Here is a 46831-nt window from a genome sequence, read left to right on the forward strand (position 1 = left end):
GGACGCATCGGCTAGCGTGGGACTGCGGGGCGCGAACCCCCGCATTCCCCGGCGCCCCCGGGAAGAACCTAGGCCACCGGGGGGGGCCTGCCCCGCCCCCGCCCCTCGCCGGGCGGCCGCAGCCTGCCTCGCTCGCCGAGGTCCGGAGCCTCGGGCGCCGGTGACCCGGCCGGGTTCCAGCCCAGCCGAGGTAGCGGCGAGGTAGCCGCTACCCATGGTGGGGAAACGCCCCCGGACGCATCGGCTAGCGTGGGACTGCGGGGCGCGAACCCCCGCATTCCCCGGCGCCCCCGGGAAGAACCTAGGCCACCGGGGGGGGCCTGCCCCGCCCCCGCCCCTCGCCGGGCGGCCGCAGCCTGCCTCGCTCGCCGAGGTCCGGAGCCTCGGGCGCCGGTGACCCGGCCGGGTTCCAGCCCAGCCGAGGTAGCGGCGAGGTAGCCGCTACCCATGGTGGGGAAACGCCCCCGGACGCATCGGCTAGCGTGGGACTGCGGGGCGCGAACCCCCGCATGGACACAAGGACAGCCCGCCACCGGGCAAGGAAACGACGGCAAGGATTGCTCCTGCCGCCTGCCATCCTTGGTGCCTGATGGGCGCCCGTCAGCCGGGTCGCATCATCCGCGCCATCTGTTCCATCCGCTCGGCCTCGGCACGCCTGCGCTCCACCGCCTCGCTGAGCAAGTCTGGCAGCGCGGACATGACGCGGTCAGGGATGCGCCGGTCACCGTGAATCCACATCCTCACCAGTCGCGGCGTAACATCGAGATCCGCAGCCAGCGGGGACTGCCAGTCGCGGCCGTAGAGCGCCCGGCCGACCTCGGTAAGGCGACTGGCGTTTCCGTCGTCGCTGTTCTCGCCCTCGTCCATCTCGTCCATGTTCCACCATCCCCGCTCGGGCACCATAGGCGTCTACCGCTCCGGTCAGCCCCGGCGCACCCCCTGCTGTTCCCGCCTCTCCATGAAGGTGCGATTGAAATTACTTAGCGCATGGGCCGTGACCCTAAGCGTGTCGCTCGACTGGTCCGCCTCTGTCATCTTCGCTCTCCCTTCGGCGCCGGGCTCAGTCCTCGGCCGCTGCCTTGGCGCCTCGAGCTCGGCGACGGGCTCCTCTGCCCGCGCAACTGCCTCGAGGGCGTCGAGAGCGGCCTTGGCCACGTCCATCTGGCGGTGGAAGGCCCGGGCGGCCTCGTCCACGCGGATCCAACGCTCGGACGGCACCCTGGCACCCTGGCGCATCTCGTCGGACGCGAGTTGGCCCGCCTCGTCGCGGGCGTTGCGGTGCAGCCAGTAGAAGCGCTCGTACTCGCCGCGGGTGGTCTCGATGGCGGTGCTGGACATCTCTGCTCTCCCGGGGCGGTAGGTTTGGGTGCCGCCTTTTGTTCCTAATGATAGGAACACTGAATCACCGATCGCAAGGGAATTGAACTTGGCGGAGCCATCTTTGTCGGGTAGTAGGGTTCTGCACCCGACATGAGCCGACAAATGCCTCTTCTCCATCCCATACGCCCCTCGAGTGCTACCGAGGACTGACCGGGGACGGGCGCCGTCCCTGCCGCACGCAGAGGGGGATGGTGATGGGCACGAGCGACGAAATCGGCGAGGGGCTCGAGCGCGAGGACGTGGAGACCGAGGCGGCCAATGAGGCTGTGAGGCGGCGCCCGTGGCTTGCGTGGACGGCGGGCGAGGTTCGGGCGCGAGACCCTCTCTCGCTGTGGCGCACGCTGCCGCCTTCTGCGATGTGGGACGCCTTCCGGCCGGTCCTGGACGAGATGCGTCTCAACGTGGCCAACCTGCTCGCCCGAACTGAAGTCGCGCAGCCGGGCGGGGTATACGAAGCCGAGGTGACGGCCGCGCGGCTGGGCGACGCCATCGCTTGGCGCCAGTGCGCACGCCTGGCGAGGCAGGGCGCACACTGGAGTGGCGGCGACAAAGGGCCGATGGCGCACCAGCGGGCGGTCGACCTGCGTGCGACGTGCTTCTGGATGGCCATCGCGCAGGGGGATGCGTGGAGCCACGTCCCCCTGCTCTCGATGCTTGCCGACGTCGACTATGCCGACCGCCCCGAACACTACGCCGAGCTGCTCTCGCAGATCGCTGGCGATCTGCCGGACACGTCCGACCCCGCCGCCGGTGCAATCGCGCTCGGCCTGCCGCGCCTGCCACGCACTGAGGCAAAGACGGACTGCAGGACGGCGGACGAGGCACCTGCGCGCGTCACCGGCGCCGAGGCATTGCGGGCGGCGTTGGATGATACGGCGCCGAAGGGGACGAGGGCGAAGGTGCTTGTCGCCGGGGATATCTCGAACCTGCCCTCGCACATGCGGCGAGTGGGCGAGGCTCTCAGGGAGCCTCTGGCCATCCGCGAGTGGCCGGACCCGGAGTGCCTGCGCGAGCGACTGACCGCCGAGTTCCCCTGGTGTGCGGATGTCATCGCTCGGATCTGCATGGACATCCATCTCGCCCGCCGCATCGGCGGGAAGGCGTTCAGGCTCGCGCCCACCGTCTTCGTGGGGGCGCCCGGCGCAGGCAAGAGTAGGCTGGCGCTGCGGATGGCCGAACTCGTTGCTGCGGAGCGCGGGCCGCGCTTCGCCACGGCCACCGGCGCCGGGATGTCGGACAACAGGATGCTGGCTGGGACGGCCCGCGGCTGGGCCACTGCTGAACCGGGGTGGGTCAGCCGCACCATGAGCGAGACCATGTGCTCGAACCCGGTGCTACTTGTCGATGAGCTCGACAAGATTGGCGGCGGCGACGCCAACGGCAGGGCACAGCACACGTTGATCTCGCTTACCGAGGCGACAACGGCGCGCCGCTTCAGTGACGAGGGCCTGGGCGCTGTCATCGACGCCAGCCGGTGCACGTGGATCTTCACCGCAAACGACAGGAAGGGCATCGACCCGGTTCTGCGCGCCCGGCTGCGTTTCCTTTCGGTGCCCCTTCCGCGCCCGCAGGACTTCCCTGTGCTGATCCACGGCATCTGCCGCGACCTTGCGGCAGAGTTCGGCGGCGCCGGTCCGGACGCCTTGCCCGAGCTGATGCCGGAAGTCGCCGCCGCCCTGGAGCGCGGGTTCCGGGACGGGCGCCTGTCCGCCCGAGGGCTGGCGAAGCTGGTCCGGCGCGCCATCGAAGGCGCCGCCGAGGCCGAGGCCGCCCAGCCCCGGCACTGATGCCTCATCCGCGGGCGGGCGCCCGGGCGACGATGCGGAGCATCTCCCGTCGGACGAGGTGCGGGAGAACCCGCTCGGCGGCCGCGCGGCCGGTGCGGACGAAGTCCATCCGCCTGGGGTAGCGGGCCTGCTGCTCCAGTGCGACGAGCAGGACGAGGCGTCCGCGACCAGCCCTGCCCCGAACGCGCCGATAGACGCCGTACTGTCCCTGGCCGCCGCCCCAGCGGCCCCCTGGGCGCCCGACGAAGACTGACTTCTGCTTCAGCAGCCTGGGGATGGTGCCCCGGTTGAGGCCGCCGTAGCCGTTGGTCTTCTGCCGAACGGGGACGGCCCAGCTCTTCCGGCCAATGTCTGCGGGGCGCGCCACACCGCCGCGCTCCTGGCGGGCGCCGATGTTGTTCAGCCGCGCCTGGAATGCGGGGTCTCGGTGTCCAAGGAAAACCGTGGCGGTGGCCGTAGGCGCGGGAGACGCCTTCTTGACCTGCACCGCGCGTATGACCGCAGGCGTCGGTCGGTCGAAGACGCGAGCCATGTGCTCCTGGATCTTCTCCTTGGCCGAGAACGCCGCATCGTTCGCCGCGGACGCTGCGGCGGCCGGGAGCGCAGCCCTGAACGCCCGCAGGCGGGCGCCGGTGGCCGGGGTCATCCTGAGGGTCGCGCCGATCATGCCCTGACCCTACGCGCCCCCCTTTGACTGCTCCGAGCGGCACGGTAGCTGTTCAGGTGCGGGGGAACAGGTTCTGGTCCGAACCATGACCCGCCACGCTTGGCCATGTCCTGTGCTGGGGCGCAGCCCTCTTTCTACGGAATTAGGATATCAGGTTCGTTTTCAACCTAAGGCATTGGGAAACATACGCTTTGTTCTCGACAAGGAAAACGCCAGGAACCTTGTCTTCTTGCATCCGGATCTAGGACACTGAGGCTACCCCACCGGCGAACCCCCGCCGGGACTAGAGAGCAGCCCGATGTCCAGCACCACGAAGCAGCGCCACATGCGCCCGCGTGCGCGCACCGCCCCCGATGGGCCCGGCGCGTGGCCCGGCGCGACGTACCCCGACTGCTCTGTGTCCCCGTCGCTGACGGACGCCGCCACACTGGCCGACTACGTGGTCCCCGTCGACCCACGCCTTCTCCTTGGCGCCCCGCCGTCTTGGACGCCGTCCCAGCTGGCCGTGTCGTTGGCGCTGGCGGGGATGTGGATGCTTGGCGCCAAGGATTGCTCGGCGCGCTGGTTCGCCATCCGGTGCAACGTTTCGGGCAAGGAGATGCGGGCAGCTCTCGCAACCGCCGCCCGCGGCCCGGGTCGCCCCGCAGCCCGCCTTGAGAGCAACCGAGTCATCCTCGAGCGCGCGGAGCAGCAGCTCCGCACCCCGGCAGCGTACTGGCGCCTCGACGTCGGCCTGCTGGCAAGGACCCGCACCGCGCAGGATGCCCGTGCCTGGCTTCTGTTTGGGCAGGCCGCCGCGTCCAAGCGCAAGGATTTCACGCTCCACATGACCGCCGCCGAGGCCCGGCAGGCGCTCGCGCTCCGCCACGGCGTGGATCCGATGCCGGTGCTGCGCAAGGCAGTCGCGGACTTGGCCGAGCACTTTTCTGGCCACCGGCTGCAGGCCGCCGAGACCCCCGACGGCGTGGTGCTCGCGGCGCCAAGGACGGCGTTCAGGACCAGGTGGATGCCACCGCACGTCCTCAGCCGCTTCGGCATCTTCGACGGCCAGCTCGGCTTCGCCGGTCTGGATCTCGGTGTGGGTCGGACAGAGAGCATGCGGGCGTGGCTGGGCGCCCGCGAGGAACACGGCCTGCGTGGCCACTTCGGTGCGGCCAAGAACCTATGGCTCGCTGTCGTCTCTGCGGCAGCTGAGAGCATCGAGAGCCCGGTGCCTGGGTTCTCCACCGAGCAGCTGCGGGCCGCGCTCATCAAAGTCGGACCGGCGAAGGCTTTTGACTCTTTCGTGGCGCACCTGGTCAAGCAGTCGGGCGCCACACCGAGCTCACCGGCGCCGCTGCCGTGGATGATCGGCGCCAAGGATTCGAAGGTCCTCGCGGCGGCCCGCCTCGCGCGGGCCAAGGGGGAGCCAAGGATTGACGTCGGCCCCATCACGTTGGTGCCGTACGTCGCGCCGTACGGACCGCCGGTGATCGTGGACGGCACATACCTCGAGCGCGCCATCCGAGATTGCCTCGAGGGCCACGATGCCGCCGCAGTGCCTGAGGCCACCACGCTCATCCGCCGGTGGATATCGATCATGTGGCAGCCGACTGAGAACACGGTCATTACGCAGGATCAGAGGACCGCGCGCCGAGACATGTTTGACACCTTCGCGCTTCGCGGGGTCGTTCTAGGCGCGTGGGATAGCCACCAGGCGGAACTGCGCCCGCTTTACGACGCCTGGACCGAGGCCGAGGGGGGAGCCGACGCCGTGTGGGGAATAGTGCGGAGTGTGGAAAGCATCTGGTTCGACGCGGTCCTCGAAGCATCCGCTCGGATGCCTGGGCGCGAGATCCGGACCATCAGATACGCCGCCTCTACTACTCGGCAGCCAGTGACGGCGAAGGTCCGCGCCGAGCGGCTTGCCAGAGTAGACGTGAACCGGGCCCGGCTGGCTGCGCGAGCCGCGGCCAAGGCTGCGGGGATTGAGGAGCCGCCTCTCTACGTGAACGGCAAGAAGGCTCTTTGGTGAACCGCCCGAGAAGAAAGACAATCAGTCAAGGATAAAGCGCCCCGGCGCCTTGCGATCGGAAGTTGGATTTACCCACGTCGCCTATGGGTATGTCGAAAGGTCGAAAGAACCGCACGACACACCCCCTGAACCCCCAGGGGAGCGACGTTCATGCCAGACTTCAAGAGCGCCTATGCAGCATCGTGGGCACAGGCAGCCGCCCGCGAGATACGGATTGCCGCCGAGATCGCCAGCGCGACCGGCATAGCCCTCGAACCCTATGGCCTCGGTGCCGGGACGGCAGGCCGGATAGAGGGCTACTCCAGGGACTACGGAGATAGGGCCGGGTCGGCAGACTACCGGAGCCGCTGTGGGCGTCTCCACATCGAGGTCACCGGTCCCCTCAAGCCCGTCTCCCCCCTCGCCGACCTGTGGGTGCGGCCGGACAAAATCATCGCCGCGGCGGATGAGTTCGAGGAGACCGGCGCCGCCACCATCCTCGCCCACAACACGCCGACGCCTGGCAGCTCTGTCGGCATCACCCGCCTCGTACGCCTCGACGCCGGGCTACTCGCCCGTTGGCGTGCCGGGGCACTCCGGACCGTCGTGGCGCGGCCCCGCGGGTTCGTGGAGATCTACATCGCCATCTCCGCCGCAGACCCAGCCATCCTGTCCCTGCGGGACGGCTGCGCGGCCCTGCGGCGGGAGTTGGCACCCCGCCCTCTCTCTCCATGGCTGGCGCCGCGCCGGTTCGCGCCACCGGCGGCCGCCGTGTCCCGCCCCGCGCCCCGGCTGGTCCCGGCCGCCGCGCCGCGTGCACCGGCTCCGGTCATCGTCGCGGCGCCCGGCCGGATTCCCGGCGCCCTACCCCGCCCCGCCAGGTTCAACCCGTTCAGGCAGCGGGAGCGCGTCGCCGCCTGATGGCGCGCCGAGGTCAAGTGAGCCCTGCTTCGGTAGGGCGTGCTTGTAGTGGACCCTGTAGACCTTCTTGCGCCCGTCCCCGAGGGCTTCAAGGCGCCAGCTCCCGAGGCCACCGGCGGCCACCAAATCGTCGAACGCATGGGCGAGGTCCTCGCGGAACCTCGCCCGCTGCTTCGAGGGCAAGGCGTCGAAATCCCGTCCGACCAGCTCACCCAATGTGTCCAGCCCTACCCAGTGGTGGTTCGGCTGTGAGTCGATGTGCGGCCACCACGCACGCGCGAAGTCGCTTCGCAAGCGGAAGTACACGTCCGCGTTGAGGCTCACGAGATGCTTGGCTTCAAAGGCGCGACGAACCCACTCGCCGTACGCCACGCGAACCCTGGCGTCCAGGCTAGGGCCATCCCACTCGATTGACCCGATGATGCCGTCCGACCAACCTGCCGCAGGCAGGCGCCCAGCTTTCATCGCAGTCTCGTATGCGTCGTAGGAACCAGTGAACACCCTCAGGCTCGTCTCACGCAACTCCTCGCAGATGCGGAGCGCCGTGAGCAGGTTGTTCACGTGCGTGCTGATGCCGGATGCACGCAGGATCTCCCGCCATGTCGTCTCGGTTCGATACACGGCACCCGCAGGCTTGCCATCGGGCCCGACTATTTCGAATCTCCGGGCGCGCAGACGGAACAGCGCGACCAGCATGTCCCTGTGTTTGGTGCCCAGTTCCCGCCCGCGAACCTCGATGACTGCGTAGGGGCGAACGGCGACGATGCGTGTCGTCCGCTCTTCAGAAAGCCCGTTGCTCCGGGCTGAAAAGGCAGCCGCTCGGGCAAGCTTCGAGGGCATGACAGCCGGTGCCTTGCGCCCCCTCATGTTGCGCTTCGTGCGCTCAAGCCTGTCGAGCCGGGCGTGTTCTGCGGCGGTAAGCTCAGCCATGATTCTACCCCCGCGGTTACGGCCTCACGTCGACCTACCACGGCTGTGGATGACTGTCTGTGGAAAAGGGAAAGCTGGGGGTACAGTCGCGGAAAGCTGGGGGCAGAATAGGTGAATGCTGGGGGTAGATACGCCCCCTCAAGTGACTGTTTTACAACGAGCTTCGGCCCATAGACTCTTATGATTAGACAAAAGAAAGACCTCTCCTGGGGACATTGGGCTGGGGATAACTGGCTCGGGAAGCAGCTCTGGAGTGAAGCGGGCTCCAACCGAATCGGCAAGTAATTGGTTGTGATCGGTTTTTTCGTGAATGCCGGGGGTAGAATGCGTGGAAGGATGGGATGACGAGACAGTGCGCCACCCATCAATCTACCCCCGCGATTCCGCCGGGTTCCGCTGTCTTGCAAGGGTTTGGGTGACGCTTGGGTGAGACCCAGGAGGCACCCCATGTCCAGCAACATCCCCCCGACCCATGTGGCCGTCGCGACCAGCGAATCGGTCGCGTTCGAGCGCCTCGAACACGCCATCGACGCGGTCCGGTGCCTCACCCGCCCGCTGACCGACAGCGCCGCGGGCACCCGGCAGGACGTCCTGCAATGGGCCCGAACCTCTTTAGAGGCGTGGGAGCAGCGTGAACTCGGCGCTCAGTCCGAAGAGTGGGTTGGGAAGCTCAGGGCCGACGGCGATGCCTTTGCACTTTGCGAGCCTGCGCATATGGGCGGCTGGCCCCTGATGTTCTTCGGTGACCTCGCCGCAGCCGAGGCCGAGTGCACGGCCCTGCAGGTTGCCCTGCCTGGTTGCCGTGTCACTCGCGTGACTGTCCGTCAGGCACTCGGGTGCCTGCTGGCGGCCGGTGGCGCAGTTGGCGCCCCCTGGTGGGTCGCGACCAGCCGAATGAGCTGGTGCGTGGCGCCGGGATACGAGACACCGGTCCTGTGGCTTGACGAGGCGGCTGAACTGCGCGGCACCCTACACCGCGTGCCGGTCGTCGAACTCGTTGTGCGACTGGCGATCTAGCCTCGGACTGGAGCTCGCAAGGGTCGCTTGCGAGCAGGCCGATAACCCTGGTCGGAACGGCCCACCTTGCCTGACCGACCGAGGCACGCATGACCCTAGCCAACGACAGTGCAGAACTCGCCCCCACTTTCGGTTGCGCCGTCGGCGCCCGCCAACCGTTGTTCGATTCGAACATGGACCGCAGTCGCCTTTCGGATGACCCGGTCCGGAGCCTCTGGGCCGCCGTGGTGCACCAAGCTCTAACAGACGCCTGGTGGATGCACCCTGCGGAAGGCGCCTGGCTGCCAGGACAGCCGCAGAGGCAGTGCCTACGGGCATGGAACCGATGCGAGGCCCTCGCCTGGATCTCCGGCGGCGTGCCGCCCCCAGAAAGCGACGGAATGGCTCTCCAGGCGGTCTGCGAAATGCTTGGATGGAGCATGCCACCAGTGCGGGACAAGCTGGTGGGGATCCTGCGGAGCCGCAGCGCGCTCCACCGACACCTGCTGGACAGGATGCTTGTGGCATCACAGCCACAAGAAAGCCGTGAGAAAGCGGCTTTCTAGCCGCTTATATTCATCTACATCGTTGCAGCATTGCGTTGGCGATAGGCACACTGGACACAAGGTTAGCGCAACGCTAACCGTCTGACTTTGGGGGAGCAGCCCATGTCCGACACCGTAAGCCTGCAAATCCGAGCGCCCGACGGCGCCGCCATCTGGTCCGGACCAGCGGACAGCAAGCGTGCCATCCTGCTCGCCGGACGGCACCTGCTGCGGGAATGGACGACGCGGAGCGTTCACTGCTCGGCGTGGCTCCTGGACAAGCAAGGCGAGATCGACGTGGCGTTTGACCTCGCGGCCATGTGGACTGCGCGCGCGGTCAACGACACCCGCGCCACTCCAGGCGCGATGCGGCGCCGGGCGGAACGACGGATGCAAGAGAAGGCGGCATGAACACCCCCACGCCCCGCAGCGGATGGACCGGTGGGGACCTGCGCGCATGGCGGCAGCGCATGGGCTGGTCCCAGCCGCTCGCGGCCGCCGAGCTGGGCATGCATGAGATCAACCTGAGCAAGCTGGAGAACGGGCGCCAAGCAATCCGCCCCACTGTCCGCCGCCTCGCTGAGTGCCTGGAACTGCTGGCCGCGAGGGGCATCCCAGCGCCCTGACCCCCTCTCGGGCGCCCGCCGAACGCAGGCGCCCGGATTTCTCACGACGCCATGTCGAATTGCTCTTGCGAGCGGCGAAGGCGCGGCACACTTCGCCTGTAAGGTTAGCGTCACGCTAACCTTCCCAAAGAGCCCCACGGGAGAGTGGTCCATGAACGCCCGGCACATCGTCCACCCCATCCAGCTCCCTGCCACCCTGCGCCCAGTCTGTGCGGAGCTGCAGCGCCGCGGCTTTGCGGTCCTTGAGCGTGAGGGACACCTCGGCATCGACGCTCCCCTCTGGATCCTGCCTGATGGCTGCGAGCGCATGTGGGGCGTTCGCCCCCTGGCCAACGACGCCTTCGTCCTCGTTCGCCCGGATGGTGCCCCTGCCACCGGTGAGGGGTGGCTCGACTGCGCGACCACCGCCCGTGAAATCGGCGCCAGCGTGGAGATCCTCGAAGCCAGGCGCCAGCGGGCGAGGGTCTCCGGGGTTGTCCCCATGCCCGCCGACGAGGAACTGGAGACCGTCAGCGACTGGGCCGATGCCCAGGCCGCTCGCGCCGAGAAGGGGGACGTCTGATGCGCGCTCTGCTCGAGAGGATGGGGCTCGCGAGCCCCGTTGGCCGCGTCCTGCGGCCGCTCAGAGTGCACCAGGCGCCTGCCTCGGGTCTTGCCGATGGCGGCAGCTACCAGCACCGCGAGATCCGATCCGATGCGCCCACGCTGTCGCGGGTGTGCCGCATCGACGCCTGGACACATGGGCTGTCGTGGCACGATGTGCAGCAGCCGCTGGATCTGCCCGACCCCCAGTGCCCGGCACGGTTCCAGCCCAGCCACCGCGCGGCGGAAAGCGAGGAGCGGCAGGAGCACATGGCACGTTGGTGCGCGACGGAACTCGCCAGAATCTGCCCCTGGGTGCAGTGCTACATCGGCCCCCAGCTCGAAGACGAGGATGGGGGAGCGAACTGGGGAGCTGCCCACTACTGTCTGCCAGGGCAGGATGGCCGTGGCGATACAATCCTCGTGCGCAGTGACCTGAGAGAGGACGACGTCCGCAACACGTTCTGGCACGAGGCGTGGCACATCATCGAGCGGTTCCTGTCGCCATCGGCGATGGCCGTGGTGGACGAAGCGCTGGTCCGTCGGGGTGGCGCCTGGGGCGGCGCCTCGAAGCTGCTGACGGATCCGACGAAGCGCTTCCCCCACGCCGGGGAGTTCCGTGGCGAATACATGTCGTCGCACGTTGAGCGTCGCGCCCGGCTCTTCGGCCTTTGGTGCAGCCTCATTGATGAGGGGGGCGGCATGGTCATCCCCCCGATGGCAACGGGCACCCGGTTCCAGGACTGGCGCGAGATATTCGAGGCCGCACGAAACGGGGATTTTAGCCGTCACCTCGTCGAGAAGGGTATGGTTCGCCGCCCCGAGTGACTTGTCGGACGTGTTGGTCTACAACTGGCCCTGTTCACCCGACAGGGCCGTTTTTCATGTCCGCCACGCCGGTCTACCATAGCAGCGAGCCGCTCGCAGACTTCGACGCGTCTGCTGGATACCCGCCCGACAGCATCAAGGCCGAGGTTGGGCGCCGCATCGCCGAGCGCCTGCGGACGAAAGGCTGGAATCAGAGCGACTTGGCTCGGGAAGCGGGGATCGGCCGCGACAACGTCTCGACCTACGTCCGTGGCAAATCCTTGCCTGGGCCGAAAATCCTTGCCGCCATCGCAAAGGCGCTGGACTGCACCGCCGAGGATTTGGCGCCAGGCATACACGGCGCCACGGCTGCTGGACGCCCGGGCGGCGCCGCGCTGGCAGCGCCGCCCCTCGAGATACGGCAGGTTTCAGACAGTTCGGGCGAAGTCTGGGTCCGGATGCACCGGCGGATGAGCCTGGAGCAGGCCATGCGGATTATGGCGATACTGGCCGAGACCGCGGTTACGTCTGGCGCGGACGGCTCTGGCTTGGTGACCGGCGGCAGGCTCCCTGCCCCGCCCGCGAACACCGAACGCTGAGTGGATGAAGTTTTTCATCCTCATGAAGTTCGGGCGCCGAGAGCACCTGCAGGACTTCCGCGTGCGTGGGGCGGTCTACATGCGCTCTTTCGGCTACTTCAAGCGGCTTGAGGGCGATGTGGCTCGTGGCGATCGGCTAGAGGGGACGACCCGGATCCTTCAGCCCCACCACGTTGGGAGCTTCGTTCTCGATGCCAGTAGTGCCGGGATGGGCAAGGTTTCTCTGGATCCTCGCGATATGGTGGGACCAATCGAGTTCGGGCTGTCCGACGAGCACTCAGCCAACATGTTCTGCATGTATCGCCTGGACCGGCCCACGGACCTTTTCCCCATCGACAAGCGTGTCATAGACTTTGGGGACACGTTCGTCATGGTCACCAACACCAGCGAGTTCCTGAACCGCTTTCGGGCGGCTGCGCAGCGGGCAGGAATGGTGGGCGCCGGAAACAAGGTCGAATACTTCGATCCTGGCGAATACTCCGGCGAAACCGGCCCTTTCCGAAAGTCTCGGGAATTCGAGTACCAGCAGGAGTACCGGTTCGTCCTTCGCCCCGGGTCTGCCCTTCCCATCACGCTGCTGCTCGGCAGTTTGCTCGACATCACCACCCCAATTCTGCCCACCGAACGGCTCGACGAGCTGCTCGACTTCACGGCGGACAAGGCCCGTGCCGCGGGTATCACCTGGTAGTTCATGAAGAGGAACAGCATGCGTCACTTTACCCCCGAAGAACTTGCAGAAGCTGATGAGCGTGGGAAGGCAGTTGCGACTGCACATGAGTCCTTGAGGACCGCACGCGCGAACTTGGTTGCTGCCGCGCTGGCGGGGGTCGACCAGACTTCGTCTCGGTGGGACATGCTCTGCGAGAACGTAGAGGCCGCCGCCCGCCGTCGACACCAGGCTCAAGAGGCAGAAGACGATTGGTGGCGGGGCAAAGATTTTAACGTCTAAGCCGCCTCGAAATCAGGGCACAGGGGCTTGGTGGCCACGTGCCGTCGGACCGGCCGCGGCGCTTCGGCGCCCAGCGGCACCGGACCGGCGCAGCCCGCGCGCCGCGGCAGGCGCCCATAGTACCGGAGCGTCGTGTCCGCCGCGTGACCGAGCCACCGGGCGCATGCTTCCACGTCACCCGGAAAAGCGTTCCTGGCATCTGCGGCGCGCTGGTGCCGGATGTCATATGCCGATACTCGGCGGCTCCAACGCCAGCCTGCGAGGTCGGCGATCGCAGCGCTGAGGGTGGCTGGGGCCGGGCCGGTGACGAGCACCGGGCCGCCAGCCGCCAGCCGCGAGAGGTGCGCCGCCGCCCCCTGCTCTGCCGCCACGCGCAGCCGCCGCCAGGGCTGCCCCTCGATTTCGCCCACCTTGGCGCCCGGGATCGAGAACACCAGCTCCCCTTCTCCGTCGCGTTCGACGAGGACTCCTGCCCCCACCTCGACCGGCCGGGCGCCGGTGCAGATGAGGACCGCGATGGCGTCCAGGTGCCGGTGGTTGGCCGCGACCGCCGCATCCCAGAGGACGTTGAGCCAGTTGTGCGGTAGCGAGGCGAGGAACCTGCGCTTGGACCGGCTCTCGGCTGCGCGGGTTCTCCCGGCTTCGAGGCGCTGGGTCAGGCGGCTGGGCGCCCGGTCGCCGGGGCGCTCCGCCAGCGGGTCCGATGCCCGGGAGATCGGGTATGCTTCGGCCTGCGCGAGCCAGAGGCGAACCCGGGTCAGCCTGTCGCGGACGTCGGCATCTGGGACCGGCGGCCGGAGAGCCAAGATGGCTTCGACAAGTTCACCGTGGACGTGGCGGCTCCACGCACTCCGGAGCTGGGCGTAGTACGCCCGGCTGTTCGTGAGCTGCTCCAGTGGCGGGAACGAGCCATCTGCCTGGCGTCGGGCGAGGATGCGGTCCGCGACGCGGCGGTACTCCCGCGCGGTCGAGGGGGCGACGTCGCCGGGGGATGCCGCACGCATGGCATGGACGGCGCGGCGGAGAAGGTCTTGGGTCTCCGTAGACAGGGCAGGGCGCATGGGGTGCTCTCCGGTGGCAAATGATGCTGGGCGGCGCGGGCATTTGCCGGGCGGCCCATATCCATGCCTCAAATGATGCCGTGGCCATTTGCATGGCACTTGCTGGAGATGCACCCTCTAGCGGGCAGATAGCCGTTAGGAAGCGGTTAACCGCCGGTATCATACGGTGCGGATGCAGGGCATAGCATCCAGCATTTTGAACGGGTTAGGCGGCACCGCCTTCGCTCCTGTCAACCAACGCGTCAACGCGTTGTGCGAAGTGGGGGCGGAAGCCCTGAACGCCAGTCGCCGCAGTATTCGTAGCAGTCGTTCACACCCTGCCGCCGCTGGAGCAGCTTGGCGCTCAGAAGCTCGGACGTCCCCTCAAGAGGATGATTGCTTCCTTCTGGGACAACCCGGACCAAGAGACGTGCTGACTTTGCCAGCCTAGACAGTTTTGATGTCGTCGGTTAGATAGCGGTTATCTACCCGCCACCAAGCGAGGAGCAAGCTGTGCCAACAAAGATCGGGCTGCTCGCTCTGAAAGGTGGGGTGTCGAAATCAACGATTTCTCGCGCCCTGGCTGTCGAACTCGCACGCTCCGGCCTGTCAGTTCGCATCGCGGATCTAGACGTGCTCCAGGGGTCGCAGGTGGACTGGCACCGCGACCGGCTGGGTGCGGGCCTCTCTCCGACCCCAGCCGTCCAACTCCACCCCGATCTCGGCGACGCTCTGGCACATGCAAACGGAGCCGACGTCCTCGTATTCGACGGACCAGCCCGGGCAGACCGGGAGACGGTCGCCATCGCAAAGTCGTGCGACCTGGTCGTCATCCCCGCAGGCGCCGCGCTGGACGACCTGCGTCCAGCGGTCCGTGTGGCGCATTCGCTCGTTAAGGCCGGGATCCCGGCCGCGCGCATCATCTGCGCCCTGAGCCGGATCTCGACGGACACCGAGGCCGAGGCCGCCAGGGGGTTCTTGACTGAGGCGGGATACCGCGTGGCTGAAGGGTATCTGCCGGAGCGAGCGTCCTACCGCGTCGCTCAGAACTCGGGTCGCGCGGTGACGGAAGTGTCGGCGCCGACGCTCCGCGCGGCCGCCGAGAGGGTCATCCAATCCATCATCGACGCGCTGCCGGAGTAGCCGACCATGGCCATCGACGCATCCAAGCTCAAGAGGCGCCTTCCCGCTCCGCCCCCGGCGGACGAGGGGGCGGCAGGCATCGAGCAGGCGCCACAGCCTGGCCCTGTTGCTGCGTCGGCGCCAGCGGTTGCTGAGCCAGGGCCGGTTCTCGACGGCCGGAGCCTGCGGGCAACCGGGCGGACCCTGCAGCTGAACATCAAGGTTACGGCCGCGACGAAGGCCACGATTCTACGGCTTGCCAAGGAGCGCCATCAGCTCGTCGCCGAGGTCATCGAAGATGCCATAGAGGCATTAGTGTCTAAGTAGCCGATAGGTCGCGGCTAGGAAGAAGATATCAAGCAGGGAGATAGCATGGCTTACGAAAGTTCCCATGTTCTCCATTTACCCCACGGTGTTTCGTGGTGCAGGTTGGTGCCGCATGTTGCGGTAGAGGTTTGCCATGGCGAGGCCCAAGGGGCGCCGTCCGGATATACGGCTGAGCGTGTCATTCGACCCCAAGACACACGACGTCCTCGGTGCGATGGCCCGAGCAAACGACGCCACGATCGCCTGGGTCGTCCGGCGCGCCGTGGCAGACTACGTGGCGCAGCACCAGGCATCCGCCGAACCCGAGTTGCCCTTGCGGCGGACGGCCGCAGCGCCCGCGCAGGCGCCGCGATGAGCGACGCCACTGCCGAGACGAGCGACCTCGAGGAAGAGGTTGCCCGCGAAGAGGTCGCGTCCACACCCAACGAGTCTGCCGACCCGCAGGCCCTCGTTGACGCTGCCATCCCGCAAGACATCAGGGACAAGTACGAGATCTTCAGCTACCGGTCGGCGGCGGTCATACTGAGCCAGAGCCATCCGGCAGAGTTCGCCGAACTGATGGAGACCCTGCGCGCCTTCACGATCACCCAGCGGATGATCCGGATCGCGGGGGGCAACGAGTCCGACATTCCCAAGCTCCTGACCGCTCGCCTGCGTCCTCTCGGCTGGCACGAGACCATTGTGCAGGGCGACCTGCTGGTCCGGCGCATTTGGAAAGAGCAGGTGCGGACAACCCGGGGCGGCAAGGCGGTCTTCGAGAAACGGGAGACCACGTCAACCCGGCCCAAGTTCCTCGACGGCCACAAGATTGACTACGTCAAAGGCAAGGTCGCATTCGATTTGGAGTGGAACTCAAAGGACCAAACCTTTGACCGCGACCTGTACGCCTTTGCCGCATTCGCGACGTGCGGCGTGGTTGATGTGGGCGTGCTGGTCACCCGGGGCGTGAGTCTGAACCCCGTTTTCCGGCAGCTCGGCCCTGCTCTGAAAAAAGATGGCACCACTGAATACAAGGCCAATGGCGAGGAACGCCCGACCGCGGATAAGTACGGCGCCTCGACCACGTGGATGGGCAAGCTGCTTTACCGACTGAACGCTGGGCGGAACGCGGGGTGTCCCGTGCTCGCCATTGGAATTACGCCTGCCTGCATCGGGGACTGGCCATGACGACTACAGACACACAGCCGGATCCGATTGTGGAGTTCCGCCAGCAGCTCGCCGGGAAGCGGTTCCATACCGTCCTCGCCGACCCGCCTTGGCGGTTCACGAACCGAACCGGGAAGATGGCGCCTGAGCACCGGCGCCTGTCGCGCTACGGAACCATGGACCTCGCAGAGATTAAGGCTCTGCCGGTACAAGACGTCCTGGCGCCGACTGCCCACCTGTATCTCTGGGTGCCCAATGCCCTGTTACCCGAGGGGCTCGAGGTCCTGAAGGCATGGGGGTTCGAGTACAAGTCGAACATCGTCTGGCACAAGCGTCGCAAGGACGGGGGTTCCGACGGCCGTGGGGTTGGCTTCTACTTCCGCAACGTCACCGAACTCCTGCTCTTTGGCGTGCGCGGGAAGAATGCCCGCACCGAGAAGCTTGGCCGAACCCAGGTGAACTACATCGGCAGTCAGAAGCGAGAGCATTCGCGGAAGCCTGACGAGCAGTACCCGCTTATCGAAGGGTGCTCTCTGGAGCCTCGCCTGGAGATCTTCGCTCGCGGTCCTCGTCCAGGTTGGACTGTCTGGGGTAACCAGGCGGACAGCTACGAAATCGGCTGGGATACCTACGCCAACCACTCGCAGTCCGAAACCGAAGGCGCCGGGAAGGGACGTGGGAAGAAGAAAGGCGCTCAGCGCTCTCTCCTCTTGGCTGCCGAGTAGCCGTGGCCTAGCCGCGAGGTAACCGCTACCTCGCGGCTTAGAGCGGATCGATGTGGATCCGGAAATGGTCTGGATCTACGCGAGCGCGAAGCAACTCCACCCGCTTCCGGCGCCCCTCAAGCCAGCCTGTCACTTCAGCGATGTCTTCATCAGGCGTTCTTGCTCCAAAGATGAGACCATCGAGTGCATCAGGGTGGAACGTGATTAGGCCGTTACCGCCGCCGGGCCTGACCGGGCTTCCGGGGTGACTCATCACTCGCCACTCGGCCTCGTACTGCCAGACGTCTGCCTTCGTCAGAATGGACTTGGTCATGATGGCGTCGCCATCGTCCAGGATAGGGTTCAGCACCGGCCTCGCTGCGCTGTAGAGCACGGGCTGCGCGGCACGGAACGGGAAGGCCCATTCGGCGCCGCTGAAGCGCAAGCACACGCCGGTGTGGGAAGCTCCGTAATGCGACCACATGAGGACGTCGTCCGCCTTGGTCGAGAGCGAGAGCACCCCAGCTTCGTTCACCGTGCGCCACGTCTGCTCCCGCATCTGAGCGATGAAGGCTGGGGAGTTCTGCTGGCGGAGCGGGTCCCGCCGGATCTCCGCCAGCTGCGCCAGCAGCGCCTTCCGGTTCGGCGGCGCCGCCTTCTCACGAAAGAGCCGCATCATGTACTTGTGGAACACCGCCGGAGACGCGGCCATCGAGAATGACGGAGCGCAATCGAAGGGGTCGTTGAAATCTGCGGGCTTTGCAAACCAGATGGCGTTGTTCTGGATGGTCACGCGGAGCAACTCTCGCGGTGATTTCGGCCCAGCACCTTGGAGCGAGCGATACTTGTAAAAATACGGCGGGTCAGCCTCGACACTCACAAGGTCAGTCCTGTCCTACCACTGACCTACTCGCAGCAATGCCCTGCGCACTGCCGTGGGGGTCCAGTTCCCGCCGCGAGGCGTCCGCACGCCAGCCTCTGCCAACCCGTCAGCAAGAGCGGCAAGCGTGATGCGGCCCTCGGCGCGCAGTCGCTCCACTTCAGGTAGAACGAGCCATGCGTGCCGGGTCGCCGCTTCAACCAACGCGGCGCGGGCGGCAGCGCTCTCGTCGGCACTTGGTCGCCAGCCACGGTCACCCCCCAGCTTCGTGCCCCTTGCCTTCGCCGCAGCCAAGGCCGCTTTCGTCCGCTGAGAGATCATCTGCCGCTCGTGCTCAGCCACGGCCGCGATGATGTGGACCGTGAGCCTGTTGGCTTCCGGCATGTCCGCCGCAACAAATGGGATGTCGCTGTCCATCAGCGTACTGATGAGAGACACTCGCCGGGCGAGGCGGTCCAACTTGGCGACCAGCAGTGTGGCCCTGCGGCGCCTGCAGAGCGCCAGGGCGGCGTCTAACTGCGGGCGGCGAACCGCGTTGCCTGACTCAACCTCGGTGAACTCGGCGACGATCCGGTCAGATGGTCGCAGGAAGGCCGCAACGGCGGTGCGCTGGGCTTCGAGACCAAGGCCACTGCGGCCCTGGCTCTCCGTAGATACCCTGAAGTACGAGCAGTAGTCAGTCACGGCGGACAATCCCGCATGACCATTTTCTGGCTATTCGGCATCGCGGCAAATGTATTGGCGTGGGGCTGCTCCATTACAGTCACCACCGCGCCAAACTGCTCTCGGATTTTGACGACAGCACAGAGAATGCCTTCGCTCGGGCTGACGTTGTAGCGGTACAGGAATTGGTCAGAAAGGTCGATCCGACCCCTGACAGACTGCGCCAGCAGGGGAGTTATTTTGGTAATCGAATCAAGTGAGCCTTCTGCATTAAGCATGTCCATCCGGACAATCCAGATTTTGCCCCCGGCACACCTACGCCCCACGTGCTTGTAGAAGAGTGCCTGGCCAAGTCGGAACAATACTTCTTCGATGGCAGCCTGTGAGATTGGGCCGAGTTCTACGATGCCGTATCCTTGGTTGCGAAGGTAATCCCCCAACCCGTCTCCGAACTTTTCCCGAAACATTCGCCTCATTTGATTGCGGCTTGCTTCAGTCCACTCATCCAAAACTTCAGGACGATTAATCTTCAGGCTGCGAACAGTCTTCTCCCACGCCTCGTCTTCGGTTTCTTGAAACAGAGAGGGCCTCAGGATGGCCACTGCGACCTGCTCACTCTGCCTGCCTGCGGCATTGCAGGGTTGGCAGCAGGGGAACTCGTAGCCCTCAGGCCAGTGGCGGTTCTGGAAGAGAGCACGGGGCGGGCAGTGGTCGGTCGTCGTGGCCACGGCGCCACAATAGCAGCAGGTGGGATGCTCTCGCAGGAACTGCTGCCGATTGTACTGCTTGAGCTTGGCCTCGCCCATTGGTCCCTCTGGATGACGTTGCGCTGCGGCACCGGCCGTGACGGTCAGTTCGGAGCACTGGCCCTATGATGCGGCGCTTTTGTCACACCAGCAACGGACATTGCCCAGGTTGACAAAAAGTGGACGCGGCGCCGTATGGTCGGGACAGGCGACGGGGGGTGGCTTCTTGGCTCAGGATGAACAACTAAAATTGGTGGCCTTGCACGGTCATTGGTGCGTCGCGGATGCCGTGCGCCACCACTTGCGGCATTCGACAGAAGCCGAACGAGCGCGGGCGGGATTACATGCCGACCCCGCTCAGCTCGCTGCGCACATGTCGGTCTTCTACGTCCTAACCGTTTGGTATGCGCTGCTCTACGTTGTTGTCGAGGGATACACGGAACTCCGCTGCCGTGATTCGGCAGTGGACGCACTGCTTGCGCAGGACGGGATGCGCGACGCGCTCCGGCTCTTTCGAAATGCGACCTTCCACTATCAGCAGGAGCCGATCTCACCAAAGATGATGCGCTTCCTTGAGATGGATGACGGCGCCGATTGGGCTCGAAAGCTCAACAGTGCACTGAAGGCTTTCTTTGAGGGGGCTTTGGACATCAGGGGATGAAAGGTGCCGCCAGCGCTATTCAGGGGCTCTCGCGGGACAGGTCATTGTGTAAACTATATTCATGCTCCCGTTCCCGACATCCCTTCGCGTCGCCGCGTCGAACGTGCTCGGCGGCTGTGACTACACCTCGGCCATCAAGGAGTTCCTCGACCACGCCTCGCGTTTTGGCGTGGCGCGCGAAATCCTTGAGGACGCCCCCCCGCACTTGCCGCACCCAATGCATCGCGCGCATCTCGCCGCGGTGGCCGAGACGCTCGCGGAATTGGGCGGTCTATCCGTGCCTGGCTGGACTGAATGGCCCGAATTTGCGGGGCTCGACGAACCGGTGCCTGCGGATCCGGAGCGGCGCGCCCGGCTGGCGCCCGCCACCCCGCCCGCGTTCGCCCGCCGCGGCCTCTACGGACCGGCGATGACCGCTCTCTCGCGTCGCATGCAAGCGACTGGGTGAGCTTGGGGCAGGGTGCCTTCCGCGCCCCAGGAGAGCTCCATGGTCCCCGACGAGATACCCGACATCACTGCCGAGACCGTCCGCCAGCTGCGCAAGGCTGGCGTCTCCCTGACCGTCGGCGATGGCACCTCGCACGCCAGCTTCTCTACCGAGGACGGGCGACTGCTCGACCTTCTGCGAACCGAAGGCATGTCGGTGGCCGACGTGGTGCGTGTCGGCCACGCACTGCGCAGGGCCTACGCGCAGGGCAGGCTGGACGTAGAAACCGAGCGCGGACCAGAATGGGCGGAAGGCGCCTGCCTGCTCCGCTGAGCAGATGAAATAAGGAAGGGCGCCGAGGTCATCCTCGGCGCCCTTCCTTATTTGGTGCGCGCGGTTGGATTCGAACCAACGACCGACCTGTTATGAGCAGGCAGCTCTAACCGCTGAGCATACGCGCGCGAACTCGTCAGGCGTTGCCTGCGGCTTCTCGGATGAGCCCTGCCAGCGGCAGAATGGGGCTGTCCGGATGCTGGGCGGACAGGGCCTGTGTCAGTGCCCGTTCGGCCGCGAGCTGTGCCCGAAGCTCGGCGACCTGGTTCTGCAGCGTCCGCATTCCCTGGATGCTCGCGGTGAGGCTCTCCATCGCGGCGGCAGTGGCCCGCTGAGATGCGAGAGCCAAGTCGTCGGCAGCCCGCGCGCGAGCGCCCGCGCCCATCGCGAGGCCGAACATCAGATCGCTGTCGATGCCGTTGCCGGGGGTGCTGGATCCGAACATCGGGGTGTCTCCTCGGGGTCGCTGCAACCTGGCATCGAATTCTGTTGTCGTCAATGTCGATTGGTATTATCTACAATCCAACACCCGCTACCCCAGGCTTTGCGGGAGAGAGGAGCACCCCATGATGACAGCCGTCGCCCCGGCCACCGCTCGTGAGACTGTGCTCCTCGCACTCGGCGACGCCTGGGAAGCGGCGGATGCCGCTGGGCTGGAAGAACTCGCTCTCGACATCGAGGCCGACACGCAGGAAGCCCGGACGGATCCGGAACTGGCGCCGCCGCGGCTGGGTGTGCCCGCTGGCCTGGAGCTCTGGGGTGCCGATGTCGTGCGGCGCCTGGCGGCCGCGCTGAGGGGCGGGGACGCCGCCGAGGCCGCCAGGCAGGCAGCGCTCTTGGAGCTGGCGTTCGGTGCGCGCGGTGCCCGGTCGAGCCATGCGGCCGCCGTGGCTCGGCACGGGCACCGGCTCATCCGGCGCACCGCGACTGGCTGGCCGCCGTCGAACCAGGATGCGGCGGCCGAGGCACTGCGCACGCTGCGCGTCGCCGCCGGGGGGTGACGGAAGACGCGTCTCGCTTGCCAGCGGCAGCGGCAGAACAGGGTCAGGCCCCAGCAGGAGCATCACCCCATGTCCATCCGCGACGCCATCAGCAATGTCATCGCTTCGGTTCTCGAGGCCATCAAGTCGGCAGCCGGGAAGCTCGTCGCCCGGTCGCGCACCGTCATCCGCCATGGGAAGCGGGTCGTGGAAACGACCTACGAATGGGTGCAGGACACAGCCATCCCGGCTCTGAAGCCGGTAGTCTCGGGTATCGGTGCGGCCACCACGTCGGCCAGTCGGTCCTTCGGTGGCATGGTCTCGTCCGCTCGCGAAGCCCGAGCGGACCGCAGGGCCGTCGCTGAGCAGCGTGCCCACGATATCGCGGTCGCCAAGGCAGGTCGCTCCGGCAGCGGTGTCTCCTTGTCCCTGTTCGGCCGTGGCGGCGTCGTCGCCCCTGAGGCGCCTGCGCAGAAGCCCGAGGTCGAGCCCAAGGCGACGGCGCCCGCCGCCGCGCCGCAGGTCTCTGAGGAAGAGGTCTATGCCGGGCGTGTCCGTGCCGCCGCCAAGCGCTTGGCGCGCGAGCAGGCGGTCGAATGGCCCGGCATCCATGCCGAGCACCGCGAGTGGCTCCAGTCGATGGACCGGCGCCAGCTCGAGACGCTTGGCGGCACGACACGCGAGCGGGTGATGGGGCACCTCGACGGCTCCCGCCTGCTGAGTGGCGTTCCGGAGGTCGAGGCGGCCGCTGCCGCCCGTGAGGCTGAGGCGGCACTGGCGGAAGCCAGGCACCCGCGCGTCACGGGCTCGGGCCTTGCCGACCGGCTGCGGGAGCGGCAGGCGGCCCGCCGCGCCGGTCAGACGGCGTCGCTGGCCGATGAGCTGCGGCGCGAACCCGCATGAGGCGAACCGGCAGCGGGACATGACTTGGGGGGCGTCGCCGCATGGTGACCGCCCCCTTTTCTTGCCAGGACCACCGGCATCCTGGCTCAGGCAACCCCAGAGGAGCGCCCCATGCTGAACCAGGACCTCTCCGATATCGACCGCTGGCCTGACCAGCCCTACCCCCGCATCGAGATCATCCCGCCAGGCGAGGGGCCAGTGCAGTGCTTCCGGGTCGGACCCATTGGCTCGGTGGAAGCGGCCCGCGCACGGCGCGCGCTGCGCGGCTCCCGCGCCATCCTCATCGACGGGCGCCCGCCGTTGAACGTCACAGCGACGCTCGACGAAGCCCTTCAGACGCTGGACCGGTCCGGGCGGGCGTGTGACGAGCTGGACCTGCACTGGCTGCACCACCCGGAATCCATCCGCGGCGCCGAGGCATGCAGGCTGGCCGTCTACGAACTCGACCGGCTGCACCGGATGATCCTCGAAGCCGACGGCTAAAAGGATTCGCGCCAGGCGGCGCCGCACGTTACGGCACCATCCATGACCGACCAAGCATCCCCCGCCGACAAAGAGATAATGGCCGCCGCGCAAGGATTCATCGCGGCGGTCGACGCGTTCTTGCGGGGGGACGACCCTGGGCGACATGCCCTCGAGCTGGCGACGCAGCGGGTCGAGGCATCCCTGACAGCGCCCGGTAGGACGCGGGAAGGCATGGCGGCCGCCTACGCGCTCGCCGGACCGGCGGCAGACCGGCTCATCGACTGGGATGAAACGGAAGGGCAGGCGGCCGTGGCCTTCTCGCTGCGCGGGCGGGGCGATGCCGGGAAACGCGAGATCGAGGCCGAGGTGATGGGAGATGGGCAGACCGTACCTGCCCTCGGAACCGGCGGCGGCGGCGCCGGGCACCGCTTCGTGGCCGAGGTGCGGTCGCGTTGGGTGAGGGTCCGCGGGCTGAAATGAAGTGCGGGCCGGGCACCCCTGCCCGACCCGCTGAACCCCAAGAGCAACGCACAGAGGCTGTCCAGTTCCCCCGTGCAAGGAAAGAGTAGGATAGTCGGACGCAACTCTCAACGTCTTTCGACATCCTGACCAAGCAATTCGCGCACTTGCCCCAGCGCGTCTCGGCACGCCGAACCGGCGTCAGCAACGTCGACTGTCCACGCCGCAAGCTGGCGCTGTGTCAGGGCGCCGTCCGGCAGCGCCGGTTCGGCCGGGCACGTCAGCAGGGTAGGGGGGACAGGCAGCGGGTCAGGGCGTGGGGCGGGCTGAGCGCAGGCGCAAAGCATCCAGCAAGGCAGGATCCACGGGCGCATCAGCGGTAGCGGGCGCATCGGCGATTCTCCGGCGGGTGGGGGCGGAGCGGGCCGCACGGGCCTCTGCGTCGCGGGCGGCGCGCTCCAGGGCGAAGACAATCCTTGAGTGCCCGGCGCGCAAATCCTCGACCTCGCGCACCGCGGCGTCGCGTTCCTGGAGCGCGTCGTCCCTCGCGGCCGACAGGTGCAACGCCCAAAGGACGGCGCCGACGACGGCGGTCGACGCCGCTACACCGGCAAGGATTCGCCAGCGCACGGCGAGGAAGGCGAGGGCGGCGGTCACGCGAAGGCGCCCTCGGCGGCCGCGACCAGGGCGAGGCGCTCCGGCAGTCCCGCCAGAAGGGCGTCCTCGGCCGCATCCACGAGATCCTCGCGTTCGGCGAGGCCCGTAGTGCCGCCATTGATGACCCTTGTGGCGCCGCGCACGTCGCCCACGTCGGCGTAGCGGTTGAGGTTCTTCCACGACCAGTACCAGGCTGCCGACATCGCGGCGCCCTCGCGCGTCAAGCACCACTCCGCCGCGGCCTCGACCGTCATGCCGACGGCGGCGGAGAACATCGTGTAGTTCTCGCGGCCGGTGAGCTGCTTCAGGCCGCGGCCGCGGAAGCGCCAGCCATCGCCCGGGTGCACGTTGCCCATGCGGGCGCCGTAGACCCTGTTGGCCAGAGCTTCCGGGTTCCGCACGAATGGCTGCGCGGATGCGACCGTCGGGAACCTGTTTGGCCATACCGCGCAGAGACGCGCGGCTGTCGTGTAGACGAGGTTCTCCTCGAGGCGGGAGAAGCGTCCGCTTTCGTGCGCGACCTGCCCGAGGAAGGCCGCGCGGCGCGCCGCCGTGTCGATGCCGAAGCGGGCGAGGGCAGGGCGCAGGGCGGCGTCCCATCCCGCCGGTTCCGCGCATCCAACGGCGCGGAGTGCGGCTGGGAGTCGATCGTCGGCGGGCGCCGTGGTCTGCGTCGGCGCAGTGGGGGAGACCCAGCTCAGGATACCCATGTCAGACTCCTTCGGGCCGGGCACCCAGTTCGGCGGGCCAGATGGCGGCGAGCGCCTCGGGCGTGGTCGCGAGCAGCGGCAGCACGGCGATGTCGAGTGCCAGCAGGAGCGCCTCGGCGGCTGCGGCGGCCGTCGCCGTGACGGTGTCTCCCACGCGGCGGGCGCGGCGCCACTCGGCCTCGAGCTCATCCAGCCGCCGGTGCCGCTCGGCGGCGAGGCGCGAGCGCCAGATCTCTAACGCGGTCGGCATGTCCACCCAGAGGCTGCCGTCGTCCGACAGGCGCCACGCGCCATAGAGGCTCATCGGCGGCGTTGCCTCGCCCGCAGCCATGTCGCGCCACACCGTGCCGTCGGGAACGCCGCAGCGGTCGAACGGCCCCTCGTAGTCGCTGGGAATGCTGCAGACGACGGCCGCACCGGCCTCGTCGCGGAAAAGGATTTGCCGCGTCATGTCCTGTGCCCTCACGAAGTTGCGTGAATGACGACGGAGACGGAGTCCATATCCCAACCGTCATTCACATAGACATTCTGGGTCTGGTAGGTCGTGCGGATGTCGAGGTGCAGCGTCGACCGCGTGTTCGCGAGCCTCTCCTCGGAGACCATGCACATGGTGTTGTCTCCATTCGCCGCAGATGTTGGCGAGGAATCGAACTTCCCGCCGAACGTCGTCGGCGCAGTGATGGGCACCGGCGCGGAGAAGTTCAGCCGGTAGCGGCCGATGCCGCGGCGGGTGATCGAGGCAATGTTCTTGCTCGCGCCGATGGCCAGCGTCTTGCCCGAGAACTGCACCGCGACGAGTGGGCTGCCGGTGCTCGCGGTGGGCGCGGCGCCACGCCACTTCTGGCTGGCGAGGTCGAAGGTTAGCACTTGCCCTTGGGCAGGAGTTCCGAGTGCTACATCCGTCAGGCCAGCGAGCGTCGATGAACCGCCCTGCGCGGGGTTTGGACCGCTGGTGAAGGCGCCCTTGGCTGCGTCGAAGAAGAGGACGTCTTTGTCGGTGGGTGCCGCCGATGGCAGGTCCACGTCCAGCAGCTCGTTCAGCTTGGTCGCGCCTTGGGTGCCGCGCTGCCACGTGGCGCCCGTCCACCAAACGGGCGCGGCCTCGTCCTGCACCCAGGCCGTCCAACCGACGGTGGGGGCAAGGAACCGCCAGCCGCCGTAGTAGGCGGCGACCATGTCCACTTTCCCAAGCCATGGGTCGGACGGCATGTCGGTCGCCTGCGCGGCGACGATCCAGCATTCACCCTCGGCCGGAGCGGACGGGGCGGCCGACAGGGTGCGCTTGCGGACGGTGAGCTGCGCGACGGCATCCACGCGAGTAAAGGCGTCATTCAGCTTGTCGAGCCTGCCTGCCTGCCCCTCAAGCAGGTACGGCAGGCTCAGATTCGGGCTGCGCTGCTGGCTCACACGGTCCCCCTCTGCCGGGAGCCGCCACGCGGGCGGCGGACTACACCGTCAAGGATGCCGCAGCGGGACGCCCGGCTCCGAGCAGGCCGGAGATCTGCCGGACCACGAGGGAGACCTCGCTCGGGAGCGCGCCGAGGTCCGCGATCTGCTGTGCGGCGGGGTATGTCCACCGCGGCTCGCCGACGCGGACGGTTCGGAGCACAGCGCCATCGGCGCCGAGCACGTCCACGAAGTACGCCTCGGCCTGCTCGTCCAGCGGTACGTCGTCCGCCCACTCGTACCAAGTCGTCCGCAGGCGGGCGCGACGGCACCAGCCAACCGCGACGTCGCCGGTCAGCCCGTCGCGCACCGCCTCGACGTGCACCGGCGGCTTCGGGAGCATGGCGAATCCTTGCACCGCCAGCGTGTGGGTTGGCGCGTCGGTCTCCACCTGGCCCCTGGTCAGCGCCTTGAAGCCGAGCGGGCGCCCGCGGTCGGACAGCTCCAGCTCGGCGAAGACGCGGGCGCCCGGCTCGAGGAGTACGAAGCGCTCACCGGCTGCGTGGCTCGCCGTCGCGGCCTCGGTGGCTCTACGCCCCCTGAGGAATCCAGAGAGGAGCCACGAGCGCGGCCCGGTCTGCTCGGCGGAGCGGAAACCAAGGATTTCGTCCCCGACCAGGGCGAGGTTCGCACCGGCGTAGACCGCGTCCTCGTCGGCGCTCTCCAGCGCGGCACCCTCGGGCAGCTCGATGGAGAGGGTGGCCCCCTCGTCCCAGTAGGCCACCGGCCCGTCCGGCAGCGCGCTCAGGGTCTTGCCGACCGTCGCCAGTCCGGCGGCTAGGGTGAGGCCCTCGAATTCTTTGCCCCCGTCCCGCGACACGATGACGGCCGCCCCCGGCCACCGCGCGGGCTCATCGCATGTCACGATGACCTGCACGCCCATGCCCGCTTCTTCATCCGAGAGCGGCGCCGCGTCCAGCAGGATGAGGCCGGTGTCCGGCGGGCCCTGCCAGCGCTCCCCGGTCTGCGGACCGCTGTCGGCACGCAGGCGGAGCCCGTAGTCGACGGGGAAGACCGGCGTCCCGCCGAAGGCGACGAAGTTCGGCGCCAGGCGGCGGGTCTGGATGCGGATGGTGAACCCGCAGTATGACACCACGTCGCCCGGCCGTAGGTGGCTGTATTCCAGCGGGAGCTGGCCGGTGATCTTCTCGGCCTCGGCGCGAGCCGTGAACAGGCGCGTGTAGGCGATCGCCTTGGCCCTCTCCGGCGTCATGACCACCGGCAAATCGAGCGTCAGGGCGGAGAGCGCCCCGGCCGCGATGTCGTCGGACGCCTGCTGCGTCCCGACCTCGTACTCCCGCGCCGGGTCGGCATACCTCACGATGACCTGCCGGGGCAGGTCGCTCCCGGGCATGAACATGCGGCCGTAGGGCTTCGCGTCCTCGCCAAACGGGTGGGCGCCCACGAGCTCGAGCGGAACGGTGGCCGAGATGGCGGCCGTCCGCAGCTTGGCCCTTAACCTGCCGTCCTCGGGAACCAAGTCGAACGGGCTGTAGAGCTGGAGAGGCTCGAGGGTCGCGCGCGTCGCGGTGGGCCCCGGGACGGTGTAGCCGATGAGAGTGTCCTCGAGGCGGGAGACATCGAACTCGTCCTCGCCGAATCCTGCGCGCCTGAGCCGGTCGGCGACGACGAAGGCCAGCGGCACTTCGGAGCCGTCGTAGCACCTGATCGGAAAGACCTGCCGCTCGCCGGAGAGCGGGTCGCCCCAGACGGCCGCCCAACCCGCCACGGCCGAGCTGGTCCAGTAGGCGCAGAAGGTGGCGGACGGGCGGGGCAGGGCGAGGCCCGGCAGGTCCATGGCGCCGCGCGCGAGGGCGAAACCGCCGTCGGCGATGGAAACCTCACTGTAACGCTGCACGCCCTCGCCGACGGCGAAGGCGGCGACCCGGCCGCGGCCGATGTAGCAGAGGGAGCCGTGCGGCCGCAGGGCCTCGGGCGGCCGCCATGGCTCGCGGGTGCTGCGGGCGCCGTCGGCGGACACGGCGATCGTGCCGAGCCACGGATCCCCGCCGGGCGCGGCCGACGAGGCCATGACAACCCACTCATCTCCGGCCGCCGCGACCGAGCCGCGCCCGAGGCCGAGGGTGCCGACGATGTTCACCCCGCTCCACAGGTCCTCGTCGAGCCCGAAGGCGACGCCTGTGCCGGTGAAACGCGCCGTCATGGCCCGGACCTCAATCGGGTTTCGGGAATGGCAGTCCACGAGCAGGAGCGAGCTGTCATGCCCGGTCGGGATCGCGGTCGCTGCCCCCAGCAGGCCGTTGCCGATGGTGATCTGCCCCCGGCGCCAGATGGAGTGCCACGAGGTGCCGTGGAACTCCAGGCCGTCGCCCCCCAGCGACCAGACGAGCCAGCCACGCGAGGCGTGCAGGGCGGTCCCGGCCATGATTGCGGCGCTGCCGACCCACACGAGGTCGCCGTCGGTCGAGGTGTTGAGCTGGATGTCCGCCTGCGGCGCGGCGGAGAGCCAGGTGCCCGCGTCGTCGTCGTAGACGGCCGCGAGGATGGCCCCGGTGTGCGCGATGGTGGTGCCGCGCCGCGCCGCCACCGCGACCCGCCTGCCGTCCGGCGAGACGGCGGTGTCCAGCTGGTCGAAAGTGAACGGGACCGCCGGGCCGGGCACGGTCCGGACAGCCTCGAGGCCGTCCCGGGCCGTGTCGAGCCGGTAGGTGGTCGCGGACAGGCGGCCCTCGGCGTCCACGCCCACCGTCGCCCAGCGTCCCCCGTTGAGGGCGAGGGCGGCCGCGCCATGGAGCGAAACCGGGGCGTGCGGCGCCGTGGCGGGCATCAGCACCTCAACGTCGAAGATCTCACCGCCCAGCCCCTCGACGGTCCAAAGCATGTTCGGCGGGCGGCGGCCCCACTCGTCCGTCAGCAGCCGCGAAATGACGACGTAAGCCGTGCCGATGTAGGCGGGGACGTTGCCGACGCCGTGCATGCGCTCAAGCAGCGAGTCCGGCGGCTGGTCGTCGCCGCCCCGGTAGACGCGGAGCTCGTCGTAGTAGAGGCCGGGGACGCCGCCCTGGTCGCGCGGGGCCACGGCCGAGGAGACGGCCCAGTAGGGGACGTTCGGGTCCTCGGTGTAGCTTCCGGGCTGCATGGCGTCGGCGTCGTAGAGCACCTTGCCCTCGGCGGTGCCCCTCAGGACGCGCCGGATCGGCCCCTCGCACAGCACGACGGCCATGTTGGCCCGGTACTCGTAGGTCCGCTGGTAGTTCGATTTCCGGCTCGGCCACTTGCCCGACTTCGTGACCTTCACCTTCTCGACCTCTTCGAGGTCGCTCAGGTGGATGACGGTCCCGGCCAGCTTGTTGCGGCCGTAGACGACGGGGATGCCCGCGCCGTAGGACGAATCCTGGACCTTCAGGCTGTCGAGGCGCGGCCCCGCGGTGCTGGTGCCACCCGGGCTGAAAATCGCGCTGTCGATGGCCGAGCCGATGACGCCGCCCGCGATGGAGCCCGCTGTCGCGGCGGCCGCGACCACGAACGAGGTCGCGGCGTACCCGGCCGCTGTCGCGGCGGCGCCACCGGCATAGGCCAGAAGGGGGGCTAGGACGGCGACGGCCATGGCTCAGGCACTCCGGAAGCGGTAGGCGGCCACAACGGGCCAGGGCAGGGTGGAGAGGGCCTCGTCGTGCGTGCCGCGCGGCGCCACCCCGAGGACGTGCGCCACGCGCCCGCCGCCGGTCAGGATGCCGAGGTGGACCGGCCTGCCATGGACCTCGAAGCGGACGATGTCCCCCTCATCCGCCTCGGCCAGCGGGACGGGGTCGGCGAACCGTGCCAGCTCCTCGTCGATGAAGCTGGGCGCCGGGACGCTCCGGTAGGTCGGCAGCGCATTGGGTACCGGCAGCCCGGCCGCCCAGCCACACGCTTTCACGAGGCCGCCGCAGTCAATGCCGAAGCGCGGGTCGCGCCCCTGCCTGCGGAACGGCACGCGCGCGGCCGCGTAGCCGCGCGCGGCGGCCGCGATGCGGGCGCGGGTGTCGGCGTCAGCTTGCCTTGACATTGGGCGTCTTCTGGAGCTGCTCGCGGGACGGCACCCACGGGAAGCCGCCGAACCGGCGGCCGTTGTTGAAGCGCGCCTTGCAGTCGCTCTCAAAGGAGCCGCCGCACCCCGCGACCACCCGGACGGTGTCGCCCGGCTCGATCTCGCGCGGCGTCGACTGCCACAGGACCAGGCGCCCGTTGGCCGATGCCTTCACCTGGCGCCGCGTCCCCTTGCACTTGCCGGAGAGCCACTCGACGGTGCCGTAGGCGAAGTGGTCAGCCGGGTGAGCCGCGAGGGCGCCCGCGGTAAGCGCCTGCATGCCGTCGGTGCCGTCGACCGTCGCCTCGTGGGTCAGGGGCGCGAGGTCAACGCGACACTTCGCGTCGCCCAGCCGCCACGGGCATTCGACGGTGCAGGAGCGGCCCACCGTCTTGCTGAGCTGCTCCTGCGGCCCGAGCAGCCCGAACACGAACTGGTCGCCGCTGATCCGGATCTCGCCGATGCGCGCGTAGCCGTTCTCGACGGGCGCGATGCTCGGGTCCGCCCAGCAGACGGTGTAGTCCTCGACGAGCGCGTTCGCGTAGAGACCGGCGGCGATGTCCTCTTCGGTGATGGCGTCGCTCGTCAGGGTGCCGGTCAGCTCGGAGTTGTCGGCCGAGAGGGCGTTGGTGTCCTCGACGTTGCTCGGCGTGATCGCCGTGCCCGGCTCGCAGACGACGCCGACCACCGGAACGGGCTCGTCGTGGCCAGTGAACCCCATGACCACGCCGTCGGCGCGCCTGACGACGATGCACCGCGTGAGGCGGGCAACCTCGCCCGACATCTCGGCCTGCATGCCGGGGGAGACGTCGATCACGACACGCCCCCCCTCGCCAGCCGCACCTTGATTTCCCTTAGCGGCAGGCTCGCCGAGTTGTTCTCGTAGTCGTCCCAGCGCGTGTTGAAGGGTCCGTTGAACCGCATCGGGATCTCGAACCGGAACCCGGCGGTCACGACGATGCCCTCGGGCGGTGGCGCCGTGAGGGTCAGTAGCCCGGTGGTCGGGTCCACCCGGAAGCCGGACTTCAGCTCCGTGCCGCCGACGGCGACGCGCACCGAGCCGTCGACCGGCTTCACGATGGGTCGGACGCGGCTGAGCGGTCCGGCCGTGTAGCTCTTGGTGAGCTGCCACTCGGTCTGCGTGCCGGTTCCCTTGCCGAGCACCTGGTCGCCCGGCTTCGGCTCCCCTCTCCCGTTCTTCGCGGAGCTGTGGTCGGACGGGTGCATGAAGCGGAACCCGTACGCCTTGCCGCCGACCGCGATGTAGAACTCCTCGGCAATGGCCAGGTCGTCCGGCGACATGATGCCGGTCGCGGCCTCAACCTCACGCAGCGGGTGCGCGTGGCGCAGGGTCCGGCGCTCGATGCCGGAATCGCCGACCGTGATGTCGACGGGGAACTCGAGCGTTCCGCTGGAGCCGTATGCCAGCTCAAGCGGGTAGCTGAGCTCCAGGAAGGACGGGATTGGGACGAGTGCCACGGGACCTCACCTGTAGCGCCCCGCTCCCGCCACCATGTCCCGCGTCCGGGCCATCATCTGCGCCTGGCTCTCGCGGAACGCCGTGGGGTTGGGCGTGCTAATGTTCCAGACGATGTTAATGGGCGCGCCGCCGCCGCTCCGAGCGCCGCCGCCGGAACCGCCGCCCGCCGTGCCCCGCATCTGGGCGTCGGTCAGGACGCGTCCGTCGAGCGGCGCGACGAACCACTCCGGCCTGCCCCCCATCTCGTTGACCCGGTAGTTGCTCCCGCCCAAGACTGGGCCGCCGCCTGCGCGGGCGCCCGCCACCGCGGGCGTGGCGCCGCCACCGAAGAGGCTGCCGATGCCGTTGCCGATCCAGCTCCCGGCGCTCTTCAGGGCCGAACCGAGAACCCCGCCGTCCTGCTGCCCCCCGCCACCGGCGGCGTTCGCCGAGCCGAGGCCCAACGAGCCGCCGAGGCCGCTGGCGAGGCTGGATAAGGCGTTCTTGAGTGGGGCCATGACGAACTGCTGCATCGCCAGGTCGGAGACCGCCTTGGCGAAGTCCCTGACCCCCTCGGACGCGCTCTTCGAGCCGTCTCGGACGCTGTTGAAGGCCGAGACGGCCGCGTCCGCGATGCCGTCGTAGTAGCGCTTCATGTACTCATAGTTCTTCTTGTCGCGCTCGGTCTGCGCGGCCTGCTCGGCCGTCTTCGCTGCCTCGGCGCGCACCCGCGCTGCGTCGTCTGCCGTCAGGTCGCGGATCTTCTCCCGCAGCTCCTTCTCACGGGCGAGCTGGGCCACGCGCTGCTCGATGTCGTCGTTGCCCGACCGGTAGACGGCCGACAGCGCCTCGAGCTCCTGCCTCTCGATGCCGTAGCTCGAGATCAGGTTGTCCGCCTTCTTCTTGCTCTCCTCTACCTTCTTCATGGCCTCAAGGAGCCTCTTGTTGGCGTCCTCAAGCTCGCGGTTGGCGACGGCGAGCCTGCGCGCCTCGTCCTTCTGCGCGGCCGTGGCCTTGGTTCCGAGCGCGAGGACCGCCTTCTCGGCCTCGTAGGCGGCGGTGATCGCGGTGACCGCGCGCTCGCCCTGCTGGTAGGCGCCGTTCAGCCCCTGCAGCTCGGCGTTCCGCGCGCGCAGGCCCTCGAGTTGACGCGCCGCCGTGTCGCCAGAGCCGCTGCCGCCCTTCTTCCCGTTGTCGTTCACGGCGGCGCCCGGCCGCTGCCGGTTCAGCCACTCCCCATGCTCGCGATCCCGGCGCTCGCGGTCCGTCCGCGCCTGCGCCTCGCGGGCGGTGCGCGCCTCGGCATCCTTGCGCTCCTGCTCCTGACGCTGGTTGGCGCGCTGCCGGGCGCGGTCGGCAACGGCCGAGGCGGTGCCTGACAGCGCCCCGCCGGTGAGGCTGTCGCCAGCCAACCAGGCCGTGGAGAGGTACTCGCCCACGGCGCCGCGCACATCGCCGGTAGCCATGCCAGCGCGGTAGGCCGCAGCGGCGCTGGCACCCGCCTTCTCGGCCGCCTCGAATGTCGCCGAGGCGGAGAATCCTCGGGCCAGCGCCTGCCCGGCTTCGGAGAAGTTGCCCGAGAGGGAGAGCTTCACAGCCGTCCCGAGGCTGGAGAAGGCGCCGCCGATGTCCGAGACCGTCGCCTTCACGACATCCCAGATGCCTCTCATCGTCGCAGTCCATGCCGAGATGGCCCCTGCCGCGAAGCCGGTCAGGTTCACCCCCATCTCCCCGAAGTAGGCCTGAATGGCGCCCCACTTCGTCCGGACCCAGCCCACCACCTCGTCAGAGGCGGTCGCCACACCGTCGCTGATCGCGTCCCAGGCCCCAAGGATGAGATCCTTGAGCGCGACCTGCTCGCCGCCGAGGTCGATGGCGGCATCCCGGAAGTAGTAGAGCCCCCCCACGACGGCCGCGGCGGCGATGCCCACCGGCCCGAGCGCGGCCGCCAGCCCCATCGCGGACGTGGCGAGGCTGGACATGGTCGCGGCCGCGCCGACGGCACCGAGGCCCACGAGGGCGGCCTTGACGGCATCCGCATGCTCGATGACAAAAGCAAAGGCGGAACCGGCCATGCTGATGGCCGAACCGATGCCCTCGCCGAGCGACGTGGCGGCCGCCATTGCCTCGGGGCTGCCCAGAATCGTGGTCAGCCGCTGCATCTGGCTGCTCAGAGCGGCCTCGAAGCCGCCGCTGAAGACGCGGTTCTTGAGCTCGTCCCACGCGTTTCCGGCGCGGTTGAGGTTGGCCCGCAGGCTGTTGGCGGCCGCGGCCGCGCCCGGGCCGAACTCGCGCTGGAGCTGCTCGGCGAAGCGCGGCAGGAAGGCGTCCGCGTGCAGCTTGCCGTCGGCCATCATCTTGGCGAGCTGCGCGGTGGTCACGCCCATGGCGCGCGAGGCGATCTGAAGGGCGCCGGGCAGGTGGTCGCCGAGCTGCTGGTTCAGCTCCTCGGACGATACCTTCCCCTTCGACACCATCTGCTGGAGCGCCTTGAGGGACAGGCTCACCTGGTCGGCGCGCAGGTTCAGCACCGCGCTGGCGGACGCCATGCCCTCGAACACGGCGTGCGTGGCCCTGCCCTCGATGGCCGTTCCCTTCGTGGCTGCCGCGAACTTTGAGTAGTCCTCGGCCGTCGTCCGCAGGGAGAGGCCCAGGCGGGACGAGACGTCGCGCACGTAGTCGAACTCGGCGGCAGCGAGGGTCGCGTTCCCGGTCGCCGCATTCAGAGTTGTCTGCACCCTCTGAAAGGCCATCCCGGTCTCAAGGATTTCCCGGCCCGCCGAGATGGTGGCCATTGCTGAGCCGACGCCGAGGGCGAGGCGCTGGAGCCCGGAGAGCGAGGATTCGGCGCCCTTCGTGTCCACGCGGACCGGCGTGTCGACGCCGCCCCCGAAGAGCCGCCTCAGCCGCTGCCAGGCGCCCGTGGCCGGGGCGGTGTCGGCACTGACCTTGACCGTCTCGGACGCCGGGGTGGCGGTGCGCTTGGCGCCCGGCTGCATCCACGGCACGGCGGACCGCTCGGCCGACGCCTGCGACCATGCTGAGGCCGGGATGGCCCGGAGTCCCGACAGGTCCGGGGCGCCGCCGCGCGCTACCCGAGCGCCCTGCACGACACCCCCGAAGGCGGACGGAATGGCGCTGGCAGGCGCCGCCCCGCGCCGTGCCGCCGCCGAAGCCCGCTCGGCGGCCGCCTGCGCCTCGGCGATTCCAGCTTTCGCCGAGGCGGCCATGGCCTTGCCCATGTCCTTGCCGGTGGCGTTCAGCGTCGTGTTGAGAGCAGCTGCGCCACGCTGGGCGGCCTCTGTCCGCAGCTGGATCTCAAAGTCGAGCCGCTCAGTCATCGCCACGCCCCCTCGCCCTGCGCTCGCGCTCCGCCCGCTTCCGCGCTGCCTCGTCCCGTCGCCCCTGCTCCTTGGCCTCGGCGGCGTGGCCCCTCAGGGCCTCGGCGTCGGCGTCCCGGATGAGGTTGAGTTCCCACGGGGTCGGCCTCGCGCCAGTGGCCGACATCCAAGCGTGGATCTCACCCCACTGGAGTGGCAGCGGACCAAAGCCGGTGCCGCCACGCGCCGCGTCGAGCTCCAGGAACCAGTTCCAGACGTGCTGCATGCCCTCGGGAAACGGCACGGGTCGGTCGTCCTTGTGCGGGCGCCCCACCTTCTGCTGGAACTCCTCGAAGGTTTGCCGCCGAGTTTTGCCATCGGAGCCAGTCCGGTCGAGGCCGATGCGCCACGCAACAGCCTCTCGGAATCGCTCTGCTAGGCGCCCAAAAAAGCCTTCCGGTCTCCCGCCGTTCGGTCGACTTGGTCAGCCGCCCACGGGTAGCGCGCGTAGAAAGCCGCGGCCGTCTCCCGCGAGAACTCCAGCGGCTGGCCACCAAGCTTGGCGCCCGGCGTCCAGCCGAGGGTGATCTCACCGAGGAAAGCGGCGCGGTCGGACTGGTCCGCCGCGTCGTCTTCCTGCCCCGCCTCACCACGATCGAGGATGCGTCGCATCGCGCGGGTCTGCGCGCCGCGGTAGACTGCACTGTCAGGCCCGGCCACGCGGATACGGAACTCGGCCTCGGGGGTCGCCCGGATGGGCTTCCGGGTAACCGGGTGCACGATGGGCACCTCGGCACCCGCCTCAGAATGCGTCGCCGCAGGCAGGGTATCGAAGTCGAAGGACTCAGGGGCAGTGGTATCGGTCATGTCACTCGGTCCTTTCGGCTCAGGCCACGGGGTGGCGACGCTGGATGACGAGGGTGCAGCCGTGCTCGGCCGACTTGAGGGCGGTGAACTCGGCCTTGGCGGAGACGGCGCCCTCGCCCTGGATGGTCTCTTCCTCGCCGGAAAGCTTCACGCGCGGCAGGTGCCAAACGTACCAGCCCTCGCCGTCCTCGGTGTAAGTGCGGCCCCAGATGGCAGCTTCGCCCTCGTCGAGCAGGAGCGTGATGAGCCGGTCGTCCTCGGGCTCGATGGTGACGTCGCCGGACAGCTTGAACTTGCCGTTCAGCAGCTTCTTCTTGGTCCGGCTGCCGTAGTAGCTCGACCCGTTCGGCGCGTTGTCGATGTTGAGGTTGTGGTCGGTCGCCGTGCCGAGCGTCTCGCCAGCGAGCAGGATCTCGCCGTCGAAGGCCGTCAGCAGGCGGCGCCGCTGCAGCGGTCTTGGGCTGGCGTCGAGTGGCGCCGCTACCACGCTCATGTCGAGGGCCACGCCCTTGGCGTCGATGCCAATCAGGCCGGTGTTGGGGAACGACAGCCCGATGGTGCCCAGACGCGTGGAGTGGCCAAGCCGGACCTTGCGACCGGCGAGGGCGCCCATGACCATCTGGAACAGGAAGTCGACGTGCTTGGTGCCGTTCTTCAGCTTAGAGCCAACCACGCGCACGGTGGCCGTGACGCCGGTCTCATCCTCGAGGTCGCCGTCGAGCAGCAGCGAACCGGCGGAGACCGCCTTCACGCGGAACTCGCCCTCGGTCGCGAAGCCCTCGAGCTCGATGACGTCACCCGTCTCGAAGCCATCCTCAACGAACGAGCCGGTCGCCCGCGTCACGGCGCCGGTGGCCGCGACGGCGGAGAACACGCCAGAGACGCTGGCGCCATCGACCCAGTCGCCGCGCAGGGCGCCCGCGAGAAAGGCGTCGTGCGCGCCGTAGCAGAGATGGTCCACCAGAGAGACATTGGCGCTGCGGCCGCCCTGGCGCATGTCGCCGACGTTGCCATCGGGCGTGATCGCCTCGTCCTGGTAGGTCTCGACCTGTGGGTTGATGCCTGCGGACGTGAAGGCCAGCGTCTGCATGACCGGGGCGCTGCCCGCGGGTTCGAGGCAGTACGCCAGTTCGACGGTCTGGTTCTCCTGGATGGCCACGGGCGGCTCCTCAGCTGGAAGCGGTCGGGCTGCCGACCGGGTGGTGGACGTTGACGCGGAAGAGGGCCTTGACCTTGCCGACCGTGGAGACCGGCTGGCCGTCTTCCTTGAACTCGATGATCTCGGTTTCCACCGAAACCGCGTCGCAGGAGCCGCCGCCCACCGCGCCGAACAGGCGGACGGCGGTGAGCGCCCGCTCGACCTCGAGGGCCATGGCGTCGAGGGTGTCCTCGAGCGCCTCGTCCTCGCCGTCGCTCCACCCCAGGACCGCCACGTCCACCGTGCGCTTGCTGTCGCGGTTGCTGACACGCTCGACGGTATCCGACGGGCACCAGACCTGGAGCGCGGGCAGTTCGTCCGGCGCGCTGGTCCGCGACGCGCGGACGCGGTCGCCGGTCGTCGGGAGCCCGATGAGGGCCTCGACGGCGACGTCGCGGATGCGGCGGCGGATGTGCAGGTCCATGGCGGACGGTTCTCCCTACGCCCTGAGGCTACCGGAGCGCCGCCGCGCGCTCCGAGTGGTCACCGGCGTGGCACGGCGGGGCGCGGCACCCGAGGCGCGCTGGGCGCCTGCAGGATGAGGGCGACCATCCCCTTCTCGTCCGGCACCGCCTTTCGGACCTCGTAGGCGGCACCGCGAAAGGACACGCCGTCCCCCTTCGCGGCGCCCGGGACGGCGGCCGCGCTGACATGCGCCGCGACCGAGACGGTCTGGTAGGCCGCCAATCCTTCCTCGGCCTCGAGCTCGATGTGCCGGGGGTTCCAGATTGCGCTCATGGTGCGCGGCTCGCCGCCGCCCTTGGGCGTCCAAGTCAGCAAATCCTTGTCGCCGAAGGCGCCCACGAACATCGAATCCATGCCGTCGAAGAGGCCCATCGCGCGTCCCCCTGAAAGGAAAAGCGCCCCGGGGGAGACCCCCGAGGCGCTGCCCGGCGCCGACATCGAGAGCGGCGCCGGGCCGGTCAGGCTCAGCCCTCGGTCGGCGGGTTGCCGATGAGGACGAACCCGCGGTGGTCCACCGCCTTGACCGCGATGTCCACGAAGCCGAGGACCTCGACGCTGTCGGGGATCTCGAAGCCCTTGCGGAAGCGGGCCTGGAGCCCTGCCGCGCCCTGCAGGTAGCCGACCTCGATGCCGTTGATGCGGCCCGGGGCGGCGGCCATGATCCAGCCGCCGTTGAGCGCGCGCATGCGGCCCTCGGTGACGATGGTCAGGTCGGACTGGCTGTAGGGATTGAAGTCCGCCGCCTTGCCCGCAGTGATGGCGCCCAGCGCCTTCTGGAACGGCACCTTGTGGGCGAAGGAGCCGATGACGTAGGCCGGGGACAGGTTCAGCACCCGCCCCTTGGCGTCGGTCAGCTCGCCCATCTTCTGCTCCGCCGCGGCGAAGCTGTCCGGAGACGGCGCGGCCGCCGCGACCACGTTGCCGTGGTCGGCGTGGAACAGGGGCTTGCCGTCACCCATGAGGGTGTAGTCCGTGAGAGTGGCCCAGAAGAGGTCGGACTCGAGGACCGCCGTCTCGACGCCGAGCTGCTCCGCGTCGTCGCGCAGCGCGTTCAGGTCGTCGTTGATGATGGTCTCGCGGGTGATCGCCGTCCGGCCGCCGTAGGACTTCAGCGCGTAGCTGACGACCGTGCCGTCCGTCCGCTTGCCGAGCGGGACGGCCTGGCCCTCGGCGACCAGGCTCATGCCCGGGAAGGTGCCGCGCGCGTAGCGGTGAACCGGCTTGAAGTCGGTCAGCTCGACCACGCGGGCCAGCGGGCGCCAGGTCGGCGCGGCCAGCTCGTAGGACTTCAGCATCGTCTTCTTCGCCACGTTGGCGAGCAGGACGGGGAAGTCCGTGGTCTTCTGAAGGTCGGTCTCGCTGCGCAGCGCGCGGACCGCGACCTCGTCGCGGCTCATGCCGCGCACGTTGACGCCCTGGGCCTTCAGGTAGTCGCGGGCCACCTCGGACAGCGACAGGCCGCGCCACTCGCGACCGGCCTCGGACAGTTCGAAGGCGGCGCCGTTGGCGCGGTGCAGCAGCGCGTTCTCGACCGCCTGTGCGCGGGTCTCGTCGCCGTCGCGCAGCACCTGCACGCGGCCGCCCGGGACGGTGGCGGTGCTGGCGTGGCGCTCGGCCACGGCCTCGAGGATCGCCATGCGGGCGGCCTCGACCTCGGCGCCGCTCTCGACGAGCTGCTCGGCGGTCTCGACGGCGGCGAAGCGGGTGCCCAGCGCGCGGATGGCGGCGGCGCGGGCGCGCTCGGCCGTGGCGGCCTCGGCGCGGACGGCGGCGACGTCCACCGACGGCGCGGCGGCGCGGGTCGCGCCGGTGTTCTCGAGCTCGGGTTCCATGGTCCGGACGGTCCTTTCTGCGGGCTGGACGCCCCTGCTGTTGATGACGGTGATCTCGCAGGGGGCGTCGCCCTGCTCACTCCGCACGCCTGCCCCGGCATCAGCCGGGACCGCGACGAGCGAAATCTCGTAGGGCTCCCAGTCCACGACCCGGACGAGGGGGACTTGGCCGTCCCGCTCGATCCTCTCGGTGCGCCAGATCCGGTAGCCCACGCTCACGTTCCGGACGATGCCGTCGCGGACATCTTGGAAGAGGATGTCGGCGTCGGCGCGCTTGCTGAAGCGCACCGTGGCCAGCCCCCGGTCGCCCTCGAGGCGGGCGCCCTCGACCACGCCGACCTGGGACGCCAAGTTGGCGCGATGGTCGGCGAGGAGCGGTGCGCCGCCGTTCAGGCGGCCCATGCGGACGGCCGACGGGTCGACCACGAGCTCCTCGTCGAACTCCCCGTCCCACCACGTCACGCGCCGCACCACGGCCGCGGCCGTCCAGCACAGCTCGACGGTGCGTGCGGCCTCGTTGGCCGTCGCGGGCGCGAAGCTCGCCTCGCGGAGTTGCATAGGCAAGCTGCGTGTCTCGATAGTGGCCATGTCGCTCCGTCCTCTCCGCAAAAGCTACAGAGCGCCCCCAGCGCGCTCCAACAGTCCTCGGAAATCAGGCCGCCGGGGGCGCGGGTGGGGCCGTATCCTTGGCGGCGGCCGGGCGCCGGACCCGGGAAAGGATTTCGTCGAACGTGCCCAGCGGGTCGGCGGCGAACCGGCGGCCGAGGGCCAGCAGACCGGTGAGGATCAGGTCCGCCAGGAAGCTCGCCGCCCCGATCAATGCCGAGCGGACCCCGTCCGACACCCCGACCGAGCTGAGGGCGGCGTTGACGAGCAGCCCGGCGAACGCCCCCATGACGATGCCCCGAATGACATCGCCCAGGGTGAGCTGGCGCTGGAGCATGGCGAGGCGCGCGGCCGCGCCAAGGATTCCGAGGCCGACGGGCGCGGCGTAGGTCCAGTCGCGGTCAGAGAGGATGGACACAGCGGCTCACTCCTCGGCGCCGGGCGAGCCGGGCTTCTTGGCGGTCTTCTTGGCGGCGGACTTCGGCGGCTCGGCGCCGTCGCCCTCATCCTCGGCGCCGGGCACGACCTGCGCCTGCCCTTGGTCAGAGACCTTGCGGGGGTCGCCGGACCGGACCACGCCGAGCGCGTCGAACTGCATGTTGCGGGCCGCGATAACGGCGAGCTGCTCGTCGGGGTCGTAGCCCCGGCCGGAGACGAGCCTGTCCCAGGTCTCGTAGCCAGCGCGCTCCTGCATGAGCAGCGCCGAGGTGTCCTTGAGGGGATCCGTCATCTCCACCGGCGGCGGATCCCAGTCGGCGAGGGCCGGGGCGTCCTTCCAGAGGGCGGCGAGCAGGCCGCCCTCGCAGAACCACTCCCAGATGCTCGCGCAGAGCATCGGGATCAGCACAAGGTGCTGCGTGAGCTCGACCTGCCGGTTGAACTCGAGCCGTGCCGCCCGGATGGACGAGTAGTTGGCCTGGCTGACGTCGCTGGTGAGCTGATCGTAGCCGATCCCTAGGCCCGAGGCCGTCGCGTAGTCCGCGAGGCGGAGCATCTCCGGCGCGCCACCGGCCGAAGTCGGCTGGATCGGCCGGAAGCTCTGCCCGTACTTCAGCTTCAGCAGCATGCCCGGGGTGAATTCCACGTCTCCGGACGCCCCGCGGCTGGCCGCGTTTGCCATCTCCTGCGTGAAGTTCGGCAGCTCGTTTTGGTACTCGACCACGCCGCCGATGCAAGCTTCCAGTTTCAGCCTGATGAGCGTGGCCTCGGTCGTGTCGGCGCGGTCCTGCAGCGTCCCGAGGACCGCGTGCATGACCGGCAGCGCGTCCACTTGGCCGCTCTCCGTGATGACGTGGACGTCGGCGACCTCGTCGGCGGGGACGCGGACGCTCTCGTTCGCCAGGGCGCCCCAGCTGTTGTCGCCCGGCCGGGTGCGGCGGATGTGGTAGGCGATCCGCGTGCAGCCGTCGGCGGCGAACTCGATGCCGCGGATAGTCTGCCCGCCGCCCGGGGCGGCGCCGTCCTTCGAGTGGTCGAGGTAGTCCGGCTCGAGCACCTGGATCTTGGTCGGGAGCGTCCTGTAGGCCCCCTTGCCCACGACCTTCTTGCGGACGAGGACGCGGCCAGACTCGAAAAGGATAGACGCCGCCAACGCCATCAGGCCGTAGGCCGTCTGGCGCCCCTCGGCGTCGCACTCGCGCGTCTCGCCCCACGCCTTCCACGCCTTGGTGCGGGCGGCGTCGACGCCCTTCAGGCCGGACCGGGACTTCGGCCGGATGCCCCAGCCCACGGTGTGGCCAACGAAGGTCAGGCGCGCCTTCCTGGCGTGCGGGTTGGTCCGGCACAGGCGGCGGCTGATTTCGCGCAGCCGGTCCACGTCCACCTCGGCCACGGTTCCGCCACCGAAGGGGCGCCAGCCCTCGTCCCGGAGCCGGTCGTTCCGCGCCTGCGGCGTCTCCGAGCGCGTCCGCATGTCGGTCAGCAGCTCGCCCTGGGCGCGCGCGAGGTCGCGGCGCGCCCCGGCGGCCGGGGAGACGTAGGAGATCGCCCGGTCGAGCAGGTTCCGGACGGCCATCAGCGCGGCCTCACGTAGCGGATCAGGGTGATGGCCGACGGCGCGGCCGCCGCCGGGTCGAGGGCGCTCTCCATCTCCTCGAGCAGGGCGCGCATGTCGGCCAGCGACCGATACTCGACTTCTTGCATCTGGCCGGGGCCGGTCGAGTAGCGGATCTTGGTTGCACCCTTGAGGTAGTGGAGCCTCAGGGCCTCGTAGAGCGGCCGGTCCGCATCCGTGTATCGCGCCATCAGAGCCACCGCCGCCGTGGGGCCAGCCAGCCGGTCCGAGAGGGCCTCGCCGCGGGCTCCGCCCCGTCCTCGGGCGGCTGCGGCGGGGGCATGTCGGGAGACTTGCCGGGTTGTTGATCTGTCCTCTCGACGGTATCAACCGACGCTGCTGCGCTCCGAGCGGGCGCCGCGACATCGGCCACCGGCGCCGGGGACGGCCGGGTCCGGAGCCGCAGGTCGTCGGCGAGGCGGTCGAGGGCGTCCGGGTCGGTGTTGGCCTGCACCCAGCCGCAGTAGGCCGCGTAGGCGTAGCAGAAGCAGTCCCAGGTCTCATTGCGCTTGCCGTCAGGGCAGTCCCATTCGACCCAGGAGAGGTTGCCCTTGTGCCGGGTGACGGGGCGCTCGGCCGTGAGCTGCTGGAAATACTGCGCCCCAAGGGCGCGCTCCTCGCCGGGGAAGTGGACGTAGCGGGGGCCCGGGGCCTTTGTCGCCAGCAGGCCCCGGACCGCGAACTTCGTCGCGTTCGAGCCGATGACGTAGAAGGGCACCTGCCCCTTCTTGCTCAGGGTCGGCCGCCGCGGCCAGATCGCGCGGCTGGTGTCGCCCTTCTGGGTGCCGCCGTTGCCCTTCACCGCCCAGACGCGGCGGGACATGCGCTTGTGGCACCACTCGTAGACCATGTGCGTGGTCTTCCGCCCGCCGGAGTCCACGGCGGCCGCCTCGACGATGAAGGCGAGGCCGTCGCGCCGGTGGCGCAGCCGGAGCAGGTGCCTGTCCAGCTCGTCCCAACAGGCCGGGTCCGTCACCACGTCGCCCTCGGCCGCCCAGAAGACGGTGTGGCTGATGACCCAGATCTCGCCCCCGCGCCCGAAGCCGAGGATGGTGCACTCCAGGCGGTTCTCCTGGACGTCCACGCCCGCCATGAGCAGCACGACGCCGTCGGGCACCTCGGCGGGATACTGCTCCTCGCGGCTCTCGAGCGACGAGTAGCTCAGCTCCTCGACGGCGCCCTCGTAGACCTCGGCGAGGACCGTGTTCTGGAACGCCTTCTCCTGCTCGGGATGGCCGCGCGAGGCGAGGAACTCGCGGACCGCGTCGGGGAGCTCCTGCTTCGGCGAGTAGAGCCTGCTGCACCAGAACCCGGCGTGCCGGTTGGAGATGGCCATGCGGTTGCACTTCCGGCACACCGCGCGCCAGACCCAGCCGTCATGGCGCCAAACCGTGGCCTCAGGGTTCTGCCGGTGGCCCTCTTCGGGGTCGTGGTCCTCGCCGCAGCACTTGAATGCCCTGCACTGGCGCCAGTCGACCTGCTGGAGCGCCTCAAGGTGCTCCTTCCGGCTCCAGACGCAGCCGCAGCTCTCGCAGGCGTAGGCCGCCATGTCCGGCAGGTGGTTCCTGTCGGCGTCCTTCGACCACTTCACCCCGCCGCGGCTGTCCTTCGACCCCCAGCGCATGACCTGGCGCACGCCACAGTGCGGGCACGGGACGAAGGCGCGCCGCTGGTCGCTGTCGAGATACGACGACCAGATGCGGCACTCGCCCTTGTTGCCCGGGGAGCTGACGCGGATGCTCAGACGGTCCGGGAAATTGCCCGCCCGCTTCTCGACCATGATGATCGGGTCGCCCTCGCCCCCGGCGGAGAGAGGGAAGCGTCCGACCTCGTCGAGGAACGTCAGCGGCGCGTTGCGTCCAGCCAGGTCGGTGGCCGACTGGGCCGAGCCGCAGAAGATCCACGAGCCGTCGGTGAAGGTCTTCTCGAGGGTGGAGTTGGCCGAATCCCGCGCCTTCGCCCCGCCCTCGGCCTCGCCCTTGCGCTTCTTCCGGCGCACCAGCTTCTCGGCCAGGACCGGGCACTCGCGCAGCATGGGCGCCAGCCTCTGGCGGGACCAGCTGCGCGCCGCGTCCGTCTTCGGCTGGATCATGACGATGTTCTTGGGCGACAGGTGGATGGTGCGCCCGATGGCGTTGAGGATGAGCTCCGTCTTCCAGATCTGCGTCGCGGCCGCCCCGGTGAGGATCTTCACGCCTGGCTCGGTGACGGCGCGCATGGGCCCGCGCGCCACCTCGAACGTCGCCGTCCGCCAGGGTCCGGGCTCGGGGCTGCCAGGCGGCAGGATGCGGTAGGCGTCGGCCCACTCGTCCACCGTCATGCGGGGCGGCGGACGCATGTGGTCGCGCAGCGCCTTGGCCAGCAGCTCGCGCAGGCGCCCAACCGGCGGCGACAGGTCCGGCAGGCCGCTCATTCCTCGTCCCCCTCGTCATCCTCGTCGTCGGCCACGCCCCCGGCGCCGAAGGTCTCGGGCGCCACGAGAGCCTCGAGGGCGGAGCACATCTCGTCGTGGACGATGCGCTCGAGGCTCGTAAGGTCCGTCTCGCCCTGCACCCGGGCGGCGATGCGCGGCGCGCGGCTCAGCAGGCGCTGGCAGGTGGCCGCGTAGGCGGACGCCACTTCGGCGCCGACCAGGTCCATCTCGATAAGGCGGGCGCGCTTCGCCTCGAGATCGAGCCGGTCCGAGGCGTTCTTGATGGCTTGGCCTTCGGCCTGCAGGTCGCGAAGGTCACCGCTCCCGACCGAGGCCGCATTCCCATCCTGAGTGTCGATGCGCCAGCGGACGACGTCCGACACCCGGAAGCGCCATGGGCGCCGCCCCACCGCCCGCTCGACGACGGGGCAATCCTTCGGCACCCATGAATCGACGATCGTGTGCCGGTCCACGCCCATGAGGTCGGCCAGTTCCGCGGCAGAGACAATCTGCGAGACGCCTGCAGGCCGCTGCCTAGGCATCGGCGCCACCTTCGACCAGCGGCCGTAGCCGCTCTATCGCCGCCGCGAGAAGAGTTAGTGTAACGCTAACCTCACTGGCGACCGGCACGGTGACGCGCGCCACCGGCAGCACGGCCGCCGGGTCGGCGAGTTCTAGGGCAACCAGGGTCCACTCGGCCGCAGTGACGTCGAGGCCGAGGATGCGGTTGGGAGCAGTCATTGGGCACCCCCGAAGATCCGACCCACCAGGCGGCCCAACGGTCCTCGCGAGTATCCAGGACGATTCGCCACAGACGGCGGCGCCGGGCGCGGCGGCCGCACGGCCGTCTCCCACGGCTTCGCGGATCTGGCGCGCGACGTCGGCCTTCGCCCCGCGCAGCGCGGATGGGTCTGGGCAGACGATGCAGACACGCACGTTCACCGGCTGCGGCGGCTCGCGCTTGTCGGCCATGCCGGAGATGGCGGCGCCCAGCCGCCGGGCTTCTTCCGCGCAGGCCGGGCCCATGGCGTGGGTGCTGTGGCGCTCGTCGGCGCCCGCCGCCCAGCAGATGCGGGCCGCCTGCGCGCGGGCGGCCTCGTAGCCCTCGCGCCAGGCGGCGCTGCGGCGATCCGGGAGAGCCAGGGGGAGATTAATATGGCTGTAGCCGCGCGACATCGGGAACCCCCGTCAGGGGCCTTGAGCGGCCCTCTAGGAGCGATTTCCCCACGTCACCACGCAAGGAAGGCCCGTTCCCGAGGCTACCCGCCGGAAATCACTGGCTCCGAGCGGTTCAGGCGAGGTGGGGAAACGTGGGGGCAACACCATCATTCAAACGGCCGGACTGCTCCAGAGAGCAGCAAGGTGACCCTCAGAGCAGAAATTGATTACCCAAGGTCATACGCTCTTGAAACGGCTTTCGGGTGCTTCTAGATGTGTCTCTGGGTCAACAAAGCAGCACTGGAGATCATGATGGCCACCGTCACTGACGCCAAGATCCGCGAGGTCGCGGTAAAGCTGTGGACAGACATCTACGAAGAGGAATTCCGCGGTAAGGACCGCGGTCGGTTCTGCCTGACGCGGGAGCAGATGCGGCAAGCTCTCGACACCGACCGGCTGCACGCGTCGACCATCCAGAAGCTGCAGGACGAGGCGCTGTCGCTGGGCCTGGTCATCATCGACTTGGACGACCTGTTCCCGTGCGTCGAGGTGCGCATCGTCCGCCGTTATCGTCGTCCCCCGCAGGAAGTTTTCCGTCGCCACTTCCCGGAGCCTGAGGCGAACGAGGCCGAGGAAGGCGACGACGACGAGTAGTGGGGAATGGGTCTGGGACGCATCGGCTAGCGTGGGACTGCGGGGCGCGAACCCCCGCATTCCCCGGCGCCCCCGGGAAGAACCTAGGCCACCGGGGGGGGCCTGCCCCGCCCCCGCCCCTCGCCGGGCGGCCGCAGCCTGCCTCGCTCGCCGAGGTCCGGAGCCTCGGGCGCCGGTGACCCGGCCGGGTTCCAGCCCAGCCGAGGTAGCGGCGAGGTAGCCGCTACCCATGGTGGGGAAACGCCCCCGGACGCATCGGCTAGCGTGGGACTGCGGGGCGCGAACCCCCGCATTCCCCGGCGCCCCCGGGAAGAACCTAGGCCAC

53 protein-coding genes and 1 tRNA gene are annotated in these 46831 nt (G+C 69.0%); 23 read left to right on the plus strand and 31 right to left on the minus strand.

Going from position 1 to position 46831, the window contains the following annotated elements; all coding sequences use genetic code 11:
• Positions 1 to 600 precede the first annotated feature (600 nt).
• Both NON00_RS12875 and NON00_RS12880 read right to left on the minus strand, forming a co-directional pair.
• A complete protein-coding gene (locus tag NON00_RS12875) occupies positions 601 to 876 on the minus strand; it encodes a helix-turn-helix domain-containing protein (RefSeq protein WP_256021571.1) in 276 nt (91 codons plus the stop codon).
• A 45-nt stretch (positions 877 to 921) separates the two neighbouring features.
• Entirely contained in the window at positions 922 to 1338 is a 417-nt protein-coding gene (locus NON00_RS12880) for a hypothetical protein (protein WP_256021573.1), read from the minus strand.
• 236 nt (positions 1339 to 1574) lie between these two features.
• Here NON00_RS12880 and NON00_RS12885 point away from each other — a divergent pair, with 236 nt between their 5' ends.
• Positions 1575 to 3167, plus strand: coding sequence for an AAA family ATPase (locus tag NON00_RS12885; RefSeq protein ID WP_256021576.1), 1593 nt, complete (start codon positions 1575 to 1577; stop codon positions 3165 to 3167).
• Positions 3168 to 3171: 4 nt separating this feature from the next.
• On the opposite strand, the gene NON00_RS12890 is transcribed toward NON00_RS12885, so the two are convergent.
• Positions 3172 to 3834: a hypothetical protein gene (locus tag NON00_RS12890; RefSeq protein ID WP_256021579.1), complete on the minus strand. Its 663-nt coding sequence runs from the start codon at positions 3832 to 3834 to the stop codon at positions 3172 to 3174.
• Between the two features lie 298 nt (positions 3835 to 4132).
• Here NON00_RS12890 and NON00_RS12895 point away from each other — a divergent pair, with 298 nt between their 5' ends.
• Positions 4133 to 5848, plus strand: a complete 1716-nt coding sequence (locus NON00_RS12895) for a hypothetical protein (RefSeq protein WP_256021582.1) — start codon at positions 4133 to 4135, stop codon at positions 5846 to 5848.
• 150 nt (positions 5849 to 5998) lie between these two features.
• A complete protein-coding gene (locus tag NON00_RS12900; protein WP_256021584.1) occupies positions 5999 to 6748 on the plus strand; it encodes a hypothetical protein in 750 nt (249 codons plus the stop codon).
• Here the strand turns inward: NON00_RS12900 and NON00_RS12905 are convergent.
• Positions 6692 to 7678 carry a hypothetical protein gene (locus NON00_RS12905; protein WP_256021586.1) on the minus strand — a complete coding sequence of 329 codons (987 nt, stop codon included), beginning with the start codon at positions 7676 to 7678 and terminating at the stop codon, positions 6692 to 6694. The genes NON00_RS12900 and NON00_RS12905 overlap by 57 nt on opposite strands.
• 447 nt (positions 7679 to 8125) lie before the next feature.
• On the opposite strand from NON00_RS12905, the gene NON00_RS12910 reads away from it, so the two are divergent.
• The 7 genes from NON00_RS12910 to NON00_RS12940 all read left to right on the plus strand — a co-directional run bounded on the left by NON00_RS12910 (position 8126) and on the right by NON00_RS12940 (position 12521).
• Positions 8126 to 8695 carry a hypothetical protein gene (locus tag NON00_RS12910; RefSeq protein WP_256021588.1) on the plus strand — a complete coding sequence of 190 codons (570 nt, stop codon included), beginning with the start codon at positions 8126 to 8128 and terminating at the stop codon, positions 8693 to 8695.
• Between the two features lie 647 nt (positions 8696 to 9342).
• Positions 9343 to 9630, plus strand: coding sequence for a hypothetical protein (locus tag NON00_RS12915; RefSeq protein ID WP_256021590.1), 288 nt, complete (start codon positions 9343 to 9345; stop codon positions 9628 to 9630).
• Positions 9627 to 9845: a helix-turn-helix transcriptional regulator gene (locus NON00_RS12920; RefSeq protein ID WP_256021593.1), complete on the plus strand. Its 219-nt coding sequence runs from the start codon at positions 9627 to 9629 to the stop codon at positions 9843 to 9845. The genes NON00_RS12915 and NON00_RS12920 overlap by 4 nt, the downstream gene beginning before the upstream one ends.
• A gap of 151 nt (positions 9846 to 9996) precedes the next feature.
• Positions 9997 to 10407 carry a hypothetical protein gene (locus NON00_RS12925; protein WP_256021596.1) on the plus strand — a complete coding sequence of 137 codons (411 nt, stop codon included), beginning with the start codon at positions 9997 to 9999 and terminating at the stop codon, positions 10405 to 10407.
• Positions 10407 to 11255, plus strand: a complete 849-nt coding sequence (locus NON00_RS12930) for a hypothetical protein (RefSeq protein ID WP_256021598.1) — start codon at positions 10407 to 10409, stop codon at positions 11253 to 11255. The genes NON00_RS12925 and NON00_RS12930 overlap by 1 nt, the downstream gene beginning before the upstream one ends.
• A gap of 56 nt (positions 11256 to 11311) precedes the next feature.
• Positions 11312 to 11833 carry a helix-turn-helix domain-containing protein gene (locus NON00_RS12935; protein WP_256021600.1) on the plus strand — a complete coding sequence of 174 codons (522 nt, stop codon included), beginning with the start codon at positions 11312 to 11314 and terminating at the stop codon, positions 11831 to 11833.
• Between the two features lie 4 nt (positions 11834 to 11837).
• On the plus strand, positions 11838 to 12521 hold the full coding sequence (locus NON00_RS12940) for a hypothetical protein (RefSeq protein ID WP_256021603.1): 684 nt from the start codon (positions 11838 to 11840) through the stop codon (positions 12519 to 12521).
• A 257-nt stretch (positions 12522 to 12778) separates the two neighbouring features.
• On the opposite strand, the gene NON00_RS12945 is transcribed toward NON00_RS12940, so the two are convergent.
• Positions 12779 to 13843: a hypothetical protein gene (locus NON00_RS12945; RefSeq protein WP_256021605.1), complete on the minus strand. Its 1065-nt coding sequence runs from the start codon at positions 13841 to 13843 to the stop codon at positions 12779 to 12781.
• Positions 13844 to 14335: 492 nt separating this feature from the next.
• Between NON00_RS12945 and NON00_RS12950 the strand changes: the two genes are divergently transcribed.
• The 5 genes from NON00_RS12950 (at position 14336) to NON00_RS12965 (ending at position 17142) form a co-directional block, all read left to right on the plus strand.
• The gene (locus NON00_RS12950) at positions 14336 to 14965 is read left to right on the plus strand and encodes a ParA family protein (protein ID WP_256021607.1); all 630 of its coding nucleotides are present in this window, start codon (positions 14336 to 14338) and stop codon (positions 14963 to 14965) included.
• A 6-nt stretch (positions 14966 to 14971) separates the two neighbouring features.
• Positions 14972 to 15271 carry a hypothetical protein gene (locus NON00_RS12955; RefSeq protein WP_256021609.1) on the plus strand — a complete coding sequence of 100 codons (300 nt, stop codon included), beginning with the start codon at positions 14972 to 14974 and terminating at the stop codon, positions 15269 to 15271.
• Positions 15272 to 15404: 133 nt separating this feature from the next.
• Positions 15405 to 15626 carry a ribbon-helix-helix protein, CopG family gene (locus NON00_RS24910; RefSeq protein WP_370688712.1) on the plus strand — a complete coding sequence of 74 codons (222 nt, stop codon included), beginning with the start codon at positions 15405 to 15407 and terminating at the stop codon, positions 15624 to 15626.
• On the plus strand, positions 15623 to 16438 hold the full coding sequence (locus NON00_RS12960) for a BglII/BstYI family type II restriction endonuclease (RefSeq protein WP_256021611.1): 816 nt from the start codon (positions 15623 to 15625) through the stop codon (positions 16436 to 16438). The genes NON00_RS24910 and NON00_RS12960 overlap by 4 nt, the downstream gene beginning before the upstream one ends.
• Positions 16435 to 17142 carry an MT-A70 family methyltransferase gene (locus NON00_RS12965; protein WP_256021613.1) on the plus strand — a complete coding sequence of 236 codons (708 nt, stop codon included), beginning with the start codon at positions 16435 to 16437 and terminating at the stop codon, positions 17140 to 17142. Before NON00_RS12960 ends, NON00_RS12965 begins: the two co-directional genes overlap by 4 nt.
• A gap of 37 nt (positions 17143 to 17179) precedes the next feature.
• Here NON00_RS12965 and NON00_RS24915 read toward each other — a convergent pair whose 3' ends face one another.
• The 3 genes from NON00_RS24915 to NON00_RS12980 form a co-directional block, all read right to left on the minus strand.
• On the minus strand, positions 17180 to 17914 hold the full coding sequence (locus NON00_RS24915; RefSeq protein WP_256021615.1) for a DUF2971 domain-containing protein: 735 nt from the start codon (positions 17912 to 17914) through the stop codon (positions 17180 to 17182).
• A gap of 102 nt (positions 17915 to 18016) precedes the next feature.
• The gene (locus NON00_RS12975; protein ID WP_256021617.1) at positions 18017 to 18685 is read right to left on the minus strand and encodes a recombinase family protein; all 669 of its coding nucleotides are present in this window, start codon (positions 18683 to 18685) and stop codon (positions 18017 to 18019) included.
• Positions 18682 to 19470: a hypothetical protein gene (locus NON00_RS12980; RefSeq protein WP_256021619.1), complete on the minus strand. Its 789-nt coding sequence runs from the start codon at positions 19468 to 19470 to the stop codon at positions 18682 to 18684. Before NON00_RS12980 ends, NON00_RS12975 begins: the two co-directional genes overlap by 4 nt.
• A 166-nt stretch (positions 19471 to 19636) precedes the next feature.
• Between NON00_RS12980 and NON00_RS12985 the strand changes: the two genes are divergently transcribed.
• The 3 genes from NON00_RS12985 (at position 19637) to NON00_RS12995 (ending at position 20831) form a co-directional block, all read left to right on the plus strand.
• On the plus strand, positions 19637 to 20071 hold the full coding sequence (locus tag NON00_RS12985; protein ID WP_256021620.1) for a hypothetical protein: 435 nt from the start codon (positions 19637 to 19639) through the stop codon (positions 20069 to 20071).
• A gap of 61 nt (positions 20072 to 20132) precedes the next feature.
• Positions 20133 to 20519, plus strand: a complete 387-nt coding sequence (locus NON00_RS12990; RefSeq protein WP_256021621.1) for a hypothetical protein — start codon at positions 20133 to 20135, stop codon at positions 20517 to 20519.
• A 39-nt stretch (positions 20520 to 20558) separates the two neighbouring features.
• Positions 20559 to 20831: a hypothetical protein gene (locus NON00_RS12995; RefSeq protein WP_256021623.1), complete on the plus strand. Its 273-nt coding sequence runs from the start codon at positions 20559 to 20561 to the stop codon at positions 20829 to 20831.
• A 52-nt stretch (positions 20832 to 20883) separates the two neighbouring features.
• Here the strand turns inward: NON00_RS12995 and NON00_RS13000 are convergent.
• Positions 20884 to 20960, minus strand: a tRNA-Ile gene (locus NON00_RS13000).
• A 7-nt stretch (positions 20961 to 20967) separates the two neighbouring features.
• On the minus strand, positions 20968 to 21276 hold the full coding sequence (locus tag NON00_RS13005) for a hypothetical protein (protein WP_256021625.1): 309 nt from the start codon (positions 21274 to 21276) through the stop codon (positions 20968 to 20970).
• Between the two features lie 121 nt (positions 21277 to 21397).
• Between NON00_RS13005 and NON00_RS13010 the strand changes: the two genes are divergently transcribed.
• The 4 genes from NON00_RS13010 to NON00_RS13025 all read left to right on the plus strand — a co-directional run bounded on the left by NON00_RS13010 (position 21398) and on the right by NON00_RS13025 (position 23659).
• The gene (locus tag NON00_RS13010) at positions 21398 to 21832 is read left to right on the plus strand and encodes a hypothetical protein (protein ID WP_256021628.1); all 435 of its coding nucleotides are present in this window, start codon (positions 21398 to 21400) and stop codon (positions 21830 to 21832) included.
• A 69-nt stretch (positions 21833 to 21901) separates the two neighbouring features.
• On the plus strand, positions 21902 to 22714 hold the full coding sequence (locus NON00_RS13015) for a hypothetical protein (protein ID WP_256021631.1): 813 nt from the start codon (positions 21902 to 21904) through the stop codon (positions 22712 to 22714).
• Positions 22715 to 22825: 111 nt separating this feature from the next.
• Positions 22826 to 23197, plus strand: a complete 372-nt coding sequence (locus tag NON00_RS13020) for a hypothetical protein (RefSeq protein WP_256021634.1) — start codon at positions 22826 to 22828, stop codon at positions 23195 to 23197.
• Between the two features lie 213 nt (positions 23198 to 23410).
• Entirely contained in the window at positions 23411 to 23659 is a 249-nt protein-coding gene (locus NON00_RS13025) for a hypothetical protein (RefSeq protein WP_256021636.1), read from the plus strand.
• Between the two features lie 288 nt (positions 23660 to 23947).
• Here the strand turns inward: NON00_RS13025 and NON00_RS13030 are convergent, their stop codons facing one another.
• The 21 genes from NON00_RS13030 to NON00_RS13130 all read right to left on the minus strand — a co-directional run bounded on the left by NON00_RS13030 (position 23948) and on the right by NON00_RS13130 (position 45870).
• Positions 23948 to 24295: a hypothetical protein gene (locus tag NON00_RS13030; protein ID WP_256021638.1), complete on the minus strand. Its 348-nt coding sequence runs from the start codon at positions 24293 to 24295 to the stop codon at positions 23948 to 23950.
• Positions 24292 to 25005: a glycoside hydrolase family 19 protein gene (locus NON00_RS13035; protein WP_256021640.1), complete on the minus strand. Its 714-nt coding sequence runs from the start codon at positions 25003 to 25005 to the stop codon at positions 24292 to 24294. Before NON00_RS13035 ends, NON00_RS13030 begins: the two co-directional genes overlap by 4 nt.
• 1 nt (position 25006) lies before the next feature.
• A complete protein-coding gene (locus NON00_RS13040) occupies positions 25007 to 25456 on the minus strand; it encodes a hypothetical protein (protein ID WP_256021642.1) in 450 nt (149 codons plus the stop codon).
• A gap of 11 nt (positions 25457 to 25467) precedes the next feature.
• On the minus strand, positions 25468 to 26412 hold the full coding sequence (locus tag NON00_RS13045; protein WP_256021644.1) for a DUF2793 domain-containing protein: 945 nt from the start codon (positions 26410 to 26412) through the stop codon (positions 25468 to 25470).
• Between the two features lie 40 nt (positions 26413 to 26452).
• On the minus strand, positions 26453 to 30019 hold the full coding sequence (locus NON00_RS13050) for a phage tail protein (RefSeq protein ID WP_256021647.1): 3567 nt from the start codon (positions 30017 to 30019) through the stop codon (positions 26453 to 26455).
• Between the two features lie 3 nt (positions 30020 to 30022).
• On the minus strand, positions 30023 to 30460 hold the full coding sequence (locus tag NON00_RS13055; RefSeq protein WP_256021649.1) for an NlpC/P60 family protein: 438 nt from the start codon (positions 30458 to 30460) through the stop codon (positions 30023 to 30025).
• Positions 30444 to 31298, minus strand: coding sequence for a DUF2163 domain-containing protein (locus NON00_RS13060; RefSeq protein WP_256021651.1), 855 nt, complete (start codon positions 31296 to 31298; stop codon positions 30444 to 30446). The genes NON00_RS13055 and NON00_RS13060 overlap by 17 nt, the downstream gene beginning before the upstream one ends.
• The gene (locus tag NON00_RS13065) at positions 31295 to 31960 is read right to left on the minus strand and encodes a DUF2460 domain-containing protein (RefSeq protein WP_256021653.1); all 666 of its coding nucleotides are present in this window, start codon (positions 31958 to 31960) and stop codon (positions 31295 to 31297) included. Before NON00_RS13065 ends, NON00_RS13060 begins: the two co-directional genes overlap by 4 nt.
• A 6-nt stretch (positions 31961 to 31966) precedes the next feature.
• Entirely contained in the window at positions 31967 to 35281 is a 3315-nt protein-coding gene (locus NON00_RS13070) for a tape measure protein (RefSeq protein WP_256021655.1), read from the minus strand.
• The gene (locus tag NON00_RS13075; RefSeq protein WP_256021658.1) at positions 35274 to 35564 is read right to left on the minus strand and encodes a hypothetical protein; all 291 of its coding nucleotides are present in this window, start codon (positions 35562 to 35564) and stop codon (positions 35274 to 35276) included. Before NON00_RS13075 ends, NON00_RS13070 begins: the two co-directional genes overlap by 8 nt.
• Before the next feature lie 131 nt (positions 35565 to 35695).
• Positions 35696 to 36127 (minus strand): hypothetical protein, encoded by a 432-nt coding sequence (locus tag NON00_RS13080; protein WP_256021660.1) that lies wholly within the window; start codon positions 36125 to 36127, stop codon positions 35696 to 35698.
• Positions 36128 to 36146: 19 nt separating this feature from the next.
• Positions 36147 to 37286, minus strand: coding sequence for a phage tail tube protein (locus NON00_RS13085; protein WP_256021661.1), 1140 nt, complete (start codon positions 37284 to 37286; stop codon positions 36147 to 36149).
• A gap of 10 nt (positions 37287 to 37296) precedes the next feature.
• The gene (locus NON00_RS13090; RefSeq protein ID WP_256021664.1) at positions 37297 to 37749 is read right to left on the minus strand and encodes a hypothetical protein; all 453 of its coding nucleotides are present in this window, start codon (positions 37747 to 37749) and stop codon (positions 37297 to 37299) included.
• A 59-nt stretch (positions 37750 to 37808) separates the two neighbouring features.
• On the minus strand, positions 37809 to 38162 hold the full coding sequence (locus tag NON00_RS13095; protein WP_256021667.1) for a hypothetical protein: 354 nt from the start codon (positions 38160 to 38162) through the stop codon (positions 37809 to 37811).
• Positions 38163 to 38254: 92 nt separating this feature from the next.
• Positions 38255 to 40210 carry a prohead protease/major capsid protein fusion protein gene (locus NON00_RS13100; protein ID WP_256021671.1) on the minus strand — a complete coding sequence of 652 codons (1956 nt, stop codon included), beginning with the start codon at positions 40208 to 40210 and terminating at the stop codon, positions 38255 to 38257.
• A 64-nt stretch (positions 40211 to 40274) separates the two neighbouring features.
• Complete coding sequence (locus tag NON00_RS13105) at positions 40275 to 40646, minus strand: hypothetical protein (protein WP_256021674.1); 372 nt, start codon at positions 40644 to 40646, stop codon at positions 40275 to 40277.
• A 6-nt stretch (positions 40647 to 40652) separates the two neighbouring features.
• On the minus strand, positions 40653 to 42242 hold the full coding sequence (locus NON00_RS13110; protein ID WP_256021676.1) for a phage portal protein: 1590 nt from the start codon (positions 42240 to 42242) through the stop codon (positions 40653 to 40655).
• Positions 42242 to 42472, minus strand: coding sequence for a phage head-tail joining protein (locus NON00_RS13115; RefSeq protein ID WP_256021679.1), 231 nt, complete (start codon positions 42470 to 42472; stop codon positions 42242 to 42244). The genes NON00_RS13110 and NON00_RS13115 overlap by 1 nt, the downstream gene beginning before the upstream one ends.
• A complete protein-coding gene (locus NON00_RS13120; RefSeq protein ID WP_256021681.1) occupies positions 42472 to 44694 on the minus strand; it encodes a phage terminase large subunit family protein in 2223 nt (740 codons plus the stop codon). Before NON00_RS13120 ends, NON00_RS13115 begins: the two co-directional genes overlap by 1 nt.
• Positions 44691 to 45236: a terminase small subunit gene (locus NON00_RS13125; protein WP_256021683.1), complete on the minus strand. Its 546-nt coding sequence runs from the start codon at positions 45234 to 45236 to the stop codon at positions 44691 to 44693. Before NON00_RS13125 ends, NON00_RS13120 begins: the two co-directional genes overlap by 4 nt.
• Positions 45229 to 45870: a hypothetical protein gene (locus NON00_RS13130; RefSeq protein ID WP_256021685.1), complete on the minus strand. Its 642-nt coding sequence runs from the start codon at positions 45868 to 45870 to the stop codon at positions 45229 to 45231. Before NON00_RS13130 ends, NON00_RS13125 begins: the two co-directional genes overlap by 8 nt.
• 291 nt (positions 45871 to 46161) lie before the next feature.
• Here NON00_RS13130 and NON00_RS13135 point away from each other — a divergent pair, with 291 nt between their 5' ends.
• Positions 46162 to 46506 carry a hypothetical protein gene (locus tag NON00_RS13135; RefSeq protein ID WP_256021688.1) on the plus strand — a complete coding sequence of 115 codons (345 nt, stop codon included), beginning with the start codon at positions 46162 to 46164 and terminating at the stop codon, positions 46504 to 46506.
• The last annotated feature ends 325 nt before the right edge of the window (positions 46507 to 46831 follow it).

Origin of the sequence: Roseomonas sp. GC11, assembly GCF_024437745.1 — a bacterium.
In the GTDB taxonomy this organism is placed as follows: Bacteria; Pseudomonadota; Alphaproteobacteria; order Acetobacterales; family Acetobacteraceae; genus Pseudoroseomonas.

Excerpts from the sequence above, each read along its gene's own strand:
- NON00_RS12875 (WP_256021571.1), bottom strand. The coding sequence starts at position 876 with ATGGACGAGATGGACGAGGGCGAGAACAGCGACGACGGAAACGCCAGT.
- NON00_RS12880 (WP_256021573.1), bottom strand. The coding sequence starts at position 1,338 with ATGTCCAGCACCGCCATCGAGACCACCCGCGGCGAGTACGAGCGCTTC.
- NON00_RS12885 (WP_256021576.1), top strand. The coding sequence starts at position 1,575 with ATGGGCACGAGCGACGAAATCGGCGAGGGGCTCGAGCGCGAGGACGTG.
- NON00_RS12890 (WP_256021579.1), bottom strand. The coding sequence starts at position 3,834 with ATGATCGGCGCGACCCTCAGGATGACCCCGGCCACCGGCGCCCGCCTG.
- NON00_RS12895 (WP_256021582.1), top strand. The coding sequence starts at position 4,133 with ATGTCCAGCACCACGAAGCAGCGCCACATGCGCCCGCGTGCGCGCACC.
- NON00_RS12900 (WP_256021584.1), top strand. The coding sequence starts at position 5,999 with ATGCCAGACTTCAAGAGCGCCTATGCAGCATCGTGGGCACAGGCAGCC.
- NON00_RS12905 (WP_256021586.1), bottom strand. The coding sequence starts at position 7,678 with ATGGCTGAGCTTACCGCCGCAGAACACGCCCGGCTCGACAGGCTTGAG.
- NON00_RS12910 (WP_256021588.1), top strand. The coding sequence starts at position 8,126 with ATGTCCAGCAACATCCCCCCGACCCATGTGGCCGTCGCGACCAGCGAA.
- NON00_RS12915 (WP_256021590.1), top strand. The coding sequence starts at position 9,343 with ATGTCCGACACCGTAAGCCTGCAAATCCGAGCGCCCGACGGCGCCGCC.
- NON00_RS12920 (WP_256021593.1), top strand. The coding sequence starts at position 9,627 with ATGAACACCCCCACGCCCCGCAGCGGATGGACCGGTGGGGACCTGCGC.
- NON00_RS12925 (WP_256021596.1), top strand. The coding sequence starts at position 9,997 with ATGAACGCCCGGCACATCGTCCACCCCATCCAGCTCCCTGCCACCCTG.
- NON00_RS12930 (WP_256021598.1), top strand. The coding sequence starts at position 10,407 with ATGCGCGCTCTGCTCGAGAGGATGGGGCTCGCGAGCCCCGTTGGCCGC.
- NON00_RS12935 (WP_256021600.1), top strand. The coding sequence starts at position 11,312 with ATGTCCGCCACGCCGGTCTACCATAGCAGCGAGCCGCTCGCAGACTTC.
- NON00_RS12940 (WP_256021603.1), top strand. The coding sequence starts at position 11,838 with ATGAAGTTTTTCATCCTCATGAAGTTCGGGCGCCGAGAGCACCTGCAG.
- NON00_RS12945 (WP_256021605.1), bottom strand. The coding sequence starts at position 13,843 with ATGCGCCCTGCCCTGTCTACGGAGACCCAAGACCTTCTCCGCCGCGCC.
- NON00_RS12955 (WP_256021609.1), top strand. The coding sequence starts at position 14,972 with ATGGCCATCGACGCATCCAAGCTCAAGAGGCGCCTTCCCGCTCCGCCC.
- NON00_RS24910 (WP_370688712.1), top strand. The coding sequence starts at position 15,405 with ATGGCGAGGCCCAAGGGGCGCCGTCCGGATATACGGCTGAGCGTGTCA.
- NON00_RS12960 (WP_256021611.1), top strand. The coding sequence starts at position 15,623 with ATGAGCGACGCCACTGCCGAGACGAGCGACCTCGAGGAAGAGGTTGCC.
- NON00_RS12965 (WP_256021613.1), top strand. The coding sequence starts at position 16,435 with ATGACGACTACAGACACACAGCCGGATCCGATTGTGGAGTTCCGCCAG.
- NON00_RS12980 (WP_256021619.1), bottom strand. The coding sequence starts at position 19,470 with ATGGGCGAGGCCAAGCTCAAGCAGTACAATCGGCAGCAGTTCCTGCGA.
- NON00_RS12990 (WP_256021621.1), top strand. The coding sequence starts at position 20,133 with ATGCTCCCGTTCCCGACATCCCTTCGCGTCGCCGCGTCGAACGTGCTC.
- NON00_RS12995 (WP_256021623.1), top strand. The coding sequence starts at position 20,559 with ATGGTCCCCGACGAGATACCCGACATCACTGCCGAGACCGTCCGCCAG.
- NON00_RS13005 (WP_256021625.1), bottom strand. The coding sequence starts at position 21,276 with ATGTTCGGATCCAGCACCCCCGGCAACGGCATCGACAGCGATCTGATG.
- NON00_RS13010 (WP_256021628.1), top strand. The coding sequence starts at position 21,398 with ATGATGACAGCCGTCGCCCCGGCCACCGCTCGTGAGACTGTGCTCCTC.
- NON00_RS13015 (WP_256021631.1), top strand. The coding sequence starts at position 21,902 with ATGTCCATCCGCGACGCCATCAGCAATGTCATCGCTTCGGTTCTCGAG.
- NON00_RS13020 (WP_256021634.1), top strand. The coding sequence starts at position 22,826 with ATGCTGAACCAGGACCTCTCCGATATCGACCGCTGGCCTGACCAGCCC.
- NON00_RS13025 (WP_256021636.1), top strand. The coding sequence starts at position 23,411 with ATGGCGGCCGCCTACGCGCTCGCCGGACCGGCGGCAGACCGGCTCATC.
- NON00_RS13035 (WP_256021640.1), bottom strand. The coding sequence starts at position 25,005 with ATGGGTATCCTGAGCTGGGTCTCCCCCACTGCGCCGACGCAGACCACG.
- NON00_RS13040 (WP_256021642.1), bottom strand. The coding sequence starts at position 25,456 with ATGACGCGGCAAATCCTTTTCCGCGACGAGGCCGGTGCGGCCGTCGTC.
- NON00_RS13050 (WP_256021647.1), bottom strand. The coding sequence starts at position 30,019 with ATGGCCGTCGCCGTCCTAGCCCCCCTTCTGGCCTATGCCGGTGGCGCC.
- NON00_RS13055 (WP_256021649.1), bottom strand. The coding sequence starts at position 30,460 with ATGTCAAGGCAAGCTGACGCCGACACCCGCGCCCGCATCGCGGCCGCC.
- NON00_RS13070 (WP_256021655.1), bottom strand. The coding sequence starts at position 35,281 with ATGACTGAGCGGCTCGACTTTGAGATCCAGCTGCGGACAGAGGCCGCC.
- NON00_RS13080 (WP_256021660.1), bottom strand. The coding sequence starts at position 36,127 with ATGACCGATACCACTGCCCCTGAGTCCTTCGACTTCGATACCCTGCCT.
- NON00_RS13090 (WP_256021664.1), bottom strand. The coding sequence starts at position 37,749 with ATGGACCTGCACATCCGCCGCCGCATCCGCGACGTCGCCGTCGAGGCC.
- NON00_RS13095 (WP_256021667.1), bottom strand. The coding sequence starts at position 38,162 with ATGGGCCTCTTCGACGGCATGGATTCGATGTTCGTGGGCGCCTTCGGC.
- NON00_RS13100 (WP_256021671.1), bottom strand. The coding sequence starts at position 40,210 with ATGGCCACTATCGAGACACGCAGCTTGCCTATGCAACTCCGCGAGGCG.
- NON00_RS13110 (WP_256021676.1), bottom strand. The coding sequence starts at position 42,242 with ATGGCCGTCCGGAACCTGCTCGACCGGGCGATCTCCTACGTCTCCCCG.
- NON00_RS13115 (WP_256021679.1), bottom strand. The coding sequence starts at position 42,472 with ATGGCGCGATACACGGATGCGGACCGGCCGCTCTACGAGGCCCTGAGG.
- NON00_RS13120 (WP_256021681.1), bottom strand. The coding sequence starts at position 44,694 with ATGAGCGGCCTGCCGGACCTGTCGCCGCCGGTTGGGCGCCTGCGCGAG.
- NON00_RS13125 (WP_256021683.1), bottom strand. The coding sequence starts at position 45,236 with ATGCCTAGGCAGCGGCCTGCAGGCGTCTCGCAGATTGTCTCTGCCGCG.
- NON00_RS13130 (WP_256021685.1), bottom strand. The coding sequence starts at position 45,870 with ATGTCGCGCGGCTACAGCCATATTAATCTCCCCCTGGCTCTCCCGGAT.
- NON00_RS13135 (WP_256021688.1), top strand. The coding sequence starts at position 46,162 with ATGATGGCCACCGTCACTGACGCCAAGATCCGCGAGGTCGCGGTAAAG.